The sequence below is a fragment of the Floridaenema fluviatile BLCC-F154 genome (genome assembly GCF_041929135.1).
Classification (GTDB): Bacteria; Cyanobacteriota; Cyanobacteriia; order Cyanobacteriales; family Aerosakkonemataceae; genus Floridanema; species Floridanema fluviatile.
The window spans coordinates 1-53783 of the sequence record NZ_JBHFNS010000080.1 but is presented as its reverse complement, the minus strand read 5'-3'; the positions used below and the strand labels follow the sequence as shown (position 1 = coordinate 53783).

Here is a 53783-nt window from a genome sequence, read left to right as displayed (position 1 = left end):
CGTGTTCTTCGTGTCTAAGTGCTACGCACCGCTACGCGAACGTGGTTCAAAAAAAGGGTAATCAACCCGGTTTTAGTATTAAACTCAATTACAGAACTGTTTCCCAAGCATATTTGTATTTATGACCAACTTACTAGAAATTGAAGCAGCAATTAAACAGCTTCCAGAAAAAGATGTTCGTCAATTGGCAACTTGGCTGCAAAACTATTTAAATGATTTGTGCGATCGCAAATCACCCTAAATCACCTTTCACGACTTCTGATTTGGGGAAACTTAGCCATTTTCTAGCTTATTTTCACTTCTGCGATATACCCAGGCATCAAGTGATTTCATTTGCTTTGGTGCATCATAACGAATCCGAATGAAACTACCTTATACAATTGTCATTCAATGGAGTGATGAAGATGGATGTTATTTAGTCCATTTACCTGAGTTTCCTACTCAAAAATTTCATACTCATGGGGATACATATCAAGAAGCATTAAGCAATGCTCAAGAAGTTTTAGAATTACTGGTTGAAGAATATCAACAAGATGGGAAACCTTTACCTCAACCTAAACCTTTAGTTCTTTCTCAAGTTGCTTAGGGTGGAAAAGTACGATCGCACCTTTCCCACTTGGCACTCAAAAATTACTTGGCTAACTTTTTCCATTAATTTATTAACTTTACTTCTGTCTCGTTAGAGGAAAAATGGAATCTTACTCTTCTCCTTTAACCTTTTGTCCCTTTTGTCAAAAGGAAACCATGCTTAACTAAAAAGTGTTGGGATAGGTGATTACTCGGAGAAAACTGCCGGAAGTGCGGGGAAACTCTCAGTTTAATCCGGAAAATTATTTACTGGAAATCAATCTTGTCTCTGTATCCCCAAATTAAATTTTATACTATTAGTAGAAATACCGTAATTGTACTAGCTAAAGTTACAGGAATAGGTAGTTAGATATTTATATAAATTTCACTATCAATTTATATAAAACACCCACTTTTCACCTTTTATCTTCACATTTGATAAGTTAACGTAAGTATTATCAAAAGGTTACTCAGCAACTAGGAGAGAAGCAAATGAAATTTACAACTACAAAAATTCGCACTTTATTAGGAATCGCTGCTGCTAGTGTTTGTTTGATCTCTGCTACTGGTCAGCAAGCTAGTGCCGGACAACTATATAATGGCTGGAACTATGGTATTGATGCTTTTAATGATGGTTCTGGCGGCGCAAACTATGAAATTAAAGGCATGGCGATCAAGGAAACAGATGATAGCATTTTCGTTGCACTTACTGGTGGTATGCCTTTGAATGGAGTTGCAAACAGCGGCGCTGCTGACGGAAACATTGGTTGGGGGGACTTGTTCTTTAACTTCTCAGGTACAAATTTTCAAACTGCTAGCAGTACAAACAGTTTGTTTGGAATTCGTTTTGCTGGTACTAATGATTCTAATGCTGCCACTACTGGAGTGTACAGTAATGTTAGTGCTACTAGTGTTGCTTTAGCGAATCACGGCTATAGCAGCTTGAACCATTACTATGGCAACGGTTGGGAAAAAGCGAACACGCAAGGTACAGATCTGGCAAATAAACAAGCTGCCTACGACTACTTCGGGCAATATAATGCTATTCAGAATGTCATCGGTTCAGGTACAAAAGTGGGTGATATTACCATGCTCACCACTAGTGCGCTGACTGCTGCGGGTCTTAACTTTGGTCACTTTAGTGCAGTTGGTACTCAAACAATTGGATTCCAGTTTAACCGTTCTTTGTTGGGTAGCGGTGACTATATGGCTAATGTGTTTGTTGAGTGCGGTAATGATGGTGTGGCGCTGGCAGGAAATTTGGCGCAAGTACCCGAACCATCTGGTATTGTCGGTTTAGGTTTGCTAGGCTTAACTGCTGCTGGTTCAATGCTACGTAAGCGTCGCTTGGCAAGTGTGAATATTGCAGAATAATAGATTTCCTCCGTCGATGAACGCAGTTTTTAATTATGGAGAGAATGCAGAAATAGCAATTCAATTCTCGAAAAAATCGATCGATAAAACAGTGGTAGATCCAAATCGGTTCTACTGCTTTTCAATATTAAATCAATTATCAATTTTTCCCCGATCGCGCAATCGTAAAATAAAAAGTACTGCCTTCTCCCAACCCGCTATTTACCCAAATCCGACCTTTATGCTTTTGGACAATAGTTTTACAAATCGCTAAACCTAAACCTGTTCCTCCTTTTTGACGGGAATCAGAAGCGTCAACTTGTTGAAAACGTTCAAAAATACTTTCTAATTTGTCCGCTGGTATTCCTCTTCCTTCGTCTTGCACAGAGAAGCGAATGTCAGAATCAGAAGTTTCATGATTTACTAACTCTGCTTTCAACCAAATTGTACTATCAGGGGGAGAAAATTTGATGGCGTTGCTGAGTAAATTAGTAATTACTTGAACGATCGCGCCTGGACTTGCCCAAAGTTTAACAGAAATTGGCGCAACTTTGATTGTAACTGATGCTTGATTGGCAAGAGTTTGCACTGACTCAACTGCCTGTTTCATCAAATCTATTGCGTCACATTCTTCCGGTACTAATTCTACACTACCGGATTCTAAACGTTCCAAATCTAAAATATCATTAATTAACCGCACCATCCGATCGCTATTATTCATCGCCATTTGTAAAAAATAGTGAAACTTCTCCGGTTGATTGTCAAATTTTCCCGATTTTAATATTCCTAAAGCTCCATAAATTGCCGTCATTGGGGTGCGGAGTTCGTGACTGACTACGGAAATAAATTCATCTTTAACTCTTTCTGCTACTTGGCGATCGCTAATATCTTGAATTTGGGAGACAAAATACAACGGATTACCATTTTCTTGATCTCGGATTATCGATGTACTTTGAATCGTCCAAATCACTTTTCCTTGCTTATGAATGCAGCGTTTTTCCATTTGAAAAGAACGCTTTTCGCCTGATAGTAATTGTTCTATATTTTCCCCGATCGCATTCAGATCTTCCGGGTGAGTAATAGCGCAAAAACTTCGTTGCAATAATTCCGTTTCACTATAGCCGAGAATCTCGCAAAGTGCGTGATTAACTTCGATAAATTCTCCATTTAAAGCCACTAATGCCATGCCAATTGCAGCATCATCAAATGCTAGGCGGAATCTGGCTTCACTTTCGCGTAAAGCTGCTTCGGCAATTTTGCGATCGCTAATATCTTGCACAATCCCATGCCCAATAATATCTCCATTTTCTCGCTTTTCCAGCAAAGAACGTCTCGCCAATAACCACTTCAATTTACCAGATGGCGTAATCACTCGCCATTCATAAGAAAACGGCTCAAAAGTGGTAAGATTTTGGCGAACTGCTAAACTATAGGCTTCTACATCTTCTGGATGGCATTGATTAGAAATGAGCGAAAAATCTACTAAAGCTTGCTCAGGTTTTATTTCTAATATTTCTTCAACAGCTGCACTAACATATTCCAGCCTAGTAGATCCATTTGGGGAATGAACAATAGTGTAAATAATTCCTGGCACATTAGCCGCCAACTGCTGAAACCGAAATTCACTTTCGCGCAAAGCTGCTTCTGCTTTTTCGCGTTCGCGTAGCGCCGCTTGCTGTTCGCTAATATCCGTAATCAGTGCATAATATCCGTGAACTATTTGATTTCGATCGATATCTGGAACTAAAACCGCAGAAATATCACGAATTAGATTACCTTGATAAGGAACTTGTGCTTCGTAGGTGACGGTTTCTCCCGCTAAAGCTTGGGTAACATACGCACGTACTTTTTGATAAGCTTCTACACCAATTACTTCCTCAATAGTTTTGCCTAAAATGTCTTCTTGCTGACAGTTAAACCAAGCTTCGTAGGTTTTATTTACAAAACGGTAGCGTTGAGAAGCGTCAACATAAGAAATGCAACCAGGAACAGAATCAGTGATTAATTGTAACTGAGCTTTGCTTTCTCTTAATGCCTGGGTTTGTTCTGCAACTTGTTGTTCTAATTCTCTTTGATAATTAGCTCGCAGTTGTTCGTTTTGTCGTCGTTCGCTAATGTCTTGAAAAGCATTAATAGCATAGAGAACTTTACCAGATTTATCAAAAACGGGAATGGTGTTAACTTCGATCGGCACTCGTCGTCCATGCACCTCAATTTCCATATCATCAATATAAACCGATTTCCCTTTCAGTCCGCGAATTGCAGGGAGTTTTTCCGTTGGGTAAAACTCATTAGTACCTGCTAGGTAAAGCTGATAAACTTCGGAAAGTTTTTCCGCGGGAGTTGATGTTACTCCCGGTGTTAAAATTTCTTTGCCTTTATGATTAACAAAAATCACTTCGCCCGAAGGTGCATGAACACTCACCCCTACCGGAGCAGTATCTAAAAAAGTTTCCAGGGTTTGCTGATTCTCTTGAAGTGCTTGGAAAGATGCGTTAAGTTGAGTCATCATTTGATTGAACCCAACTCGTAAAGTATCGACTTCTTGAATACCAGTAGAAGAGAGTGGCGAAATGGGTTTTCCGGCTGAGAATGCTTGAGTGCAAAGGTTTAGCGTTTGAATAGGTTGAGTAATTTTTCTTGCTGTCCACAACCCAAGTAAAATAGAACTCATCAAGGCTAAACTGCAAAGTAGTGCTGTGCGGTAAACATTGGCTTTAATTTCCCCGATAAAATCTGATTCTGGGACTACAATTACGATTAACCAATCGATTCCTAAGCGATCGCGATATGGCATAACTTGAACAAATTGTTTAGTTTGAGTTTGTTCAATTTCTAACTGTTCAATATTATTAATTCGGTTTAAATTTTGGAAGCGTTCGATTAATTTTGTAGTTGTTTCCCGGATCATGGGATTTGTGCTTTTTACAGCTTTCGTGCGCCGCAATTCTCCGTCTTGCAATGTAAATAGAGGGTAATCGGTGGAACTAGCAATTAGTAATCCCGATCGCTCAATCATAAAAATCTGTCCTGATGGACTAATCCGCAAAGTTGAGAGAAATTGATTGAAATGATCGAGGGTAATATCAGTTGCTATCACTCCCTGAAATCGATTGGAACTGTTATAAATTGGTAATCCAGCAGAAATTCCTAATGTGTTTGTCCGAGTGATAAATTGGTAGATTGGGCTCCATGTTGCCTTGCTTGCTTGTTTGGGAGCTTGATACCAAGGTCTGATTCTAGCATCATAATTCTCAGTAACTAAATAGTTTCGGATCTTGTTACCTTGGGCATCAGTATCAGAAATAGAATATCTGCCTTTGGCGAAGCGTTCTGTGCGATAAACACTAATTAAAGGAAAAGAGTTCTTTCGCCCCGAACCTATTATACTAGGTGAAGGAAAAGAGGTTTTTTTCGCTGAACCGATCATCCCACCGCGTTCGTTGGCGATCGCTATAGTACTAACTGAAGGAAACCGCGAGATTTGTTGCCAAAAAAACTTTTCTAAACTTTCTGTATCTTCCGTCTGAAAATTAGGTATAATCCCTAAACGAATGGCATCAGCGTTGAGTTCGTTGACTAGATGGGGAATTTCTAGGGTTTTGTCCAAGTAAAGTGTGGTACGATTCCCAACTTCTGTCATCAACTGATGTGCTAGATTTTCTACTACTCGCTGCCCACTGCGAAAAGATAAATACCCCACTAGCGTTACTGCGCCTACAGTTTGCAGTACAAAGGGAACGACTAACACCCATCGCAACGGGATGTTTAAACTTGTCTGGAAAAGGCGTTGTGGAAAAGCAATGGGCATACAACTTAGGTGGAAAAAGAGAAACACTTGAAACCTAGATAATTCCGATTATTCCCCAGAGATTTCGTCAGTTCAAGTTTTAGAAGAAAATTTGTTTTTCTTTATTTTGTGTAACAATTAGGTTCAAACTAGTTTAGCATTTTCACTAACTGTCATGACCTCTACAGTGTCTCACGTTTATCCGGTAATTTGGCAAAAAGACCAAGTTTTGCTCATCGATCAAAACCGCTTGCCTGCTGAGTATACTTTGGTAGAAATTAAGAATTCTGATGATATGGCATTGGCAATTAAAACTATGATTGTTAGGGGAGCACCTGCGATCGGAGTTGCTGCTGCTTATGGAATGTATTTGGGGGCAAGGGAAATTGAAACCGAAAACCGGGAATTGTTTTTAACTCAATTGGAAAAAATCGCCGAAAAGTTACGCGCCACTCGTCCAACTGCGGTAAATTTATTCTGGGCAATTCAAAGAATGTTAAATACTGCCCGTCGCACTTTAGGCCCGGTAGAATATCTGCAAGAAGTGTTACTAGAAACGGCAAAAAATATCAACTTAGAAGATTTGAAAACTTGTCAAGCGATCGGGGATTATGGTTTAGAAGCATTACCAAAAACCCCGGAAAAATTGACAATTTTAACTCATTGTAATGCTGGCGCTTTAGCTACTGCTGGGTATGGTACAGCTTTGGGTGTAGTCCGTTCTGCTTGGCGAGAAGGAAGATTAGCAAGAGTATTTGCTGACGAAACTCGTCCCCGTTTACAAGGGGCAAAATTGACCGTTTGGGAATGCGTACAAGATGAAATTCCCATTACTTTAATTACTGATAATATGGCAGCCCATTGCATGAAACAAGGTTTAATTCATGCTGTGGTTGTCGGTGCAGATAGAATTGCTGCTAATGGGGATACTGCGAATAAAATTGGCACTTATAGTGTAGCGATTTCTGCCAAAGCTCATAATATTCCCTTCTTTGTTGCTGCGCCACTTTCCACAATTGATTTTAGTTTAATTGATGGCAATCAAATTCCCATTGAAGAACGCGATCCTGCGGAGATTTACCAAATCGGTAAAACCCTAGTTACGCCCGAAGGTGTAGATTTTTATAATCCGGCTTTTGATGTCACTCCGGCAAATTTAATTACGGCAATTATTACCGAATTTGGTGCAGTTGCGCCTAGCGAATTGAAGCAGTTTGAGGAGAAGCAAGCGGTTTAATTTTCAGGTGCAGTTTCCGCAAATTATATTAATTGTGAGAAACTGCACTATTTTCAGAGGAACTAGAAAGGAAATAGTCTAGAAATTTGCACTTCAATTTCAGGAAAAGCTAATAGAAAAAGAGTCGCTTCTTCGTTGAGAATAGTTTCTTGTTGATAGGTTTGATTGACAATTTCTCGAAATACTCGAACTTGGCGCTTGTTAACATCAAGAATCCAATAATCTGCAATTCCGGCTTTAGCATAAGCAGCTGCTTTTTGTTTGCGGTCTTGTTCTAAAGTGGTATCAGAGATTTCTATTAACAAAAAAGTATCTGCTGGAGTGGGGTGATTTTCGGCGTAAAATCGGCGTTCGATCCTCACCACAGCAATATCTGATTCAGGTTCCGAATAGGGATTATTGTCCAGCTAATACCAATCAATTATGCTGTGTTCCTAAACTTTTGACCAAAAATAACGCAACTAATTTTTAACTTCATGAGCATAAATATACTCTGCTAATACCTGATTAATTAGCGCCTGATACCCCTGATCCCCTGCCTTTGTCTCAAAATATTCAACGATAAAAGCATCCAGCAAGAGATCGACACGCCGCTGACTACGCTCAACAGGTTTTCCACCAACTCGCAGTACAGCCCGTTTCATCTGTTCTTCTGTAACTTCTGGAATATCTGAAAGATCGATCGCCTCATCTGACATTGCATTAATCCGCTCCCAATCAGTTTGAGAGGCTTTGGAAGAAAATGACTTGCTCACGTTTAGTTCCCTCCCTCATCGAAATAACACGAATTTCATCTTCAACTTCTGTATGGGCAATCACGACAACTCGCCCACACAATAATCCTAGTGTAATGAAACGTTGCTCTCCATAAGCATAGCGATCGTCTTCAAATGTAAATGTTGCACCCTCAAAAACCTGGGAAGCATCTCGAAAATCAAACCCATGTTTGACTAAATTCAATTGGCGCTTATTTTCATCCCAAGAAAACTGCATTTGTTGGTATTAAAAAAGCACTTGTTAATTGCAATCCTACAACCATGCGGTGTCAGTCGCTAACCCACCCCAGTCAACCTAAAGTTTTTATCGATCGTTCCCTAGTTACTTGAAGTAAAATGTCAATAAATGAATTAGAAGAGACAAATTTTCTGGGATCGAACAGTCGATCGGCAAAACCCCCTATATGTGAAATCCTCATAAATTAAGCTCTAGCACAGCTGAGAAGATTATTAAGCTTTGGTAAAATCTGTCTTTAGTCGGAAATTTTTATGGTACTTATTGAAAAAGATTCTTAATGAGACTGTCCTCAAGCGGGAAAAGATGGATGGTGAAGAGCTATTAAACCTTAAGCAGGAGGATTGGCGATCGTTTGTTTACTTGAGCGAGTCCCCAGTCGTGAGTTTTGACAAAATGAATGAGAAATCGGAAACAGGAATAACGTCCTTAGCAAACACAAAAGTCGGAGACTGTGTACGCATAGTTTCTTTGAACTGCGGGGAAGCGAACAACCGCTTGATGGGGATGGGATTAATGCCAGGAATGCAATTAACGATCGTTAGTTCTACGGGAACTGGTTCTGTGATTGTGGCATTTAACGAGCAACGCTTGGGATTAGGCGCAGATATGGCGCAACAGATTCAGGTGAGAGATGCCAAATACTCAGTAACAGTTCCAGATAACTCTTTTGCACCAAGGAACACAACCATGAAAACTGATAGTAATTCTACCGTTAAATTGCGGAATGCGGCGATCGGTTCCGTAATGAAAGTGATCGGTTACGAACCAACTGCCCGCGATTATAAACGCAAACTATTAGCAATGGGACTTACCCCACACACAGAATTTACAATTACTCGCCATGCACCTTTGGGAGATCCCACAGAAATTGAAGTGCGGGGATTTCGTTTAAGTTTACGCAAAGCTGAAGCTGATGCCTTAATTGTGGAATTAATCTAGGAAGTGAAATTATGGCAAACAAAGTGATTGGATTAGTGGGAAATCCTAACTGCGGAAAAACCACTTTATTTAATGCCTTAACGGGTGCGAATCAGCACGTGGGAAATTGGCCCGGTGTAACTGTGGAACGCAAAGAAGGTATTTATCGTTATCGCGGCAAAAATATTAATGAAGCTAACCAAATTACGGTTGTTGATTTACCGGGAGTTTACTCTATTGATGCAGGCGATAGTACAACCGGACTTGATGAATTGGTAGCAAGAGATTATTTACTTTCTGGTGAAGCGGATCTCATAGTTAATATTGTCGATGCTTCTAATTTAGAACGCAATCTTTACCTGACTACCCAAATTTTAGAAATGGGTGTACCGATGGTGATTGCTTTAAATATGATGGATTTGGCAAAAAACCGAGAAATTAGCATTGAACCCGAAGTTTTAGCTGAAAGATTGGATTGTCCAGTGATTCCTTTGTGTGCTCATACAGGGAAAGGAATTACTTTATTGTGTGATACGATTGCTCTGGCATTTTCACAACCAACAATTCCCCAATCGTACTGTGCTTATCCGCCTGTAATTGAAGAAGCTTTAGCAGATTTAATCCCCATTTTGGAAAGTAAATCTGTGGGAAACCCAGCGAATGTTCGCTGGTTTGCTTTGAATTTGTTGCAGTATGACGATCGCCATCTTCCCGACTTAGGACAAGATGTTTTACGAAAGATTAGCGAACATCGCCATCGGATTCATCAAACGTTGGGAGAAGATACCGATTTGTTAATTGCTGATAGTCGGTATAGCTGGATTCATCAAATCATGCAGGGAGTCACGCGACGGACAAATGTTGTCAAGCAAACTGTGAGCGATCGGATCGATAAAGTAGTCCTCAATCGCTGGTTGGGTATCCCGATCTTTCTGGTAGTAATGTACTTGATGTTTCTCTTTTCCATTAACGTTGGCGGCGCATTTATTGACTTTTTTGATATTGGCATCGGGACAATTTTTGTCGGGGGAACTGCTCATGTATTAAAACAAATGAGTGCTCCTGGTTGGTTAATTGGTTTGCTTTCTGATGGAGTAGGCGGTGGGATTCAAACCACAGCAACCTTTATTCCGCAAATCGGATTAATGTTTATTTTCTTAGCTATTTTAGAAGATTCTGGCTATTTAGCAAGAGCGGCATTTGTGATGGATCGCTTAATGCGATTTATGGGATTACCGGGTAAATCTTTTGTGCCAATGATGGTAAGTTTTGGTTGTAATATTCCCGGAATCATGGCAACTAGAACTTTGGAAAATCGGCGCGATCGCTTAATGACAATTATCATGAATCCCTTCATGTCTTGCGGCGCACGTTTACCAATTTATGCTTTATTCTGTGCCGCATTCTTCCCCACAAATGGACAAAATATTGTATTTTTGCTGTACGTTTTGGGAATTTTAGCCGCAATCTTTACCGGATTAGTAATGAAACATACCTTATTTCGGGGAGAAGCGGCACCTTTTGTCATGGAGTTACCACCCTATCATATTCCTACCGCAAAAGGAGTATTAATTCGCGGTTGGGATCGCTTAAAAGCATTCATCACCAAAGCGGGAAAAATGATTGTAATTATGGTGTTGATTTTGGGATTAATTAACTCCGTAGGTGTGGATGGATCTTTCGGAAAACAAGATAGTCAAGATTCGATTTTGAGTGCTTTTAGTCGCACTATTACCCCTGTATTTACGCCGATGGGTATTCAACAGGAAAATTGGCCTGCTACAGTAGGTTTATTTACCGGAGTTTTTGCTAAAGAAGTAATGGTAGGAACTATGGATTCCCTCTATACTAATTTGGCACAACAAACAACTGGAAATGCGGAACCAGAGGAAGCTTTTGATTTCTGGGGTGATATCGGTAAAGCTTTTGCCAGTATTCCCAAAAATTTAGCAGATTTGAGTAATCAAATACTCGATCCATTGGGAATTAGTATTATGGGTAGCACTGGGGATCTGAAAGCTGCTGCTGAGGAGCAAGAAGTACACTATACTACTTTTGGACAAATGGCGACTCGGTTTGGTAGTACTACGGCAGCGATCGCATTTCTCCTATTTGTGTTATTGTATTTCCCCTGTGTTTCTGCCACTGCTGCGGTTTATCGAGAAACTAATTTAGGTTGGACAATTTTTGTCGCTGCTTGGACAACTGGATTAGCTTATTGGGTAGCTGTTTTCTACTACCAATTTATGACTTTTAATGCTGCGCCAATGAATGCAACGACTTGGTTAGTAAGTTTAGTTTTGGTGATGGGTGGTGTGTTAATTGGATTGAAATTGTTTAGCGATCGTCGTCGAGTTCAATCAAGAAGTGAAGTTCAAGTACGTTCTCTAGAAGCTGCAAGGAGATAAGCTCATGATTTTGCAGGAACTTCAGCAATATTTACGCGATCGTCCTGTTAGTTCTCTGGCAGAAATTGCCCAACATTTCCAGTCAGATCCCGATGCTTTGCGCTTAATGCTCGATCGACTCGAAAGCAAAGGACGAATTCGCAAATTAGAAACCAAAAAATGTGGGAGTTGTCATAGTTGTAACCCGGAAACTATGGAACTTTATGAATGGGTAAAATCCTAATGTAGGAGAGATTTTGTTATGTTGTCGCCAGCAATGATCGATCGGTTGAATGAACAAATCAACCTAGAAATGTTTTCCTCCCATCTTTATCTGCAAATGAGTTGTTGGTGTGCTTATAAATCACTAGATGGTTGTGCTGCATTTCTCAGTCAACACGCAGATGAAGAAATGATCCACAAGCGTCGTTTGATTGATTACCTGCAAGAAACAGGCGCATTAGCAGTTTTGCAGGGAATGGAAGCACCTCCGAGTGAATTTACTTCCCTCAAAGAGATGTTTGAAAAAATCTATGCCCATGAACAGTTCATTACTAGCAAAATTAACAGTTTAGTCCATTTAGCTAATACAGAACCCGATTATTCTACCCTGCAATTTCTCCAATGGTATGTGGCAGAACAGCATGAAGAAGAGTTTCTGTTTAAGAGCATTCTTGATAAGATCAAATTGATTGGCGTAGAAGGGCAAGGGTTGTTCTTTATCGATCGCGAAATTAAATCGATCGCAGCAACCAGGACAAACAGAAACAACGCCAATGCCTCAACCGCTGCCAATGTTTGAACCTTCTTGCAAAAGTCGATATCCCATCAAAATCATCTGTGTTCATCTGTGTTTATCTGTGGATATCTGTGGTGAAAAAAACAATATTTTCGACTTTGGCAAGAACTCTCATCAAACTACTCGGAGATCGAAATGTCTGAGCAACTCAAACGTGCTTTAACCGAAGCAATAGAAGATGAATACAAAGCAAGGGCAACCTATCGCTTGATTATCAATAAATTTGGCGCAGTTCGCCCCTTTGTTAACATTATTGAGTCAGAAGAACGCCACATCCGGGCGCTAATTCCTCTTTTCTGGAAATACGGAATTCCTGTTCCCGAAGATGATTGGGCCCAGCGAGTGGAAGTTCCCGAATCTGTGCAAGAAGCTTGCCAAGCGGGAGTGCAAGGAGAAATTGAGAATGCCGCAATGTATCAGCGATTGCTTGATTTAACTCAAGGTTATCCTGATGTCCAACGAGTTTTTTTGAATTTGCAACGGGCATCCCAAAATAATCATCTTCCTGCCTTTCAACGCTGTGCAACGCGAGGTACTGCCCAATCCCATCAGGGAAGAGGAGGGCGAGGGCAGTGCGGACAAGGGCGAGGTCTTCGGCACAGAAGGGGAGGTTGTGGGCATTCGCTTCCTGCCTAATAGTCTCCTTTCAAGGATTGTAGAGACGTTGTATACAACGTCTCTACAAGGGTTTCAAGTTGTAGAGTTAGCTACTCCCTATATCTGATGGCTTAGCCCCCCTGCTTATTAAGGGGGGTTGGGGGGATCTAAACCTAGTAATCACAGCCAAAGATCCCCCCTACTGCCTTACTCAAGGGGGGAACAGGAAATAATTAATAACTAGCAACTTGCGTTATTAGCCTGCGAATTGATTCGGAGAACGACAGGTGCAAGATATCAGCGATCGAGATCACAAAACTATACGATCTCGATCTCTTTACATTTATTTACAATTTGTTACATTTATTTACAGAGATAAGAAACGAAGAAAAAATCAGAAACTTAGGAGATTGAACATGAAAGCTAACTATTCTTATGCTTCCGCTATTTTCAACGCTGACTTCAACAACTTTGCAAGTATCACTGGCAATCAAGCTTGGTCGCTATTCTTTACCAATGGTCAAGACGATGCAGCATTAGGAGATAATCCAGAAGCAGGAAAGTTTTTCACTAATGTAGCGATCGCAGTTGTCGCTGCTTCCATCTTAGGAGCTTGTATTTTCACCTCCATCTAAAACAGTTTATTAGACATCTCTAGAAATTAAAGGTGCATTCTGAAAACCTTGTAGAGACGTTATATATAACGTCTCTACAAGGTTTTTTGGAGATGTCTATTGGCGAATTCCTCCAAAGTAAATCCCCGGTAGGATTGGAATACCGGGGAGGTTTTTCTCATCAGCCAAACCTTAATACAAAAATTAAAAGTTACTTAATGGAGACATACATTTTTTGCCCGAATTTTTCTGAAGCAAACAAATAGTTTTTGGCACTGCGGGTTCATAATCTAAACAATTAATTGCCTCTTCAGATAAAGCTTTGCAGGGATGTACTGTACATTTCAAGCGATAGTCTCCAGTAAAAAAAGCACAGCGAGTACAGGGAATTTCATGCAACCGTTTTAATCTGGTAATTCCATCATGTACCGCTAAACTAATTGCTAGGAAAAAGCCCACTAATACCAGCCAAATCAAAATCGGACAAAAGGGAATTACGGGAAAACAAACTGTTGTAGAAGCTGAATCAATCATCACTACCTCAATTCTAGGTTTACAAACTAACTTTGAAATTTGCCAAACTAGCAGTTCTATCCTGAGATAAAGGTGGTAAATCCCAAAAATCAACTATTTGTTCGCAGACTTTTTGCGGATGGAAATAGTGGAAGAAATAACGCCCTTTGGGACATTGCCAAATTCGATCGCCTGACTTTAACCAAGATTGCCATCCCTCCAATGTATAAGGGTCAACAATAATATCATCTGCACTGCCGCAAACTAACATCGGAACTGATACTTTGCTAGGTGAAAAACTAACTCTTCTAAACAAAGTATGAGGAGATAAAGAAGTCATGAGATCCTGTTCTAATATTTGCAAAATTTCTCTAATAATTCCCGGAGATTGATGTCCAAATAAGTTATTTACCATTTGATTTAACAGGACTTCACGGGAACAAGGAAGCTTTTGCAATTGTGCATAATAATGAGCTTGCCAATCAACAGCAGGATAGGGACCGACGGAAAGAAGTGTGAGCGATCGCACTTTTTCTGGATGTTGACGCGCATAAAGTAATCCTAATAAACCGCTAGTACTATGTCCAATTAAATCTACTGGTCTATTTTGATTCTTCAAATAATCATCTAGCAAATCTATTGCTACTTCTAAAGACATTGGTTCGTCGGGAGTTTGGCAATATTCCCATTGAGCGATCGCAACATGGTGAGATAAATGAATTAACAAAGGGCGATCGAATTGTTGTAATGCTGGACTAACATTTAACCATAAAGCATTCGGTAATGAAGACATAAGAAATTTCCTTTTTGTTGACAATTTTTCTGAATTTACCAGGCAAGGAAACCGGGTTTCTTAGCAGATTTTTGGCAAAAAACCCGGTTATTAATCTATAGGCCAAACTCCCGCTTTAGTTGAGATACCCAAGTTTTAACTCGGCTATCTGTCAAATCTGATTGATTATCTTCGTCGATCGCTAATCCCACAAACTTACCATTTTTGACTGCTTTCGACTCGTTAAAATCATATCCATCTGTAGACCAATAGCCAACCGTTTTACCACCAAGGGAGGCAATTTTTTCCTCTAAAATCCCGATCGCATCTTGAAAGTTATCGGCATAACCAATTTGATCGCCAACACCAAAATAGGCAACTTTCTTCCCATTAAAATCTATGTTTTCTAACTCATCATAGAAGCCTTCCCAATCAGCTTGAAGTTCGCCCACATTCCAGGTGGGACAACCGATGATGATGCACTCGTAATCATCAAAATCACCAGTTTCACTACTAGAAATATCATGTAAATCAACTACGCCATCGCCACCTAATTCTTTTTGAATTAATTCAGCGATCGTTTCTGTATTTCCGGTTTGAGTTCCGTAAAATAAACCAACTTTTGCCATTTTCTTTCCTAGTTTAATTCAATGTTTCTGTCATTTCCGCAGGGCTAGAAACTATGCAGCATTTTTCATTGGCTGCTGATGAATGTATAACCAACTTTGAGGATTTGGTTTTGCAGAATGCTCTTGTTGCAACAATAGCTGATTGACATCTTCTGAAGCTGGCATTGTTTGACGACAATAAGGGCAATACCAGTACAAACCTTTTCGATCGATATGGCGCAATAGTTTTCCAGAACAGCAAGGACAGTTCATAATTAAAAAAGTGTGAGGAGGATCGGCTAAGAAGTAGATGAGTCAACAAATAACTCATCTATTGATTTCCAAAAGAAGCTAAACTTCTACAGAATTCAAAGCTTTTTCAACTCGCTTGAAATCAAATCCCATTGCTCTAAGTGCGTGCCACAAATGCCCCTGTAAGAAGAAGAAAGCCAGGAAAAAGTGAGTATTTGCTAACCATGCACGCGAGGTATGATCGCCCAATGGTAAGTTCACTGTATCGGCAAAGTATGGCGTAATTCCCATTTTGATTGTCAAGGTTGGGCCGTAAAATTCCACTGGATAAGCTAGGGTATTTACAGCACAGAAATAAGCCGCTACAAAACCAGCCAAAGCAATCCCACCTAACGAGTAAGAAAGAATCGCTTCACCGGAAAAGATTAACACTTTCTTTGCCCATTTCAACGGCGGAACTAAGATATGCCAAATCCCTCCAGCAATCAACATTACACCGACATAAATGTGACCCCCAACTAAATCTTCTAAGTTATCAACATTAGCAAAGTGAGTTTGATAACCGTAGATTACAAATGGATCGAGTGTTGGTTGGGTCACGATGCGAACAGTTTGACTCGCCGCATCATAAAGTCCGCCCCAGTACATTGCTTTAGCAACTAGCAATAAGGCTCCTACTCCCAAAAATAAGAGATGATGCCCCAAAATTATGCCTAATTTTTTCGGGTCGTTCCAATCAAAATCGAATTTTTGGGCTTGACCGGAGGCTGTTTTTAAGTCCTCTGGTGCTCTAAGGGTGTGGAACAATGCCCCTGCGCCTAGCACCGCTGAAGAAATCAGGTGAACTGCACCGACGACAAAGAAGGGGTAAGTGTCAACAACTTTTCCTCCATCACCAACACCTAAGCCAAGAGTAGCTAAGTGAGGTAAGAGAATCAGCCCTTGTTCGCCCATCGCACGAGTTGGGTCAAACCAAGAAATTTCAAACAGTGTAAATGCTCCCGCCCAGAAGGTAATCAAAGCAGCTTGGGCAACGTGGGCCGCAATAAATAAGCCGCTGAGGTTGGCGAATCGGGCATTACCCGCCCACCAGTCATATTTCACAGTTGGATTTTCGTAAGTCTGCATAGTGTTCAGGAATTGATAAACATTCAGCTTGTTGAATATCTTTCTCAACAATCTTTGAAACTTAGTTTAGAATCTTTCTCAATAAAAAGAGGTTAAGTTTTGTTAAGCAAAGCTACCCCCTTTATGATTGGGCGATTGAAATCGCTGCTACACAAACAAAGTCCACCTACGCGGACTAAAGAATAACGGGGGTATTTATATCTGAGTTAAAAGTACTTGGCAAAGGGACGATCGCAGATTGTCCCAGCTTCTTAATTAATAATTAATGTCAATACTAAGAGCTTGATTATCTGCAACCTTTCTGGGGTTTTTATCAAGATCGATCGCCAATCCACCACTTTTCCTTTAACATAAGAATGAGTCTTATTTTAATAAAACTGGGCTCGCAGCCTTGCAAGTTGGGCCAACGGCGCGTAACCTTTCCGGTGCGAGAATGGCGTGCGATCGAATTGTTCCCGCTTTAACAAAAGCTAGTGTTTCGCTCAGTTTGCCAGCTTAAAACTAATCCGAATTTGGCAGCGGTGGAATTTTTGCTAAAATTCCCTTTTTCAAAACTTCGGGACGTTCTTGGTAAGGTACTATTCCATCAGGACTGGCATAGTATTGTTCTGCTAATTGTAGAATCGCTGGAGCACTTTCTAATGGTGGTAAGTCGCCAAACATTAGGGTAGTTTTGTTAGCAGCAGAAAAGGCGATCGCACAAGGTCGGCTACAGCCACTTAAACAGCTGACTGCTTCAATTCTATACTGCGATCGCAAATTCCATTCTGCTTGTAAATCTAACAAGTTTTGCAGTAAATGATAACCGCCTGATTCCCCTAAATATTCGCGCTGACTAGACGAAAAGGCGCAGGATTTACAAACAAATAAAACGTGCTTATTCATGTTTATTTACTTGGAACAACTGGCAATTAATATTAAACCTGGGAAATATTACACCACAAAGAGCGCAATTGAGCAACAGTTTTCGGGGGATTTTGCCGATCGCGTAAAGCCATCGGTAGGGCATTCCAAATTTCTAATAATGTAGGCATTCCTAGTTCTAATTGTTCCAGCAAAGCAACATTATTAAATACTCGATCTGCTGAAGCTGACATGAGCGATCGCCCTTCATGCAATACAATTACCCAATCTGCCCAAGTATATGCTAAATCAAGATCGTGAGTTGCCATCACAATTGTTGTACCATGATGATAAATGCGGTCTAATTCCTGCATTAAATGGCGAGTTTGTAACCGATCTAAATAAGCTGTTGGTTCATCAAGTAATAATAATTCTGGCTTTAATGCCATTACTCCTGCTAAAGCAACCCTTCTTTTTTGTCCTAAACTGAGATAATGTAACGGCTGATTAGCCAATTCTTGCAAATTAAAATCAAGCAAAGTTTGCTGCAATCTTTGGGCAATTTCTGCCTGAGATAATTGTAAATTACAAAGTCCATAAGAAATATCTTCTGCTACAGTTGCGGCTACTAATTGTTGTTCTGGATCTTGAAAAGCTAATCCGATTCTTTGTCGCCATTGATTGAGCGATCGCGCTTGATATTGCAAAGGCTCACCTTGCCAATAAATCAACCCAGTATCACAACGATATAACCCGTCAGCTAATAATAATAATGTTGATTTTCCACAACCATTATGTCCCAAAATTGCTGTTTTTGTTCTCGCCGGAATTGCCAAAGTTAAATCTACAATTGCAGGTTTATGAACACCTGGATAGGTGTAAGATACATTTTCAAATTGCAGGATGGATGGGTTCATGGTTAAGAAAATTACCAAAATGTTAGCTCAAAAATAACTAACCCAATACAACCGCACAAAGATTCTAAAGCATAACGTTTAGAGTATTTATAAGATTGAATTGAGTAAACTTGAAACTCTCCATTAAAGCCTCTTGCTGCTAATCCAAGGGAAAATTGTTGATAACGTTGTAGCGATCGCACTACCAACTGTCCTGCCAACAATGCTACACTTTTCATCCAACGTTGGCGAGTCCGATAACCGCCTCGTGCTTGTTGTGCTAGTTGCAGTTGAGTGGCGACATCCAGAAATAAAAATACAAATCGATACATTAAAAGCAATAAATCCAGCAATAGGGGAGGACAACGAAATCGGCGCAGAATTAATAGTAACTCAGAAAAAGGAATAGTGAATAAAATAAATAATAAGCAAGAAACACAAGCAAGCGATCGCATCCCAATTTCCCCAGCTTGAATTAATCCAGAATGACTGATAAAGAAATACCAATTACCAATCGTTAATCCACCTAAAGAACTTGCTTTGATAGTATCAATTTGATCGATCGCCACCACATTTAATAACAAAGCGGGAAAACTGGTGATTAAAAACAAGCTGACAACTCCCAAAACACGCCCATACACCTTTAATGGAATTCGAGCATAGCCAATCGTCCACAGATTTAACCAAAGAAAAATTGCCCCTTGGGTGAGAGGATGAGCTACTAAAGCGATCGCTAAAACAGTTAGGGCAAACATCAACTTTTGCAGCGGTGGTAATTTTTTCAGAGAATTAGTATGGCTATAAACATCAAGATGATGGTGCATTTTGTCAGATCTAAAAAACAATCAACTGTGATTTTCTTCTCTAATTTCCTGTCGTTCTCGCTGTTCTTGTCTACCACGATATAACCCAATTACATAACCAATCACCCCAGCACCTAATCCCGCTTGTACTGCAAACAATAGCGATTCAATTTCTCCACTAGCAGGTTCAAAAATTGGAGTTGCCCAAGGTTTATAATTGGGGTTAACTTCTTGAATGGCTGATTCTGCTTCCCCATCGGCTCCGCCAAATTCGGCTCCACGAATTAGAATTAATGGTGCGATCGCTAACACCAATACACCCAATACTAAAAACCAATTATTCCAACTTTTTCGAGAAGTTTGCATTCCTCATGCTCCTTGTTTAATCAAATTTAGTGCTTGTAACTCCTGACGATTATAAGTAACAAGCCAGTTCCAAACTAGCACTGTAAGCAAACCTTCACTAATAGCTAAAGGAATTTGAGTTATGGCAAAAATTCCCGCGAATTTAGCAAAAGCTGCTAACACTCCGCCAACTTCTGCCGGAAATGCTAACGCCAATTGAACTGATGTAATTATATAAGTGAAAAGGTTTGCTAAAGAAGCTGCCAGAAAAATTGCTAGAGTTTGTCTACCGCTAGTTTTCATCACCAATTGATAGATTCCAAAAGCAACAAATGGGCCAACTACTGCCATTGAAACTGCATTTGCGCCCAAAGTTGTTAAGCCACCATGAGCCAAAAGTAACGCCTGAAATAATAATACCAAAGCGCCCAATACAGACATCACTGAAGGGCCAAATAATACTGCACCTAAGCCAGTTCCCGTAGGGTGAGAACAACTCCCGGTGACAGAGGGAATTTTCAATGCAGACAAAACGAAAGTAAATGCTCCTGCGAGTGCTAAAAGTAGTTTAGTTTCGGGATGTAGGCGGGTAATTTGGGCGATCGATCGCAAACCCCAAATAAAAAACGGAATAAACACCACCCACCAAAATATTGCCCACTGTACTGGTAAAAATCCTTCCATAATGTGCATTGCAGATGCAGCATTAGGGGAACCAATTACTAAATAACAACTTAAAGTTGCCATCATACCCAAGCGAAACCACTGATGTCTTTTCAAGTAGTAAATACCTCCCAATGATAATGATTCTCATTCCTACATTTTACAGCATTCGCCGCAAAAACTGATTCTTTTGCTCAGAAAAATAATATCGTTTGCATAAATGAGTAGGGGCGGGTTTAGCCAAAATATTTGCATCCCCTCTAAATAATATAGAAATCAAAACCCGCCCATTCCAAACATCTATAGCAAACTCGCAAAATTCCTCCGCATAACTTGAAATCAGCAAGCGGAAATATTCTCAACTCATTTTAAAGGATAAAGAGTATCACCACTAGCAGGATCAAAAATAAACAGATGATTTAAATCAAATTGTACAGAAATGCGATCGCCAACTCTCCCTCGCCAACCACCAGAAGCCAACACCTCCATTGACAAATCTAACCCAGACAAACTAACACGAACTAAAGTCTCTCTTCCCAAAGGCTCAATAACTTTCACCTCAACAAACAACTCTCCTTCTTCTTCCTCTCTGCGTTCTCTGCGCCTCTGCGGTTCAATTACATTTATATGTTCAGGACGAATACCCAAATCTAAACCTTGTCCTTCCCTTAACTGCAATTTGTCCCGCACAAACCCCGGACAAATTAACACTTGTTCTCCGATTTTAAACACCTCACCCGCATAAATTGCAGGTAAAATATTCATCTTAGGATTACCCAAAAAAGTCGCCACCATGCGATTAGCAGGATAAGCATAAATTTGTTGAGGCTCGCCAATTTGTTGAACTTTGCCTCGATTTAAAACTATAATTTTATCAGCCAAAGTCATTGCCTCAACTTGATCGTGAGTCACATAAATAGTAGTAACTCCCACCCTTTGATGCAATTGTTTTAATTCTGCCCTAGTATCATCGCGCAATTGAGCATCTAAATTCGACAAAGGTTCATCTAACAAAAATACTTTTGGTTCTCGTGCGATCGCCCTTCCCAAAGCCACCCTTTGTTGTTGACCTCCCGACAATTGTTTAGGTTTGCGATCTAACAGATGGGAAATATCGAGCGATCGCGCCACCTTTTCCACCCGTTCCTTAATTATTCTTGGCTCAACTTTCCGCATTTGTAAGCCAAAAGCCAAATTTTCTGCTACCGTCTTATGAGGATATAAAGCATAATTTTGAAATACCATCGCCACATCTCGTTGACGTGCTGGCACATGATTTACTAAATCATCGCCAATATAAACACCACCACTAGTAATAGATTCTAAACCTGCGATCGTCCTTAATATAGTAGACTTACCGCAACCCGAAGGCCCAACTAATACCCAAAATTCCCCATCAGGAACTTCAAAAGTAATATCCTCAATAGCGGTAACATTATTAAATTTGCGGGTAACTTCTGTTAATTTTACGTTTGCCATTTGCAATAATTTTTCACCAATGACTATTAACCATTAACCAAATAATCTAATTCTGTAACAACTCGTTCCAATTCGTCAATCAATGGCGAAAAATAAACTTGGCGATAAGCTTTGACTAAACTTTTATAATACCAAATACTGCCTTCCTTGCCTCCTTTAAAGCGTTCCCAAACAGGTTCGCCTAATTCTCGGTAATCTTTTAAGATCGATCGCGAATTATGCAACTTATCCGCCGCTGAAACTAACAAAACCGATGACGAAGCAGTAGCAAGACTAGCAATAAAAATCTCTTTTCGTTCCCTCCAAGGCGGTTTAGGAATAATTTCTGAATCCGTACAACCATCAACAATAGCTGTTACATTATCGCCAAAACGTCGCCGAATTTCCTCTCTAGTTTTAGCACCTCCTTGATCTTCGATCGCATCATGCAAAAGCGCCGCAATAGCCTCATCTTCATTAGCGCCATAATCCAAAGCAATACTAGTAACACCAAGTAAATGTGTAACATAGGGAACACCACTTCCCTTTCTGACTTGGGTAGCGTGTAATTGAGTGGCAAAAACCAGTGCTTCCGCGAAACGTTCTGAAAGAACCATTGATAATTTTCAACTACATTTTAATTCATACTAGTTTACTACAAAAATTTAGTGCGGTGCGTTTAGTTTACCATAACGCACCATTTTCACCTTCACCAATTGCGATAAAGTTTCTCTGCATCAAACATAATTTCTTCGTTAGGAAGTCGAATTTTTGACTTTTCTCTGGGATACAAATTTTCTACTGCTTTGCTATCCTGTTCGACAATTTTTGCCCCAGTTTCTAGCAAAGATTTTCTAAACAGAAATCTCACTAAAGGATTTTTCAACTTGCCATAAAACAACACAAAAGTTTTAGTTCGATTTGTAGTTTCAGGATAAAGAATGTGAGTTTGGACAATATTGCCAACAGGTGCAGTTGCAAACAGCGCAGTTGTTGAAGGAAAACTGTATTCCAGTGTATTATTGAGAAGTTTGGGAATAATTAACAAAGCTGGATTTTGGAGAATTTCTCGCCAACTATTATCTGCTCTTTTTATTTCTTGTTCCACTTTGGCATAATACCCATTTGTTTCGTAACCTTTCACATCACAAGATGTAATTTGAAACATCTCTTTATGAGTACCATTTTGGTGGTTGTAGTCATAATTTACCATTAGGGTACTCAAAAAATCGGCTTTAATACTTTTTTCTCCACAAACCCCAATTAACTCATATTCTTGCTCAATTTTGGGAATTAAATCGGGAATTGGTAATTTTGGCTCAAAACCACCATAAGTCCAGATGTAATCACCTTGCACAATTAAGTCTAAACTTTTCGTCAAGGGTTGAGTATTTTGTTTCCCTTCTTTATAGAGTCTACCTTTGCCATCAAATTCGATCGCATGAAACGGACAAACAATAGTATTTCTCTCTTCACATATCCAACCATCTGATAAAGGTGCTTGTAAATGTGGGCAAATATTATCAATGGCAAAAACTTCGCCCTTTTGATTTTGCCAAATTACATAATCTTGCCCGTTTAAAGTAATCTTTTTTGGTTGATTAATTCCCAACATAGATTTATGGGCAATTAACCAAGGCGCACCAGGTAAAATTGCAGTCATTTTTTCCTCCTATACACAAAGCTTTTTCAGAGGTGTTTTGATTTCTCTCAGCCCTCTGAATTAATTAACTAACTTTTTAGTTAGTATGACTTGTCAAAACTGATTTGTCAACAACTGACCAAATTTTTAGTTAAGATAAAGTTCGTCAGTATAAAAGAGAATCGTGAGTCGTCCAATTCCAGCAAAACGCAAAACTAGCAAACCCCGCCAAGTGCGAGACGCAGAAGCAACCAAAGCACAAATTCTCGATGCAGCGGAAGAAGAGTTCGCCAGACATGGTTTAAATGGGGCGCGAACCGAAGCGATCGCCACCCGCAGTGGTGTAACCAAAGCAATGATTTACTATTATTTTGAGAGTAAAGAAGGTTTATACCGAGAAGTTTTGCAACGCCCAGCAATAGAAATGCACCAAATGTTCGGCGAATTAAACTTAGATGAATTATCAGCAGAGGAAGCTTTAAAAAGTTTAATTAGTGCGGCTATTGCTTACGAAGCTAACCATCCCCAAAGGGGAATGCTGTGGTTTCAAGAAGCAAATCAAAATGAAGGAAAGTACTTTAAACAAGGAAATTGGCAAGAAAACTTTGCTTATATTATTAAGGTATTAGAAAAGGGAATAACCGAAGGTTGTTTTCGTAAGCTCGATCCTTTGCTTACAAGTATTCAAATTGCCTCTGTGTGTACCTTATATTTTAACGCCCACAAAAATCTGCAACATTTAGCGCCGGACTTGCAACTATTGAGTGATGAAATGATAGAAAAGTATACTCAAGAGGCGATAAATTTTATCATTGCCGGAGTCAAAAATTGACTTAAATACCTTGTTGCGCTTCAACGCTCTTATTACCAATGGCATAAGAGCGTTGAAGCATAACAACTTGCTAGGTTTGAATTATGGAGTAATTTCTTTAGCTGCTTCTTTAGCTTGATTCGCGGTTTGTTTAGCACCTTCTATGTAACCTGAACCAAATTCTTCAAAAGCTTTTGCTGATTCTTTACCAATTCTTTCCAGTCTTTCCCCTGGAGAGTTTTCAGTTTCCCGTTTTTCTTGATACCATTCTCTTGTAGTCTTTGGTCTGACAGAATCAGTATCATGTGCTATTTCATTAATCTGCTTACCTAAAGCTTTGTTATTACTCCCAGAATCAATGTTGGTTGTGAGAAGTAAAAAACCTACTAAGACAACAGCTAAAAACTGCTTAACTTGAAGTTTTTTCAGCAAAGAACTGACATAAGTAGCGGTGTTAGCAATTAAATTGCTCATGCAAAACTCCTGAATTAACTTTTGTTACGTTCACTCTATACAATTTATATTCCTTGCTTCTGGGTGCAGCGTAATCTCCCGTAGGAAGGAAATCAAAATTAAGCTCGCAATTCCTTTTAAAAGCCATACTTTACTTATTAGTCACAATTTACACTTTGGGGTAAATTTGCGACTATTGATTGATGAATATATCCAAAAATAAGCTAACCTTACTCAACAGGATTTTATCATTTTCCCACCGTTGTAGGCGCACAGCATAATTTATGTATGTTGTTGCGCTTGGGCGCTAAAGCGCAACAACGTACCGATTAACTACCAAACCTAGCTAACAATTCCTCACGAGATAATTGCAGCGCCAATACCATAATTTCCTCTGGCGGTAATTCCAACAAAGGCTCAATAATTCTCGATAATTCCTCATCCAAATTACCAAATCGCACGCGCAACGCATTTTCTATCATGGTGCGCTTTCCCATCTTTACTCCTCGTTCTTCACCTTCCTGTAAAGCCTCATCTCGCCATTGCAAAAGTAATGGTGATAATTCCATAACTAACTCCCGATCTTCTCGATCTATATTTTGACTTGCTTGGATAGTTGCCTGCAAATTAGACAATAACAAAAGAGCATTTGAACGTAATGGATGATTGGGGGGAAGTTTCCCTATTTCATTAATAGCTTGTTTTTGTACATTTCCTTTTCCCAACATTCTCAACCATAGAGTTTCCGGGGTGCGCGGTAACTGGTGAATTACCACAATTGCTGTTTTGAGAATTTCTCCGAGAAAATACACGCCTTGGGGCCAGTTATTTTCATCTTGTTTGGCATTACACCCATTTAAAATGTTTGCTGAAACAGTTGGAGAAAGAATCCACAACCAAGGTAAATCAGCTTCTTCAAGGCGGCTGTTTTCCCGCTGTCGCTGTCGCAGCAAATTGGCGTGGATATCATATAGTTTACCCATACATCCGCGAATTTGGTTGGGGCTAACGGCGTTGCGGAAAGGTTCAAAAATGGATGGGGTAGTGGCAAGTTTTCCTAACAATCCTAACACTGTGGCATCGCCTCTTTGTTCGGATGGGTAAGGGGTAAACCACACATCGATTTCTCGTACTTCCCCAGGAACGTCTCGGCTAGTTTCTACTTCGCCAAGAGGGGTTAATAATTCTTTGAGATAATCTTTGGCAAAGCGATCGTAAATCAGTCTCGTCATTTATAGTATAGTAATGTTATTCAGCATTGTTCAAAGTGCGATCGCAAACAAATTTAACTATTTAAATATTGATTCACATCTTGCAGAATTTGCCGACTCGGTGCATAAGTTATCAGATTAATCGCCGTTTCGTAATTAGCCCAAATATAATTTTTAATTTCTTCCACTTGACGCACAACTGTTGCTGACTTCACCAATGCCAAAAAGTAAGTAACTGTTTTCGCAAAACTTTCCCCTTTCCGAGTAAAAGTGTAACTTTCCGAAAAAGAAACTTCCTCAAGCAAAGTGTATTCAGAAATTCCCGTTTCTTCCTGCAATTCCCGACAAGCAGTTTGCACAGGTGACTCTCTAGCATTAGCATGACCTTTAGGAAATCCCCAATGTCCTGCTTGATGTTGAATTAGCAAAAATGAATAGCTATTTCCCTGGCGCAAAACCGGAATAATTCCGAAAGATTCGTCTTGAGTAATTTGTGGTTCATTCATTGGATTTAAGGTTTGATTGTCACTTCTTTGGTTTGCCTAATTCAGGTACAATTGTTTCAAATTTTTCTATTTCATATCCGAAAGCCTCTAATTGTGATTTTAACAAATCCAGGGCATCATAATAGGTAAAACTTGCTCCTTGGTAAAAAGCTGCATCAGCCTCCGTTTCAGATTTTTCAACCTTAGTTAAAGATTGGTTGTATTTTTCTTGCAATAATGTAACGTAGTCTTGGATAAAGTTTTACAGTTCTTGAGTCATTATCTTCTCTCCTGAAGAATACCTTCGAGAATAAATTTTTGTTCTTGCTGACGCGCAATATCACTTAACCATTTATTTTCGATAAGTGCGCGTTGTTGTCTAGGGTCAAGACTGCTAAAGTTAGGAATATGTAATTTAGGGTTTTCAATCCAGCTTTGATGTTCTGCAATGCTGTAAATTCAATTTAACTGTAACTTAGACAAGCTTCATTCATCATTTTCATTGCTAGGGGATGATAACCATTGTGATTTAGACAAGCTAAAGCAGACTCTTTTACCTGATAACTAACAGCTTCACCAGTTGTTACCAGCCTAGCGAAATGTTCACAATTCCATCCTAGTAATCCATAATGCCAATCTTTGAAGAGTTGATAAGCAATTAAACACCTATCAAGCACTTCCTTTTTATTTAATAACTTTATTTGTGTTACTTCCTGACTGTTTAATGGAATTGGAAATACAGCAAATCCATTGCCACCAAAGTTAAAAACATGGGTATCAGAGATAGTAATGTAATAGTGCCATACACCATCCCAGTTGTGAATTAATCTTCCAGCTTTTGAGCTTTGATAATCTACATAAGCTTTAAATGTCAAAATAATACTATCTGTTTCTGGTTTGATTTCCATAGCTTTGAGAGTTAGTAGATTTACTCTGTGCCTGATATTTTACTCAGTGTTGGCTACAGCAGGCTACACCAACGCCAAATCAGAACCAAAACTCCTACACAAAAGGCTGCTCTGTAAGCTAAAATTATTAAGGATTCTTTACAGAAATGTGCTTTAGCAAACAAACCTGTTAAAGAACCAGAAAAACCACTAATTAAACCTTAAAAAGTCCTGTACGCTCATCAATATGACTCTTCCCATTCGCAACGTAGCTATTATTGCCCACGTAGATCACGGCAAAACTACCCTAGTAGATGCTTTACTCCGACAATCAGGCATTTTCCGCGAAGGGGAAGACGTACCTGACTGCGTGATGGACTCTAACGCCATTGAACGGGAACGCGGAATCACCATTTTGTCGAAAAATACCGCCGTTCATTATAAAGACACTTTAGTTAACATTGTTGACACACCCGGACACGCTGACTTTGGTGGCGAAGTCGAACGGGTACTTGGGATGGTTGATGGTTGCCTTTTGATTGTTGATGCCAACGAAGGGCCAATGCCTCAGACCAGATTTGTGTTAAAAAAAGCTTTAGAAAAGGGATTGCGTCCGATCGTAATTGTAAACAAGATCGATCGCCCCCAAGCCGATCCTCACGGTGCAATTGATAAAGTATTAGACCTATTCTTAGAATTAGGTGCAGACGACGATCAATGTGATTTTCCCTATCTATTTGCCTCCGGTTTATCCGGTTACGCTAAAGAACAACTGGAAGACGAAGGCGTAGATATGCAGCCTTTATTTGAAGCAATTTTGCGCCACGTACCACCACCAGTCGGCGACATCAACAAACCATTACAACTACAAGTTACCACTTTAGATTATTCCGAATATTTAGGTCGAATTGTCATCGGTCGGATTCACAACGGCGTAATTAAAGCAGGTCAACAAGCAGCTTTGGTCAAAGAAAACAACGAAATTGTCAAAGCTAAAATTACTAAATTGATGGGTTTTGAAGGTTTAAAACGCATCGAATTAGAAGAAGCTTCTGCGGGAAATATTGTTGCTGTTGCTGGTTTTGGTGATGCCAATATTGGGGAAACAATTACAACTCCCGACGATCCACAAGCATTACCATTAATTAAAGTAGACGAACCTACTTTACAGATGACATTCTCGGTTAATGATTCGCCTTTTGCAGGACAAGAAGGACAATTTGTAACTTCTCGGCAATTGCGCGATCGCTTAATGCGAGAATTAGAAACAAACGTCGCCTTGCGCGTCGAAGAAACCGACTCCCCAGACAAATTCCTAGTTTCGGGACGGGGTGAATTACACTTGGGTATCTTAATCGAAACCATGCGTCGTGAAGGTTACGAATTCCAAGTTTCCCAACCCCAAGTTATTTACCGCGAAGTCAACGGACAACCCTGCGAACCTTTCGAGTATTTAGTATTAGACGTTCCCGAAGAAAGCGTCGGTGGTTGCATCGAACGCTTAGGACAACGCAAAGGCGAAATGCAAGATATGCAAGTTGGCGGAAATGGACGCACTCAACTTGACTTTGTGATTCCTGCTCGTGGTTTAATTGGTTTCCGAGGTGAATTCATGCGCCTAACTCGCGGTGAAGGCATCATGAACCACAGTTTCTTGGAATACCGTCACCTCAGCGGAGATGTAGAACTGCGTCGCAACGGTGTGTTAATTGCCTTTGAAGAAGGTACCGCCACATTCTACGCGATGAAAAACGCCGAAGATCGCGGAGTTTTCTTCATTACTCCCGGTGTTAAAGTTTACAAAGGCATGATTGTTGGCGAACACAACCGCTCGCAAGACTTAGACCTCAACATCTGCAAAACCAAGCAATTAACCAACCACCGCGCCGCTAGTGGTGATGAATTGGTACAATTGCAAGCACCAGTAGAAATGAGTTTGGAACGTGCTTTAGAATACATCGGCCCCGATGAATTAGTAGAAGTAACACCACAATCAATTCGCTTGCGGAAGTTGAGCAAGAAATTGGTGAAACGCTAAGAAAAGTAGGAAAGCAGAAAATTGATGTAGGGGCGGGTTTAGCAGATAACCTTTGTTACCTATAGACAATCTGAGAACAAAACCCGCCCTGACAACTCTGTACAAGGGCGGGTTTTGTTGTTAATTCTTCTGTTGTGAACACACATTTATTTGCTAAACCCGCCCCTACAAAGTCAATTGTTTAATAGACATTGGTTCTTGTGGAGATACGATCGCCCATCAAGAATCAATTTAAACAATAAATTTCTAATTTTTGGAGTCTAAGTCTATCACAATGCTATCTTCATCAGAACAGGAATGGAAGTTGTGCGATCGCTTTTTAGAGATCCGTTCCCGCTGGTTTACATTATTTGGGGAACACCTAGAAGATTCTCAAGGGCAACAATTAGAATATTGGCGCATTGAAAAAGCCGACTCAGTAATTATTCTCCCCATTCACAATCATCAAATTATCCTCCCACCTCCAAGTTATCGCCCTGGAGTAAATCAAATAACTTTAGATTTTCCTGGTGGGAGAGTACCAGAAGGACAAACTCCCCAAGAAGCAATACCCAAAATATTGCAACGAGAATTAGGTATTGAAGTAACAGATATTGCTCAATTAACGCCATTAAACTCTCAAGGATGGGCAGTAAATAGTTCTTTTTCTAATCAAAAACTTTACGGTTTTATAGCTAATCTGCGCGACGATCTAAAATTACTACCAGAATTTGTTACTAACACTTATCCGACAACTTCTGAGGGAGTTCAAGATTTACTAGAAGAACTAATTTGTTTACAGTGTCGTGTCGTACTTTTGGAATGGTGGAATCAGCAAATTTTATCTCAATAAAGTTACGGGTAGGGGGACTCTCGGAGATGGGGAGATGGGGGGATGGGAAAGTTTAACTCAAAACTCAAAACTCAAAACTTTCCCCACCTCCTCCCAGTCCCCAGTCCCCAGTCCCCAGTCCCTTAAATAGGGCTATAACCACTATTTTGGTCTTGGAACTCACGGGAAGCGCGTGCAGGATCGACACCTTCATTACGTACCCGACGGCGCAAGTCGCCCACATCAGGAGAAATTTTCAAAGCTTCATCACCACTAATTTTGCCCATTAGCAGCAAGTCACACAAAGCTTGGTTGAGTACTTGCATACCTTCGTCTATACCATTTTCGATCAATTGGTAAGCTTCTTCCTCGTTGCCCTTAGCTAAGTAATCTTGCATTGCGGGGGTGTTAATTAAAATTTCGTGTGCTGCGGTGCGTCTACCATCTGTAGTTTGTAGTAAAGCTTGGGCAATTACAGCTACTAATGAATCTACCAATTGAATTCTTACAGGGCCTTGTTCATCTGGGTTATAGATACCCAACAAACGGTTAATGGTATTTAAGGCGCTACGGGTATGGAGAGTTCCGAAGACTAAGTGACCTGTTTGGGCTGCTTTGATTGCGGTATCTACGGTTAAACGATCGCGCATTTCCCCAATTAATATCGCATCTGGGTCTTCCCGTAAAGCCGCCCGTAAAGCGTGGTGGAACTCATAAGTATGTAACCCAACTTCCCTTTGACTGACTAGGCACTTATTGGAAGTGTGAACGAATTCGATCGGATCTTCGATCGTGATAATATGCTTTTGTTGCGTCTCGTTCATGTAGCGAATCATCGCCGCCAAAGTCGTTGATTTCCCGGAACCTGTGGGCCCAGTCACTAGAATTAAACCTTGGGGACGTTTCACCAAAGTTTTCAGTACAGGCGGTAATCCCAAACTATCAATAGAAGGCACTTCCAGCGGAATTAACCGCAACACCATTGCGCCACCTAATAGTGACTCAAAGCAATTCACCCGACAGCGGACAAAACCAGGATAATAAATCGCCGTATCTAATTCCTTAGACTCTTGGAATCTCTTCAACTGATCTGGCGCTAGGATTTCATTGAGGTACTGGCGAAATAGTTCCGGGGTAATGCGATCGTGATTTCCTACAGGTACCATCTGTCCCCGAATGCGATATCTGGGCACTTCTCCCACCCGGATATGAATATCCGATGCTTGTTGAGTGTGGGCGTGTTTCACCATGCGTTCAATAGAAGGAAACACCGAAGGATGACGGGGGCGTGACTCTTGTTCTGCACCTTTTTTTCCCCGACGTGGCGGAACAGGCATTTCTTGTAAACCTGTTTTTAGCTTAGTTGCTTCTTCTATTTCTCCTTCTGCTTCATGTTCATGGAGTGGGAGTTCTGGGGAAATAGTTCCTTCTTGTAACTGAGTCGGTGAATTAATCCCAGCTATCTGATTTTCTGCTATTTCGGCGATGAATTCTCCGGCATTGTCCATCTGAGTAATTCCAGATCTGTTTGAACTGTTCATTTTATGTTCCTGATTCTAAATAAGGTTAACGAAAATCTATAGAGAAATCGAAAAATGTGTTGGCGGGTTTTCTCGATAATTTGTTGGTTACGATACAAAGATAATAGCTAAATCCGCCCGTACTAACTGGTACAGCAAATATTGAAAATTTATCGTCAATTTGCTATTGTAGATTTTCGATCGCGGTAATTACCAAGTTTACTAATCATTCTTTGAATTTAAGTTTCCTTGATTAAAGGTAATCTAATTGAGAATAGCGCATCGTCTTGCTGATTGGGTGGAAAGTCGTTGGGTTGTCCCTGCTTACAGTGGTTGGGTTTTAGGGGCTTTTTCCCTCTGTTTTTTAGCAGCAGCTATTAATACTATGGCGGGATGGCTATATGTGATTAGTGGCATTAGTTTGGCTTTGTTGGCAATGGCAGCGACTTTGCCTGTGCGATCGCTTCATCGCATTCATCTCCAACGTCTCCCCATTCAACCAATTAGTGCAGGTGAAGAACTAACTATCGAAATAGAATTACACAATCAGAGTTCTCAACCAAAAACTTTACTGCAAATTCGCGATTTAATTCCTTTCGTTCTCGATCGACCTGTCTCTGGTGTAATTGAAACAATTTTGCCCCAGCAAACTCACCGTTGGGTTTATTACCAACCAACTAAACAACGTGGCGTTTACCGCTGGCATACTACCCAATTACGCACCGCTACACCTTTAGGTTTATTTTGGTGTCGTCGAGAGCGTCAACTTCCGGCTACTGCCATAGTTTATCCTACGGTGTTACCTTTGACTACCTGCCCTTTGATCGATGAAATTGGGCAAGAAGATAGTCCCCAATATTTTAGTCGCGATCGCCGTTCCCAACTTGCTAACCAGGACTTAACCCGATCGCTTCGCCCCTACCGTTGGGGAGATCCCTTCCGCTTAGTTCACTGGCGCACTAGTGCCCGCTACGGCGAGTTGCGCGTCCGCGAATTAGAAGTATTTACAGGCGGTCAAGAAGTAATTATTTGTTTAGATAGTGCCAGTCTTTGGAATACCGAAAACTTTGAACAAGCAGTAATTGCCGCTGCTTCTTTATATTTTTACGCCACTCGCACCCAACTAACTGCTAAACTTTGGACGGCGAACGCTGGTTTACTCCAAGGTCATCGCGTCGTTTTAGAAGCCCTAGCATCAGTTAACTTTGGCGAAACTCCCGGCGACACCCCTCCACCAGATCAACCAATTGTTTGGTTAACTGCCAATTCTTTAAGTCTTAATTCTTTACCCGCTGCTAGCCGCTGGTTATTATGGCCCGATAACGCCACCACACCAAAATTAACGGTAAGCGATCGCCCCGGCATCATAATTCAACCAGAACCACAATTACAAACTCAACTACAATCGGGGATTAGGAACTAGGGACTGGGGACTGGGGACTGGGGACTGGGGACTGGGGGAAATTTAATAATTCAAAACTTTCTCCTCTGCTCCCCTGCTCCCCTGCCCCCCTGCCCCCCTGCCCCCCTGCCCCCCTGCCCACTTGCTATCCTGAAAAGAGTCCCTCTGCTAAGACTTCAACCATGAGCAAACAACCTGCCCGTATTTGTATATTAGGTGGAGGCTTTGGTGGTCTCTACACTGCGCTACGTTTGGATTCGTTACCTTGGGAAAAAGAGGAAAAACCGGAAATTGTTCTGGTCGATCGCAGCGATCGCTTCGTCTTCACTCCCCTACTCTACGAACTTCTCACTGGAGAATTACAAGCTTGGGAAATAGCACCGAATTTTAGTGAAATCCTTAGAAACACAAATATTCGTTTTTGTCAAGCAGTTGTTTCAGGAATTGATATAGAACAACAGCGAGTGCAGTTGCAGGATGGCGCAGAAATACCTTACAACAAGCTAGTTTTGGCTTTAGGTGGGGAATCTCCTACAGATATAGTACCAGGAGCTTCGGCTTATGCTTTTCCCTTCCGTTCCCTGACAGATGTTTATCGTTTAGAAGAAAGATTGCGAATTTTAGAAGCTTCAGATTTAGATAAAATTCGGGTAGCGATCGTTGGTGCAGGTTATTGTGGTGTGGAATTAGCTTGTAAATTAGCCGATCGCTTAGGAGATAGAGGACGTTTTCGACTTATTGAACAAGGCGATCGAATTTTGCAAACCTCACCAGAATTTAACCGAGAAACCGCCCGCAAAGTATTAGAATCTAAGGATATTTGGATTGATTTAGAAACTACAGTTGACTCAATTACACCTGATAGTATTTCCTTACTTTATAAAGGACAAATTGATACAATTCCTGCCGAACTAGTAATCTGGACAGTGGGAATGCGGGGATCGAGTGTAGTTAAAATATTGCCGCTTAAACAAAACCAACGTACTCAGTTAATCGCCACCCCGACACTGCAAATAGTCGATCGTCCAGAGATTTTTGTGTTAGGAGATTTAGCAGATTGTCGAGATGCTGAGGATCGACAAATTCCGGCTTCAGCACAAGTAGCTTTCCAACAATCTGATTTTGTGGCTTGGAATATTTGGGCGGCTTTGACCGATCGACCCTTACTATCTTTCCATTATCAGAATACAGGTGAAATGCTGATTTTGGGAACAGAAGATGCCACAATCTCTAGTATGGGCGTGCAATTAAATGGTCAGTTAGCTTACGCTTTGCGTCGCCTGATTTATTTGTATCGGATGCCCAATTTAGATCATCAATTGCGAGTTGGTGTGAACTGGATAGCGCAGCCAATTTTACAAATTCTCAATTCTGATTAGCTTCCCAATAGACGTTCGCAATTTTTCGGGATTTTTTTTCTGAATGCGATCGTCTAAACTTACTTTTAATTAGCCACTAATGTTAAATTTTTGATTTGATAGCAAATGCTGATAATAGCAAACAGTTGAGGGTCTGCATCCTTCACCTAGCCTTGTTTGGCTAGTAATCATGATTTGCTGAGGTCTAAGATTAAGTTTAAATTAAGAATAGATTAAGCCTCGCCTAAAAGCAGCGGCTAAACAAAATTTAACAATGACAGACTCACAAGACTATCTTTATCCTAGAGGTCGCTACCACGGAGAATTTAAGCCAGAGAACTTGGCATTTAACGCGAATTTGCAAGAATTCGCCCAACGAGTCACTTATATCTGTGCTTTGCAAACCAATGGTAAGCTAACACCGGAAGAAGCCTACGACCAAATTAGTTCCCTTTGGAAACAACTACAAACTTCTAAAAATCAACTGGGTATTGGTGATTTAGCCGAAGAACTAGAAGAAGAGGACTGGTAAAGCAGGGGCAGGGGGGCAGGGGGGCAGAGGGGCAGGGGGGCAGGAAAAAGAATAAATTTTCCTGTCCTCATCTCCCTACGTCCCCACCTCCCTAGTCCCTAGTGGGCAATCACCAATCGCCCGTTACCAGTCGCAAAGCTTCTAAATCTAGGGCTGCTAGATGTTGGTAAGCTTGTGCAATGACTCGTTTACCGTACAGAAAGCCTGTGTTAGCACCTGGGCAAAGGTAGTTTAGCGTATTTGGGTTGAAGCGATCGCGCAACAAAGCCACACTCCGCAGTTGTCGCCACCAATGAAAAGTCTTAGAAGTTCTTAAAGGAACAGGTAAACCTTGCTGATTAGGGACAAGATGACGACCAGAAAATAATACACCTCCTTGAGTTTGAGAATAAACACAGGAAGAACCCGGAGAATGTCCCGGTGTCCAAATTACCTGAGTCTGAGGAGTAAGATTAAACTCCTGCTGAAAAGTCGTTACCTCTAAATCAGGCAAAAGATAAGCTTCTTGTTCCTGAATTAAAATCTGACAACCGAAAGCTGCTTGAATCTCCTTCGCCTTGCCAATACCACCACGATGAGTGATGATTAACCAAGAAACACCACCTCGATCCTGCAAAAATTGTTGATTTTCTTGATCCCAAGCCGGACAATCGACCAAAATGTGGGTTTGGTTTTCTACAATAAGGTAGGCTGTTGCTCCCAACGTATCTCGATTGGGTGGAAAGGCAAAAATAGTGTCCAAGACAGCCCTTGCTAGTTTGGACATAATATGATTCTCATCTTGCTCGTATTACTGGGAATAGCTACTTACTTTATCGTGAAGCGTAGCGTCGCTGGCATCACCACAACGCCAGTTTGGTTATTGTGGTTGGTGATGATGGCACCACCGTTTATTTGGACTGGTTGGATTTTAGCTTATGGCAGAAATCGACCAATGCCAGGATTTATCTTACTTGGCGTATTCTTTGCTTCCTTAATTTTGTATAGTTACCTGATTCAAAAGGGACGAATACAACCTCAAGGGAAAGCAAATGAGACCGGAAATAACTCCAAAACACCAGCAACAGCTAAGTCAGCTGATACCGAAGCGGCAAAAGTACGCCCCATCAATAAAGAAGAGGAAGCTCAACTGCGGGATTGTTTCCCTTGGTCAGTTTACTACCTGCAAGACTTAGAGTACCACCCACAGGCGGTAATTTGTCGGGGACATTTGCGAACTACATCAGAAGAGGCATATCGGACGATTCGCAGTAATATTGAAGCTAAGTTTGGCGATCGCTTCTTAGTCGTCTTTCAAGATAGTTTCAACGAACACCCCTTCTTTGCCTTAGTTCCTAACCCCCAAACTCACCCCGATGCTAAACGTCTCAACGCTCATTTGCATCGCCCCGGTTTAGCTTTAGCATTATTATTCATTACCCTATTTACCACCACAGTTATTGGTACAGAAATTGCAGGCGTTACCCTGAAAGCCCTGCAATCTGACCCCAGTTTATTACTCAAAGGATTGCCATATTCTTTAGCATTAATGGCTATTTTGGGTATTCACGAAATGGGTCATTACTTAATGGCGAAACGCTACAAAATCCGCGCCACTCTGCCGTATTTTATCCCCATCCCTTTTTTCCTGGGAACTTTTGGCGCATTTATTCAAATGCGAAGTCCTGTACCCAACCGCAAAGCTTTATTCGATGTGGGAATAGCAGGGCCTTTAGCAGGTTTCATTGTCACTTTACCTTTGTTAATTTGGGGTTTGGCTCATTCTAGTGTTGTGCCACTGCCAGAAAGGACAGGAATATTACAATTTGATGCCCTAATTCCCAATTTTTCAATTTTGCTAGCTACTTTAAGTAAACTAACTCTTGGTAGCGAACTCACCGCCCAAACTGCGATCGATCTTCACCCAGTAGCCGTAGCTGGTTATATTGGTTTAATTGTCACTGCTTTAAATTTAATGCCAGTGGGACAACTCGACGGTGGTCACATTGTCCATGCGATGTTTGGACAAAGAAAAGCTGCTGCTATTGGTCAACTTGCTAGGTTGTTATTGCTGTTCGTTTCTTTAATGCCAATCCTTTTCCAGGTAACGCTGATACCTAGAGATTTTCTGTTATGGGCGTTGTTCCTGTTTTTGATGCCTGCCTATGATGAACCAGCACTCAATGATGTGACAGAATTAGATAACAGGCGAGATTTGTTCGGTTTACTTTCCCTGGCACTACTTTTGTTAATCATTTTGCCTGCTCCACGATTCTTGATGCAATTGTTGAATTTATAAGCTAGGAAAGTGCTATAATCGTTTTTGTTGTGTGGGCACGTAGCTCAGTGGATAGAGCACCAGGTTCCGGTCCTGGGTGTCGGGGGTTCAAATCCCTCCGTGCTCGTTTTATAGATCGGGAAAAATTTTCCTTTTCCTCAAGATGTAGAAGCTTTATTAATTGAGAAGTTTTGGGAAATTCAGTAGTACAAAATTCTGTTATTTTGTTTTTAACTCAACAATTCATCGATCGCAACACTAAATCCTAACAGGATAATTTGAGTACTAACTACATCACCAGATTTAAACGCTAATGTCTGATTTTGAGTAATAATTAAAACCCGAATACTCTCAGGAAATACTAACCAAACTTCCTGACAACCTGACGTTACTAATTAATTTTATTATGGAAAACATCCTTTTAGAGAGAATCACACTAGATGCAAATATTTGTCACGGCAAACCCTGTATTCGAGGGCTTCGCTACCCAGTGGAATTTATTCTAGAATTACTAAGTCATATTGTAGGGTGCGTCAGATTTAGATATTTTCCTTTCTACATAGGCTTTACCGTCTGACGCACCCTACTCGTTAATAAGTGATTTAAATGCGTAACAGCTTACTACAGGAAACATCACCAATAATGAACTTGTGGAATTATTTGTCAAAAATTTACCACAGTTAGCCCAATTATTTCAGCAACACTCATTGATAGAAATAAATCGAAATGCGATCGCAGTTCATCAGTAGCCAAAGTATAAATTAAGCCTTAAGTCCTTTGCAGAAAATTTACCAGACACAGATAAACTTTGTCGGTGTAGGCTAGTGTTTAGAAGCAAATACCCGTTTCTGTCATGCCACTACCTAAACTTCTCGCTTTAGTAGCTGCCCTTACTGTAGTCTTGGGGCTGATGATTTGGCTAGTTAATTCCATTTATCAGCTTTATATTAATATTGCTTGGTCTGCGCCACCTTTGTTGGCTAATATGGTAGTTTTGCTGCTAATATTGCTGCTGGCGTTGCTGATTACGGCTTTTATTTATTATGGGGTGATGTTTTGGCGATCGCAAAATCAGCCAAAGCGCCGCAAACCAAAAATTAAACTTCCCGAAGCAAAGACGGATGCAGCAGCAGAAAATCTCCGCGCAGTCAAAAAACAAGTCAAACAAATTCAAGACGAAGTTTCCCGACAAGCTTTACTAAGTCGTTCGCGAGAAATTGAAACTAATTTATCCAAAAGAAACCTCCAAGTTGTTGTATTTGGTACAGGTTCATCGGGCAAAACTTCTTTAATAAATGCTTTAATGGGCAGAATGGTAGGCACAGTTAATGCGCCAATGGGAACCACAGAAGTTGGCGAAACTTACGAATTAAAATTAAAAGGTTTAGAACGGGAAATTTTAATTACTGATACCCCAGGAATTTTAGAAGCGGGAGTTGCGGGAACAGAACGAGAACAATTAGCCCGTCAATTAGCAACTGAGGCAGATTTATTATTATTTGTAGTCGAAAATGATCTGCTGCAATCAGAATTTGTTCCTTTAAAAGCTTTAGCAGAAATTGGAAAACGCAATATTTTAGTCTTGAATAAAATCGACCTTTACACCGACGAAGATAGAGAAAAGATTTTGGCGCGACTTCGCGAAAGAGTCAGAACTTTTATTTCTACTTCTGACATTGTTACTGTGTCAGCAAATCCTCGAAGCGTAAAGTTAGAAACTGGGGAAATTATTCAACCTGAACCTGATATTATGCCATTAATTCGCCGTTTGGCAAATATTTTGCGGGCTGAAGGCGATGATTTAATGGCAGATAATATTTTATTACAATCGCAACGTTTGGGAGAAGAAGCTAGAAAAATAATTGATGCTCAACGTCACCGTCAAGCTGATAAAGTTGTAGAACGTTTTCAATGGATAGGTGCGGGAGTAATTGCAGTCACACCTTTGCCAGTGGTAGATTTATTGGCAACGGTAGCGGTAAATGCCCAAATGGTAGTAGAAATTGGTAAGATTTATGGCTGTGATTTGAATATGGAACGGGGGAGAGAGTTGGCGCTTTCTTTAGGTAAAACTCTTGCTAGTTTGGGTATAGTTAAAGGTGCGATCGAATTAGTTTCTAGAGCATTACAATTAAATATTGCTACTTATTTAGTTGGTAAAGCAATTCAAGGCGTAAGTGCTGCTTATTTAACCCGCATTGCTGGAAAAAGTTTTATTGAGTATTTTCGGCAGAATCAAGATTGGGGTGATGGCGGAATTACAGAGGTTGTGCAACGGCAATTTGAGTTGAATAAAAAAGATGAATTTGTCAAAGCTTTTGTTCAAGATGCGATCGCCAAAGTCGTCCAACCTTTAACCCAAAATCCCCCACCAGAAACAGAAATAGAATATCAAGAAGCAGCAGCAGAAGAGGAAGAGGAAGAAGTAGAAGAAACCCAAATTCCACCTTACGAATATGTAGATGATTGGACTAAATCATCACCAAAGCGAGAAGATTGGTAATTAATGTAAGCTGTTAGTTTTATTCCGAAAATTATAGAGACGTTGTATACAACGTCTCTACAGTCTACTTAAAACAAAAATAGGATTTGCTATATATGTCTGACAGTGTTAGTAAGTCAAATTTGCAAAAACTCACGGCTTTTGATATTAAGCTAATAGCTTTTTCTCTAATGATTATCGATCATGTGGGAAGGTTGTTTTTCCCACAAGTAACTATTTTAGTTATCTTAGGAAGGCTGAGTTTTCCGTTGTTTACATGGTTAGCAGCACAAGGAGAAAAGTATACATCTGATATTAAAAAGTATGTTTTTAGGCTATTAATATGGGGCGTTATTACTCAACCTATTTATGCCAAATTCTCCTATTTAATTTTCTCTGTTTCCAGCGAACTTAATATATTATTTACTCTAGCTTTGGGAGTAATAACTATTCGCTGCACTAAGTTAGTTGAATCAAAGTTGTTCAAGTTTTTAATTGTTATTGCTTTTATGATAATTGCTGAATTATTGCGGGTTGAGGGGAGAATGTCTGCAATAATTCTCATTTATTTGATGTCAATTATCAATTTACAAAGTGCCAAATGGTGGTTCTTTTTTATCGGCTATCGGTTATTGTTTATCTATCTAAATCAATGGAGTTATGTCGAGTTGTTTGGTATAGCTTCTGTAGGAATTATAGCTTTATATAATGGCGAAAAAGGGGGAAGGAGTAAACCGTTTTATAAATGGTTTTATCCTTTGTATCCGCTACATTTAGGAGTTTTGCTTTTAATTAAATGGTGGTTAAATTCCCAGATTAATTAATTAAGCAAATATTCGGGATACGGAACAAGTAAAGCCTGGTAAAAGTGGGGAATTTAATTCATCATTAACAAACAAAGTGGCAACTAATTCTAAGGTAGTTTGTTCCCGACGATAAATTTGGATTTCTTGCTTTTGCCAATCAGCAATCCAATATTCTTGAACTCCTCTTGTTGAGTAGAGTTTTAGTTTCAATTCTCTGTCGCGTCGTTGATTTTCTGTACCTGGGGAAAGTACTTCGATGATTAATTCTGGGGCGGCGGTTAAATGTCCGGCTTCATCTAATAAAGCAGCTAATCTTTCGTTGCTAGCCCAAATTTCCAATTTGGTGCTTTTGTCACAAACAACTCCCCATCAATTATTTCATAGCGATTGCCATTATCTGGAAATAGTTCCAAGTCAGCGATAGTCCAGCGTACTCGCTTATCTGTAATTTGGATCATAACTAAGGCTCGTGGGAGAGTGATATAACTATTTTAGATTAGCTGCGATGAATTTACCATGTTGTTAACTGCTATTTCGGCTATCTAAAAACTTTAATTGTTGGTAAAGCATGGTAATTTTGGGTAAATTTGCGCCTCTTGCTTGGGAAAATTTTAAGGGATTACCGAACATCTTTTCTACTTCTAAAGGGCGTTTTTCATCGTAGTCAATTTTCATGCTGGTGCGGTAAGGTTTCATTTTGTCGGTGTATTGTAGCATGGTTTCTACGAAATTTTGGGGGATTGTGCGATCGCAACTTTTCGCCCCCGCTACCACTTCCCACATTAATTCTTCAACTAAACTCCGAGTATGAGAATTACCCATTAACTCATCAGTTCTGGCATCTAAAACTACAGAAAGCCCATTGTAAGGAATATTCCAAACTAATTTTTGCCAACGTGCTAATAGCAAATCTTCTGCTAATTGCATCTTAATTCCTGCACTTTCAAAATCATTAGCAATTTGCTGCATTCTCTTAGTAATTCCAGCAGTTTGATAATTAGCAGCATATTCCCCCATTTTAATTTCTCCATAATCTAAGTGGCGAATATGTCCTGCACCTACTTTATTAGAACAGAGAAAACATAACCCACCCATTACTCTGTTTGAGCCAACAATTTTAGCAACTTCATCTTCTACCCCAAGACCATTTTGTAATACTAAAACCACCCCATTTTCTTTCACTAAATTGGGTAACATTTGCGGCAATAAATGATTTTGGGTAGTTTTTAACGCCACAATTACTACATCGCAAGGAGGCATTTTGCTAGTTTCAGAGTAAGCTTGAACTTGGGGTAAAGTGAAATCACCATTTTTTGATTCAACTACTAAACCATGCTTACTGACATATTCGTAATCGCTGTGTAGCAAAAAGTGAACATCTAAACCAGATTTTTGCAAACAAGCGCCGTAATATCCACCCAGCGCACCTGTTCCCAAAATGGCATAACTAAGTTGAGAAGAATTGTAAATAAATTGATTAGCCATTGATTCGATCTCCATTACCTCCTAAAATTAAACCTAATTCAGAAGTTTTAATATATCAAGAACTATGAGCAATCGTCCTATTATCCTTGGCATTGTTGGTGATAGCGCCGCCGGAAAAACGACTTTAACTAGAGGAATTGCCCAGGTTTTGGGAGAAGAGAATGTGACAATTATCTGTACTGACGATTATCACAAATACGATCGCGTCCAACGTGCAACATTAGGAATTACAGCCCTACATCCAGACTGCAATTATTTAGATATTATGCAGCAGCATTTATCGCTGTTGCGAACAGGTCAACCGATCTTGAAACCAGTTTACAGCCATACAACCGGAACTTTTGAAGCACCAAAATATATTAAACCAAATAAATTTGTAATTGTCGAAGGATTGTTAGGTTATTCTACTCGTGGTTGTCGTGATTGTTTTGATGTTAAAGTTTACTTAGCGCCGCCGGAAACTTTACGGGCTAAGTGGAAGATTAAACGGGATACAATGAAGCGGGGTTACTCGCCAGAACAAGTTTTAGCAGAATTAGAAAAACGCGAACCTGATTCAGAAAATTTTATCCGTCCTCAACGGAAATGGGCAGATTTAGTTGTAACTTTTTACCCGCCAAATGAAGAAATTGAAGAGGATAATTCCCGTTTAAATGTGCGTTTAGTACTCAGACCGACAATTCCTCATCCAGATTTTACTAGAATTATTCAACAGAGTGATGGCGACACTGAACCGCCTGTACGTTTAGGGTTAGATCGAGATATGGGTAAACCAGTTGATGTGTTGGAAATTGATAGTCATGCAACGGCGGAACAAGTGAGTAAATTAGAAAAAGTTTTGTGTCATGAAATGCCTGATTTGTTTCCTCATTGTAGTTTAGGAGGAAATGTAGAATTGGGGAAAATTACTGGCACAACTGATGAGGTTTTGCAAAGTTATCCTTTAGCTTTGACGCAGTTGTTAGTCTCATTTCATAGTTTGAAAGCGACTCATGTTCATCATTGGTAAAATTGGAAAAATTGGTTGGGTAATGGATCGATCGCACAATCATCAACAATCCATTACCTACAATTTTCTACCAAATTCCCCAGTTAAACATTGATACGGGTGCAGGTATCATTTCGCCGCGAAAATCTAGCAGTTGCACTAAGAGTAAATAGCCGATCGCTAGAATTAAAGAAATTATCCCCGTAATAATTGCCACAATTTTACCTCGATCCATGAGTTTCCTCGCTGTTGACTGCTATTATTTAATTAATATAGGTAATAATCCATCTTAGTGGTTGTTGATAGCTAAACTAATATGAATTCAGCTACAGATTCTCTAGAAGGAGCAATGACAATTGCACGTCAGCCAGTGGTGCAAACCTACGAATTAGGAAAAATTTACCGCACAGGCTTTTGGCTGAATCAAAAAATTGAATCCTTGAAAAGTTGTACACTGACGGTTTATGAAGGGGAAACTTTTGGTTTATTAGGGCAGAATGGCGCAGGAAAGACTACACTTTTAAAAACTTTACTAGGTATTGCTCGTCCTACTTCTGGTCGGGGATTAATATTAGGAAAACCTTTGGGCGATCGCACAGTCAAACAACGCATTGGCTATCTACCCGAAAATGCCTATTATTATGATTTTTTAACAGGTTGGGAATTTTTGCAAATGATCGCTGGACTTTTCCAAATTCCCGCGGAAATTCAGCGAGTACGCATTCCCCAACTATTAGAAATGGTTGGGCTTGCCCAGTCAGCAGCGAAAAAAAAGCAACTGCGGCAATATTCTAAAGGAATGCTACAAAGAATTGGCATGGCACAAGCATTAATTAATGACCCGGAATTGGTATTTTTAGATGAGCCAATGTCCGGTTTAGATCCAATGGGACGTTACCAAATTCGGGAGATTATCTCATCTTTAAAAGCAGCAGGAAAAACCATCTTTTTTAATAGTCATGTTTTGTCGGATGTGGAGAAAATTTGCGATCGCATCGCCATATTAGCGCAAGGTGAAATAATTTGCATCGGCTCTTTGGATGAACTTTTAGGAACCGCCGACACCTACTACATTAAAGGCAAAGGTGGAAAGCAAGAAATCTTAAAAAAATGGCTCCCAGATTTAGAATTTGTATCCGAAGGAATAGGTAGCACAGATGAAGCTTGGCAAGGTCATGTCAAAGGTGACTTACAAGATTTTCTCGCCAGTTTGCGCCTCATGCAAGCCCAAATTATCACCTTAAATTTAGCGCGTCCCACTTTAGAAGAGTTTTTTATGGAACAATTGCAAAAAAGAGGGATAACTTTCAGCAGTTAAATATTAAATATCTGCGACTCTTGAAAGATGCACTTTGGTCTGGTCAGTTTGTATTAATTGAAACAGAACAAGTTTACAACAAAGGAAAACTAATGGCTGACCTTCTAGAAACCGCAACCAAAGCTGAATCTTTCAAGACTTTACTAACTTTAGCTGAAGCTGCTGGCTTAGTAAATACGCTGAAAAATCCTGGTTCCCTGACCGTTTTTGCTCCCACGGATGACGCATTTGCTGAAATTCCTGCTACTACTTTAGCTTCTTGGATGCAGGACACTTCTAAGCTAAAAAGAATTCTCACCTATCATGTTGTTTCTGGAGATGTGAGATCCGACGATCTCAACCAAATAGATGAAGCACCTACTTTGGAAGGATCGGTATTAGCTATTGATGCTTCAGATGGTGTAAAAGTGAATGATGCCCATGTTTTGCAAGAAGATATTCTCGCAGACAATGGCGTGATTCACGTAATTGATAAAGTCTTGATGCCAGCATTAGTTGCTGTTGAGTAAGCCTGCCATAAGTTGTGTAACAAATAATTAAATCAACCAAAGGTAAAACAAATGGCAAATATTTTAGACACAGCTAATAAAGCTGGTTCTTTCAATACTTTAATTCAAGCTGTTCAAGCTACTGGCTTAACAAAAACGCTGGAAAATTCCGGCCCCTTTACTGTTTTTGCTCCCACGGATGAAGCGTTTGCTAAATTGCCTCAAGGAACTGTAGAAAAACTTTTGCATGACATTCCTCAGCTAACTAAAATCCTCAGTTATCACATTATCAAAGGCAAATTCATGTCCAAAGATGTGATGCAGTTGGATAGAACTAATACAATGGAAGGTTCCGACTTAAAACTTCATGCAAATGGGAAATTAATGGTGGATGATGCAATGATTATTCAGTCAGATGTAGAAGTTGACAATGGTGTTATTCACGTTATTGATACCGTACTCATTCCACAATATTAGGGCTTGCATAGTAGTTGTAGAGACGTTTCATAAAACGTCTCTACAAGTACAAAATTTATTCAACAGGGCCAAAAATGCAACCAGTTCGCGGTGATAAATCCAAGCTTAATTGCTTGGTTTTTCCTGCTGTTTCTTGCCAGGAAATTTTCGCATCACCATATAATAAGTAACTGGGTTGAGATTGCAAAGCAGTTACTTCAAAGCTAATATTTGCTGGTGTTGTTCCCACATTAATGGCAACAATAATTTCTTCATTTCCCAAAACTCGCGCAAATACATAATTTGTGCCTTCAGCGTACAATATTTGATAGGAACCTGTGCGAAGGGCTGGGTATTGATGCCGTAAAGCAATCAGTTTTTGGTGATATTTAAGAACATAAGCATCCCAGTGGGCTTCCATTGGAAAACCGCGCCGAGAGTCGGGATCTAATTTCCCTGGTAAGCCAACTTCATCACCATAATAAATGCTGGGTGCGCCAGGAAATGTTAATAGTAAAATGGTTGAGAGTTCGACACTGGCTTTGTCGCCTTGGGCAATGGAAAGTAATCTTGCGGTGTCATGACTGGCTAACAAATTTAGTTGGGTGAGTTGAATTTCCCAAGGATAAAGTTTTAGTAAGGCTTGAATTTTTTCGCCGTATTCTTTAGCGAATAAGGGCGGATAAGGGTCGTAGGAAGGGCCTTCTACTTGTTCAATATCTACTCGATCGCCAGCCGTAAAAGCAATAGTTGGCCCGGTAAATAAATAATTCATTACCCCATCAAATTGAGTGCCATCTAACCATTCTCTGGCATCTGTCCACACTTCACCGACAATATAAGCTTCGGGGTTAATAGCTTTAACGCGATCGCGAAACTCCTGCCAAAAACCCGGAGTTTTTATTTCAAAAGGTACATCTAATCGCCAACCATCAATGCCAAATTTAATCCAATATTCGGCAATTTCCATGATGTATTCTTGCACTTCGGGATTATCATGATTAAATACTGGTAACGCCCGATTTCCTGCCCAACCAGCATAATTAGCCGGGTATTCTCCATTGTAAGCAGAAACAGGCCAATCTTCGATTTTAAACCAATCAACCCAAGGAGAATGGGGGCCATTTTCTAACACATCATGGAAGAAGAAAAAGCCCCGACTGGAATGATTAAATACCCCATCCAAAACAATTTTCATATTCCGTTTATGGGCGGCATCTAGTAAGTCTTGAAAAGCCGGATTTCCCCCCAACATTGGATCTACTTGGTAATAATCATGAGTATGGTATCGGTGGTTACTGGCAGATTGAAAAATTGGAGTAAAATATACAGCGTTAATGCCCAAATCTTGTAAATAATCCAACTGCTCCATGATGCCCCACAAATCACCGCCTTTGTAACCTTGGAGTGTTGGCATATCGTCCCACGCTTCCCAAGTGGCGTTTTTCAACAGGCGCTTGCGGGGTTGTTTGCTGCGAGCGAACCGATCCGGAAAAATTTGGTAAAAAACTGCGTGTTTAACCCAATCTGGAGTTGTAATCTGCATAATTAACCTGTTAGTTCTCTATCTTAAGTTACAGTGATTTGCGGTTGTCTGATTCCTACTTTTGATAGAAAACTTTTATAATTCATCGATTTCAAGTGATTGACTGGATCGATCGCTAGTGATTAAATAAGACTAAGTATAGAATAATACAATCAATGGTTAACATTTTAAATCAGGGTGATGATGAGTTAGTTCCGCTAGATTATAGCGATTTATTACAAAAAATTTCCCAAGTATTAGGAAGTAAAAATATATTTAAATTGTCGGAAAATCGCGATCGCCTACTAATAGATATTGACGAAGTAGCGAGTCAAGTCGCAACTCTGCAAGTCGCCAACCCGCTAGCATCCCCTAACGGAGTTCGTGCAGCAACTATTAATTTTTCTCCGGTATTTCAAGGGATTTTTCCGCAGAAAATTCGCGAAATTAGAGATATTTTACAACAAAAATTAGCATCTAATTTAAGAGAAAATCAATCGATCGAGGAATTTGTGAATAGTTTAGTTTCCCCTTTGCAAGCTTTCCAGGGAAATGCAGGTCAGTTGGGTTTTACTTATAGTTTTAACCAACCTTCTCCTAATTTACAAAAGCAAAAACTTTGTCTTTCTAGCAACCGTCCTGGTAGTGGTTCTCTGCTAAAATTTCATAAATTAACGATTAAGGTACGGGAGATCGATCGCTTTCCCGAATATTTGCAAGAAGGATTGCTAAATCACATCGACGATTTAGTTACTTTTGACAGCGAAACTGATAGAGAAGAACTACAAGATAGGATTCAAGATCAAATTGGCGAAGAAACTTCTGACTTCAACCGTTTGCAGCGAGTTGTAGACACAGAAACACTAGGAAAACTGAAAAAAGAAGCGAAAATTAGGTATTTAGAATATCTCCGCGATCGGATTGATAATCAAGATCATGTTGGGTTTATTTATCTGCGAGATTTGATTCGTCGTCTTCGATTAATTGAAGAATTTATTAACCAAGAAAGACCGGATGATTATTATGAGGTAAACTATGGAGGCGCGAGGATTAATTATAAAGATTTGTTTTCGCGATCGGAAGTATTAGACTCCCTTCCCATCATTCCCCTTGTCACCGGAAACTTAGGAGAAAGTACCGATAAAAATGCCGGAGAACGCCAATTTATTTTCGGTTTCAAAATGAAGTTTGGTAATGCAGTTCAAGCACTTGACGGCAAAGAAGTATTTGACTACAATCTTAATCTCCTCAATCCCAATAGTGAAGAACATAAACAGGAACTTCAAACAAATCCCAACTTCGGCACAAAAATCTTAAAACTCGCACTTTTGTACTTTTTTATATTTGCTTCTCGCAGCAATCCCGAAGCACCAGATTACAACCCTTATACTGATTTAGAATACGATCCGATCGGCAGCTTTGATGCCAGAGTCATGCCTATATTACGAGGTTCTGATGAAGCAGCAAAACAGAATATTTTGCAACTTATTATCACCGGAATTACTCAATATAATGCCAAAGTAAAAATCAACGTACTCCGAGATTTTTTGAAAAGCTTTATTAAGCATCAAACAATTTTGCCAACGCGAACTTATCCGATTCAAATTAATGTGAGAAGAGGTGTCCTCGAAAGCGACGAAAATCAAATTTTATATGGCATTTTCTTTAAAGAAGTTGTGAGAAAGAATCCCAAAGAATGTTTGAGATATATTTCGATCGGCGAAGCACAGGTTGGCGAAAATGCTGTCTGTCAGTTACCTGCAAGTATTACGATTGAAGATATCCGCTATTTTCCTACAGAAGAACGCCAACAGTTTCAAATGGAATATGACATTACAGGTGTGAATGCTTTACCAATAATGTGGGTTCCTGAAAGCTGCATGAATGCCTATAAACAGTATTTCATACAATACAAAAAGTTGTTACTGTTTCGCTACAATAACCGACGATTAGACCCGAAAAATTTTGATTCTACCCAAGGGTTTATTTATCGCTTTACTGTCTCTTTGCTAGCGTATATTGTTCTGAAAATTTTGCTAGATGCTGCAAGTAAACGGTTGTTTATTCCGATGGTAAGATTGCACGAAGGCGATCGTCAAAATCCCGCACCTTCAGAAAAGTTTATGGCGCATCTTTCTAAAACATTGTGTCATTTATTGAACGAAAAACACCGTTGTAGTTCTCAAGGTTTCCGGGTGCGAGATGTGAGATCTTTCAAGGTAAAAAATGGACTTAAATCTTTATATTCAGTATTACCGAGAAAGTTCCGCTTCAACAATAGTGCAGATACTCCCACTTTGGATAAACTAGCGATTATTGTAGTTTCCAGTTTGGAAAGTGATGCGAGAACAGGGAACAAAAACCGCAAAAATAGGATATCTAATTTGGTAGGAGAAGCGATCGCCATTACTCACCAAAAAAATGATAACTCTATTCGCTTGCATATCATCAAAACTTTTTCTGATAACTACAGTTATCAGCGTTTGTATGAAGATCCCCCAATTCTACTCGACACAGTAAATAACCTTTATCAGCAAGGGTATCGAGACTTTTTGTATGTTGCACAAGCACCTTTTACCAGTAATTTGAATATTACTCAAACTGAAGATGACGATCGCCTATATTTCATGTCACCCAAACTCATAAATAACTTGAAAGGGAACCGCGACGACATCAAAATCTATCCGGTATTTTTCGATAAATACTATGTCCGCAAATTCAAAGATATGAAAGCAACTTCTCTATATATTCAAGATACAAATCAACTGTTGAATGTTGCAGAAGATTCGGCGCAGCAAGCGATCGTTTTTTTCAATTTGTTTAATGGGATTAGTGTAGGTAATGAGGAAGAACGCTTTTACAATGGCGTGATTTCCTACTCTACCCTAATCAACATTTATCCCGGAATTTTAGATGACAAATACATCAGACAAGGTTTAATTGATGATAATAGCACCCGGAAAAATGACTTACTGCAATATTTGACACTGTTTCACTTTTCCCGATTTGAAAAAACCAGCGATCTTAGTTTAAAACTCGATCCTTATGAAAATATCATGGGTGAAGAATCATTTAGTAACTTGTCTGTTTTTACCCATATTAGAGGCGAGGTTGATTTTAATTCTTTGGCATTTTTGACCGAAGTTAGGAGAGTTTTAAACGTATAATCCTAAAGTAGGGTGCGTCAGACATTCAAACCCTGATGCTGTCGATCAAAATTTCTGGTCTGACGCACCCTACAACTGAAGTTAGGAAAGTTTTAAATGTATGAAAAACCCGTTTATAATGAACCGCAGAGGACGCAGAGGACGCAGAGGACGCAGAGGAAAGAGAGAGAATATAGCTAGTCTAAATGAATTGTAAAAACTGCTTCTTCTTCTCTTCTTTCTTCGTGTCCTTCGCGTCTTCGTGGTTCAAACAAAATCTTTTTCACCGATCATTTAGACTGGTTATAACAGGAGTGCAAAATGATTGCAGAAAATTTGGGTCGATTGTTTGAAGTTGGATTTAATATTGGGATTCTTGCTTATATCGAACAGCACAAAATTAAACACAACTTTGGTGATTTGTATCAGCGGGATTTGCAGCATTTTAAATTTCCCAAAATGCTGAAACGGATCGTTAGTGACGATCGCACAATCAGCGAAAAAGATATCCAAAGAATTGAAAAGTGGTGTTTGTATTTATTACAGAAAGGTTTTCTCTCTGGATTAAACTTTTTTGGCGAGTACATGAAGTCTACGGGATGGATCGATCGGCAAAAATCAAACCTCGAAATTTTATACTATCAATGCAGTTTCGGCGATGCTAACAGCATCAAAACCTATCCGAAAAGTGAAGAACAAGAATATATCGATTTATTATCGCAGTTTTACAAACCAGATCTGTTAGAGAATCGTCTTTTTTGGAGTCGATATAAACAGAAAGGTGAATTTTTGAAAGCAGACACCTTGATGTTATTGCGTCATCGCCAAGAATTTCGGATTCTTTCCGTAGACTTATCGATATTTTCCGTCAAATCAGCAAAAGACCTCTTAGACTTTGAAGATCAAGATATGCAGAATCAGCGGCGTTTATTGCAGCGCGAAATTGCTTATTTACGTTCCAAAAGTGTTTTTGCCAAACTGCGGATCGATACCGGAAACAACGATGATTTAGGTTTGAGTTTACCCCCAGATTTGCGGCGATATTTTACTGCTTTTAAACGCCAAGACAAAGAAAGTGCTAAATTAATTCAAGCAGGTTCTTATGCTGGAAGTTTTTATCGATTTCTCCGGGAAATAGACATTTTCAACGATCGCACATCCGTAGTGTTTAATGTGGTGGGATATAGCGATCGCGGAATCAGCGCCATGTCACTTCGTCCCGAAAATTTAGCAGTATTAAACACCTGTTCTCAGATTTACCAAAACGAACTAAGAGAACAAGAAATTACCGAAGCGCGAAAGGAAATTTTACATCTAATTCAACTCAATGCAAGTCGGAGTTTCGATAACGGGAAACCCTTTATCAAGCAACTCTTAGAAATCCCCACCGACAGCACAACTATTATACCTCATACTGAAACAATTAGTAACTTCAGTTCTACATTAGAATTACGAGACGAACACGCCAAATTAATTAAAAATTCCCTAGACTCTGACAAAACCTATCTATTTTTAACTGGTAATCCCGGAATTGGCAAAACTACAGCAATTGTAGACTTTCTCAAAGCTCACGTCAACGAAGGTTTTCTCTTCTTTTATGTTAGTCCCCGCAAACAAGTCAACTTAGATATTATCGAAAAATTTAAAGACTCAGTAACAGGGAAGTTAGATGACGAAACCTTTTGCATTAACACCAACTCCCAACTGATTGAGGAAAATTCTCGGCGTTGTGTCGTCAATTACTATTCTCCAAAACGCCAAGGTGACTTTACGGAAAATGGCGTTGATTTCTTCGATTCTAGTTCAGAAATTGAACGTAAAACCTCACGCCAGAAAGCACTTAAGAGAAAAAATGAAGACGAAATTATAGCGACAAATCGCCGCAGCAAAGGAGTTTTATCTTGTCTTTGCGAAGCAGTAAATACCACAATTAAAAGCGAAATCTCTCATAATATTGTCGCTACAGCTTGCATTCAATCTCTAAGAATTACTGAAAACGGAAAAAACACCTTAGAACATTTTACCAACATCTTCAAAAGTGCTTACATTCAGCGAGAAAACAAAGTTATTCCCGCAGAAATGAGAAAAATATCGGCGCGGATTAAGCATTTATTCATTATGATAGATGAAATAACTGGGGATGATAGCGGCGTTGAGTTTTTAAATGAAATCAGCAAGATTTTGAAACGTTATAAATTGACTGATTCCCAACATGGATTTAACACTAAAGTTATTGTAGCAGATGCTTCAATTGTCGATCGCGACGTAATCAAACAACATTTATCCGAAACCTCACCGGAACCAGATAAAATATTTTTTAGACGCGCATCTTCCCAAACTATTCAACCACTTTCATTTCAGGAATTTGAGTTTAAGCGATCGCCAGCAGTCGCCATCAACGCTAACTCCTATCCCGCCAGCAGTTTAACCATTACTTATAAACTATTCGTCGAATCACTTCCCTTTAACGAAGACACTTTTGCAGCAACAAGAGATAACCTAAAAAAAAGAGTTCAAAATCAAATTGTTCAAGATATTAACACACTCTGGAACCGTCCCGACGCAGGACAAATTATTGTATACATTCAAGATAAACGAAAATTACAAGAATTAATCGAAAAAATTAAACAACAGCGGGGAGAGTTTGTCAAAAATCAAGATTATTTAGAGATCCACGCTAACCTTTCTGATAATGATAAAACTGCGATTCACGAATATAAAAATCAAGTCAAAATCATCTTTATGACTTCCTCCGCCAGTCGCGGTTTATCCTTTCCCAAAACGAAGCATATTTTAGTAGAAATTCCCCATTTTCGCGTCGAAAGTAACTTGATGGAAATCATCCAAGTTATTTACAGAGGACGGGGTGATTATTACGAAGATGGAATTAAGAAAACCTTAGACGATCGAGAAAAAGAATTGATGTTTTATTTAAGCGATCGCGCCATTTACTACAGCGACGACAAACAACTTTCCCTGAGAGAAAGCACCATCAATTTATTAAATATCTTGCTAATTATCAAATCTTGTGTATTAACTAGAATTCAAGGTTACGGACAAATAGGTAGAGAAAAATTCCTGATGATTCCCATAGGTGGAAAATCCGTATCTACCGCAGGTAAAACATTTAGCGGACAACTAGCAAACCTAATCAAAGACTTAAAAAATGAATATCATAGATATCCCAATCACAAAGTTTTAAAAGAAGTTTATACCAGTTTAGAACAACTGCTAAGTCGAGCAAAATTTACCTTAAATCCCCGAAACTCAGATTCTCAAAATTCTGCGAGTTATTCCTATTTACAATTACGAGAAGTTTTCTCTAGCAAATTCACTGATTCAGTAAACAATGGATTTGATAGTTTACTCAAACTTGGCAACTTAGAAACAGGACTAATTAATGGTAGCTTATTAGTCGTTCCTATCGCAGATAAGAAACTAGAAGAAACTTATGAAATGCGGTTAATGGAAATAGCAACTCACGCCACCGAAGAACTAGTAAATAAAATGTTAGCAATTCATCATAGTTCAGATTATCCGGGAAGACTGCGATCGGCAATCAAAAACGCCATAGAATTAGTAGATAAAGTGCGCGACTCCAGCGACAGAACGCAGTTTTTCCAACAAAATAGTCAACGCCTCGATCAATATTATGCCTTACCATTATTTAGCTTTATTAGCGCCGAAGCAATGAGTGAATACTTCGCTGAAGAACCTGAAGAAGCAGAAGATGAAAGATTTCGGGATCTTTTAGCAACCTACATTCATCATCTTTACCCAACCGATAAAACCTTACCAATTGGTTACAAATACAAAGAGTTTCCCTTTGTAGTTTTTAGCAGTTACAGTTTAGAAGAAATGAGAGAAAAGATGTTTACTGATAAATATTTGTTAACTTCCAATGAGTTAAATGTGTTGAATTTGATTTTGTCTAAAGCAGAATAAAATAGGTTTTACCCTACTTTTTTAGGTACGTAGTTGCGCCAATTGAGGAAACAACAATTAACCCAACTAACGAACAAGCTCAAACCTGTCTGCGAGTCTGTCAGTGGTTATCCAACGGCTATAAAGATATTCAGCTATTCCGTTTCGATTACCAAACAGGAGATGTCTACATTTTCGCAG

53 protein-coding genes, 1 tRNA gene and 3 pseudogenes are annotated in these 53783 nt (G+C 39.7%); 27 read left to right on the top strand and 30 right to left on the bottom strand.

Features of this window, described 5'->3' with window-relative positions:
- The first annotated feature begins 361 nt into the window (after positions 1–361).
- Together ACE1B6_RS22360 and ACE1B6_RS22355 are read left to right on the top strand one after the other, a co-directional pair.
- Complete coding sequence (locus tag ACE1B6_RS22360; RefSeq protein ID WP_413259481.1) at positions 362–586, top strand: type II toxin-antitoxin system HicB family antitoxin; 225 nt, start codon at positions 362–364, stop codon at positions 584–586.
- A 473-nt stretch (positions 587–1059) separates the two neighbouring features.
- A complete protein-coding gene (locus tag ACE1B6_RS22355) occupies positions 1060–1941 on the top strand; it encodes an XDD3 family exosortase-dependent surface protein (protein ID WP_413259480.1) in 882 nt (293 codons plus the stop codon).
- A 139-nt stretch (positions 1942–2080) separates the two neighbouring features.
- Here ACE1B6_RS22355 and ACE1B6_RS22350 read toward each other — a convergent pair whose 3' ends face one another.
- Positions 2081–5731, bottom strand: coding sequence for a PAS domain S-box protein (locus ACE1B6_RS22350; RefSeq protein ID WP_413259479.1), 3651 nt, complete (start codon positions 5729–5731; stop codon positions 2081–2083).
- A gap of 154 nt (positions 5732–5885) precedes the next feature.
- Here ACE1B6_RS22350 and mtnA point away from each other — a divergent pair, with 154 nt between their 5' ends.
- Entirely contained in the window at positions 5886–6947 is a 1062-nt protein-coding gene (gene mtnA / locus ACE1B6_RS22345) for an S-methyl-5-thioribose-1-phosphate isomerase (RefSeq protein ID WP_413259478.1), read from the top strand.
- Between the two features lie 62 nt (positions 6948–7009).
- Here the strand turns inward: mtnA and ACE1B6_RS22340 are convergent, their stop codons facing one another.
- From ACE1B6_RS22340 to ACE1B6_RS22325, 4 genes are all read right to left on the bottom strand, one after another.
- Positions 7010–7354, bottom strand: a complete 345-nt coding sequence (locus ACE1B6_RS22340) for a Uma2 family endonuclease (protein ID WP_413259485.1) — start codon at positions 7352–7354, stop codon at positions 7010–7012.
- Positions 7355–7408: 54 nt separating this feature from the next.
- Positions 7409–7702, bottom strand: coding sequence for a BrnA antitoxin family protein (locus ACE1B6_RS22335; protein WP_413259477.1), 294 nt, complete (start codon positions 7700–7702; stop codon positions 7409–7411).
- The gene (locus ACE1B6_RS22330; protein WP_413259476.1) at positions 7665–7940 is read right to left on the bottom strand and encodes a BrnT family toxin; all 276 of its coding nucleotides are present in this window, start codon (positions 7938–7940) and stop codon (positions 7665–7667) included. The genes ACE1B6_RS22335 and ACE1B6_RS22330 overlap by 38 nt, the downstream gene beginning before the upstream one ends.
- Positions 7941–8013: 73 nt before the next feature.
- Complete coding sequence (locus ACE1B6_RS22325) at positions 8014–8142, bottom strand: hypothetical protein (RefSeq protein WP_413259475.1); 129 nt, start codon at positions 8140–8142, stop codon at positions 8014–8016.
- A gap of 122 nt (positions 8143–8264) precedes the next feature.
- On the opposite strand from ACE1B6_RS22325, the gene ACE1B6_RS22320 reads away from it, so the two are divergent.
- The 6 genes from ACE1B6_RS22320 (at position 8265) to ACE1B6_RS22295 (ending at position 13297) form a co-directional block, all read left to right on the top strand.
- On the top strand, positions 8265–8900 hold the full coding sequence (locus ACE1B6_RS22320; protein ID WP_413259474.1) for a FeoA family protein: 636 nt from the start codon (positions 8265–8267) through the stop codon (positions 8898–8900).
- Positions 8901–8911: 11 nt separating this feature from the next.
- Complete coding sequence (feoB, locus tag ACE1B6_RS22315) at positions 8912–11287, top strand: Fe(2+) transporter permease subunit FeoB (RefSeq protein ID WP_413259473.1); 2376 nt, start codon at positions 8912–8914, stop codon at positions 11285–11287.
- 4 nt (positions 11288–11291) lie between these two features.
- Positions 11292–11510 (top strand): FeoC-like transcriptional regulator, encoded by a 219-nt coding sequence (locus tag ACE1B6_RS22310; RefSeq protein WP_413259472.1) that lies wholly within the window; start codon positions 11292–11294, stop codon positions 11508–11510.
- A gap of 18 nt (positions 11511–11528) precedes the next feature.
- A complete protein-coding gene (gene ftnA, locus ACE1B6_RS22305; protein WP_413259471.1) occupies positions 11529–12068 on the top strand; it encodes a non-heme ferritin in 540 nt (179 codons plus the stop codon).
- Positions 12069–12200: 132 nt separating this feature from the next.
- Positions 12201–12701 (top strand): ferritin-like domain-containing protein, encoded by a 501-nt coding sequence (locus ACE1B6_RS22300; protein WP_413259470.1) that lies wholly within the window; start codon positions 12201–12203, stop codon positions 12699–12701.
- A gap of 377 nt (positions 12702–13078) precedes the next feature.
- The gene (locus ACE1B6_RS22295; RefSeq protein ID WP_413259469.1) at positions 13079–13297 is read left to right on the top strand and encodes a hypothetical protein; all 219 of its coding nucleotides are present in this window, start codon (positions 13079–13081) and stop codon (positions 13295–13297) included.
- Between the two features lie 183 nt (positions 13298–13480).
- On the opposite strand, the gene ACE1B6_RS22290 is transcribed toward ACE1B6_RS22295, so the two are convergent.
- The 13 genes from ACE1B6_RS22290 to ACE1B6_RS22230 form a co-directional block, all read right to left on the bottom strand.
- Positions 13481–13810 carry a hypothetical protein gene (locus tag ACE1B6_RS22290; protein ID WP_413259468.1) on the bottom strand — a complete coding sequence of 110 codons (330 nt, stop codon included), beginning with the start codon at positions 13808–13810 and terminating at the stop codon, positions 13481–13483.
- A gap of 19 nt (positions 13811–13829) precedes the next feature.
- Entirely contained in the window at positions 13830–14582 is a 753-nt protein-coding gene (locus tag ACE1B6_RS22285; protein ID WP_413259467.1) for an alpha/beta fold hydrolase, read from the bottom strand.
- Positions 14583–14677: 95 nt separating this feature from the next.
- Positions 14678–15190, bottom strand: coding sequence for a flavodoxin FldA (gene fldA, locus ACE1B6_RS22280; RefSeq protein ID WP_413259466.1), 513 nt, complete (start codon positions 15188–15190; stop codon positions 14678–14680).
- Between the two features lie 51 nt (positions 15191–15241).
- Positions 15242–15442 carry a hypothetical protein gene (locus ACE1B6_RS22275; RefSeq protein ID WP_413259465.1) on the bottom strand — a complete coding sequence of 67 codons (201 nt, stop codon included), beginning with the start codon at positions 15440–15442 and terminating at the stop codon, positions 15242–15244.
- A 78-nt stretch (positions 15443–15520) separates the two neighbouring features.
- Complete coding sequence (locus ACE1B6_RS22270; protein WP_413259464.1) at positions 15521–16549, bottom strand: chlorophyll a/b binding light-harvesting protein; 1029 nt, start codon at positions 16547–16549, stop codon at positions 15521–15523.
- Positions 16550–17050: 501 nt separating this feature from the next.
- Entirely contained in the window at positions 17051–17434 is a 384-nt protein-coding gene (locus ACE1B6_RS22265) for a DUF1636 family protein (RefSeq protein WP_413259463.1), read from the bottom strand.
- Between the two features lie 32 nt (positions 17435–17466).
- Positions 17467–18309 carry an energy-coupling factor ABC transporter ATP-binding protein gene (locus ACE1B6_RS22260; protein WP_413259462.1) on the bottom strand — a complete coding sequence of 281 codons (843 nt, stop codon included), beginning with the start codon at positions 18307–18309 and terminating at the stop codon, positions 17467–17469.
- An 11-nt stretch (positions 18310–18320) separates the two neighbouring features.
- Positions 18321–19112 (bottom strand): cobalt ECF transporter T component CbiQ, encoded by a 792-nt coding sequence (gene cbiQ / locus ACE1B6_RS22255; RefSeq protein WP_413259461.1) that lies wholly within the window; start codon positions 19110–19112, stop codon positions 18321–18323.
- Between the two features lie 21 nt (positions 19113–19133).
- Positions 19134–19457, bottom strand: coding sequence for an energy-coupling factor ABC transporter substrate-binding protein (locus tag ACE1B6_RS22250; protein WP_413259460.1), 324 nt, complete (start codon positions 19455–19457; stop codon positions 19134–19136).
- A gap of 3 nt (positions 19458–19460) precedes the next feature.
- Entirely contained in the window at positions 19461–20183 is a 723-nt protein-coding gene (locus ACE1B6_RS22245; protein WP_413259484.1) for an energy-coupling factor ABC transporter permease, read from the bottom strand.
- A 279-nt stretch (positions 20184–20462) separates the two neighbouring features.
- Positions 20463–21578, bottom strand: a complete 1116-nt coding sequence (locus ACE1B6_RS22240) for an ABC transporter ATP-binding protein (RefSeq protein WP_413259459.1) — start codon at positions 21576–21578, stop codon at positions 20463–20465.
- A 26-nt stretch (positions 21579–21604) separates the two neighbouring features.
- On the bottom strand, positions 21605–22174 hold the full coding sequence (locus ACE1B6_RS22235) for an HD domain-containing protein (RefSeq protein ID WP_413259458.1): 570 nt from the start codon (positions 22172–22174) through the stop codon (positions 21605–21607).
- Between the two features lie 92 nt (positions 22175–22266).
- Complete coding sequence (locus ACE1B6_RS22230) at positions 22267–23220, bottom strand: Rieske 2Fe-2S domain-containing protein (protein ID WP_413259457.1); 954 nt, start codon at positions 23218–23220, stop codon at positions 22267–22269.
- 163 nt (positions 23221–23383) lie between these two features.
- On the opposite strand from ACE1B6_RS22230, the gene ACE1B6_RS22225 reads away from it, so the two are divergent.
- The gene (locus ACE1B6_RS22225; RefSeq protein ID WP_413259456.1) at positions 23384–24031 is read left to right on the top strand and encodes a TetR family transcriptional regulator; all 648 of its coding nucleotides are present in this window, start codon (positions 23384–23386) and stop codon (positions 24029–24031) included.
- 81 nt (positions 24032–24112) lie between these two features.
- On the opposite strand, the gene ACE1B6_RS22220 is transcribed toward ACE1B6_RS22225, so the two are convergent.
- The 5 genes from ACE1B6_RS22220 to ACE1B6_RS22200 all read right to left on the bottom strand — a co-directional run bounded on the left by ACE1B6_RS22220 (position 24113) and on the right by ACE1B6_RS22200 (position 27067).
- The gene (locus tag ACE1B6_RS22220) at positions 24113–24484 is read right to left on the bottom strand and encodes a hypothetical protein (RefSeq protein WP_413259455.1); all 372 of its coding nucleotides are present in this window, start codon (positions 24482–24484) and stop codon (positions 24113–24115) included.
- Positions 24485–24792: 308 nt separating this feature from the next.
- Complete coding sequence (locus ACE1B6_RS22215) at positions 24793–25695, bottom strand: hypothetical protein (RefSeq protein ID WP_413259454.1); 903 nt, start codon at positions 25693–25695, stop codon at positions 24793–24795.
- A 53-nt stretch (positions 25696–25748) separates the two neighbouring features.
- The gene (locus tag ACE1B6_RS22210; protein ID WP_413259453.1) at positions 25749–26180 is read right to left on the bottom strand and encodes a bis(5'-nucleosyl)-tetraphosphatase; all 432 of its coding nucleotides are present in this window, start codon (positions 26178–26180) and stop codon (positions 25749–25751) included.
- Between the two features lie 19 nt (positions 26181–26199).
- Positions 26200–26394: a hypothetical protein gene (locus ACE1B6_RS22205; protein WP_413259452.1), complete on the bottom strand. Its 195-nt coding sequence runs from the start codon at positions 26392–26394 to the stop codon at positions 26200–26202.
- Between the two features lie 229 nt (positions 26395–26623).
- Positions 26624–27067 carry a hypothetical protein gene (locus ACE1B6_RS22200; protein ID WP_413259451.1) on the bottom strand — a complete coding sequence of 148 codons (444 nt, stop codon included), beginning with the start codon at positions 27065–27067 and terminating at the stop codon, positions 26624–26626.
- Positions 27068–27293: 226 nt separating this feature from the next.
- Here ACE1B6_RS22200 and typA point away from each other — a divergent pair, with 226 nt between their 5' ends.
- Both typA and ACE1B6_RS22190 read left to right on the top strand, forming a co-directional pair.
- A complete protein-coding gene (gene typA / locus ACE1B6_RS22195; RefSeq protein ID WP_413259450.1) occupies positions 27294–29084 on the top strand; it encodes a translational GTPase TypA in 1791 nt (596 codons plus the stop codon).
- A gap of 274 nt (positions 29085–29358) precedes the next feature.
- Positions 29359–29916, top strand: a complete 558-nt coding sequence (locus tag ACE1B6_RS22190) for an NUDIX domain-containing protein (RefSeq protein WP_413259449.1) — start codon at positions 29359–29361, stop codon at positions 29914–29916.
- Between the two features lie 122 nt (positions 29917–30038).
- On the opposite strand, the gene ACE1B6_RS22185 is transcribed toward ACE1B6_RS22190, so the two are convergent.
- Positions 30039–31232 (bottom strand): type IV pilus twitching motility protein PilT, encoded by a 1194-nt coding sequence (locus ACE1B6_RS22185; RefSeq protein ID WP_413259483.1) that lies wholly within the window; start codon positions 31230–31232, stop codon positions 30039–30041.
- A gap of 451 nt (positions 31233–31683) precedes the next feature.
- Here ACE1B6_RS22185 and ACE1B6_RS22180 point away from each other — a divergent pair, with 451 nt between their 5' ends.
- The 3 genes from ACE1B6_RS22180 (at position 31684) to ACE1B6_RS22170 (ending at position 34707) form a co-directional block, all read left to right on the top strand.
- On the top strand, positions 31684–32838 hold the full coding sequence (locus ACE1B6_RS22180) for a DUF58 domain-containing protein (protein ID WP_413259448.1): 1155 nt from the start codon (positions 31684–31686) through the stop codon (positions 32836–32838).
- A 161-nt stretch (positions 32839–32999) separates the two neighbouring features.
- Positions 33000–34196 (top strand): NAD(P)/FAD-dependent oxidoreductase, encoded by a 1197-nt coding sequence (locus ACE1B6_RS22175; RefSeq protein WP_413259447.1) that lies wholly within the window; start codon positions 33000–33002, stop codon positions 34194–34196.
- A 253-nt stretch (positions 34197–34449) separates the two neighbouring features.
- On the top strand, positions 34450–34707 hold the full coding sequence (locus ACE1B6_RS22170) for a DUF7219 family protein (RefSeq protein ID WP_413259446.1): 258 nt from the start codon (positions 34450–34452) through the stop codon (positions 34705–34707).
- Between the two features lie 109 nt (positions 34708–34816).
- On the opposite strand, the gene ACE1B6_RS22165 is transcribed toward ACE1B6_RS22170, so the two are convergent.
- On the bottom strand, positions 34817–35473 hold the full coding sequence (locus ACE1B6_RS22165) for an MBL fold metallo-hydrolase (RefSeq protein WP_413259445.1): 657 nt from the start codon (positions 35471–35473) through the stop codon (positions 34817–34819).
- A gap of 3 nt (positions 35474–35476) precedes the next feature.
- On the opposite strand from ACE1B6_RS22165, the gene ACE1B6_RS22160 reads away from it, so the two are divergent.
- Together ACE1B6_RS22160 and ACE1B6_RS22155 are read left to right on the top strand one after the other, a co-directional pair.
- Positions 35477–36985 (top strand): site-2 protease family protein, encoded by a 1509-nt coding sequence (locus ACE1B6_RS22160; RefSeq protein WP_413259444.1) that lies wholly within the window; start codon positions 35477–35479, stop codon positions 36983–36985.
- A gap of 33 nt (positions 36986–37018) precedes the next feature.
- A tRNA-Arg gene (locus ACE1B6_RS22155) sits at positions 37019–37091 on the top strand.
- 103 nt (positions 37092–37194) lie between these two features.
- On the opposite strand, the pseudogene ACE1B6_RS30165 reads toward ACE1B6_RS22155, so the two are convergent.
- Positions 37195–37350: pseudogene (locus tag ACE1B6_RS30165) on the bottom strand (Uma2 family endonuclease); the annotation flags it as partial.
- A 20-nt stretch (positions 37351–37370) separates the two neighbouring features.
- Here ACE1B6_RS30165 and ACE1B6_RS30160 point away from each other — a divergent pair.
- The 3 genes and pseudogenes from ACE1B6_RS30160 to ACE1B6_RS22140 all read left to right on the top strand — a co-directional run.
- A pseudogene (locus ACE1B6_RS30160) lies at positions 37371–37481 on the top strand (DUF433 domain-containing protein); the annotation flags it as partial.
- Positions 37482–37817: 336 nt separating this feature from the next.
- Complete coding sequence (locus ACE1B6_RS22145; protein ID WP_413259442.1) at positions 37818–39467, top strand: YcjF family protein; 1650 nt, start codon at positions 37818–37820, stop codon at positions 39465–39467.
- Positions 39468–39562: 95 nt separating this feature from the next.
- Entirely contained in the window at positions 39563–40270 is a 708-nt protein-coding gene (locus ACE1B6_RS22140) for a TraX family protein (protein ID WP_413259441.1), read from the top strand.
- Here the strand turns inward: ACE1B6_RS22140 and ACE1B6_RS22135 are convergent.
- Positions 40271–40710: pseudogene (locus ACE1B6_RS22135) on the bottom strand (Uma2 family endonuclease).
- Positions 40711–40774: 64 nt separating this feature from the next.
- Positions 40775–41737 (bottom strand): putative 2-dehydropantoate 2-reductase, encoded by a 963-nt coding sequence (locus ACE1B6_RS22130; RefSeq protein ID WP_413259440.1) that lies wholly within the window; start codon positions 41735–41737, stop codon positions 40775–40777.
- 64 nt (positions 41738–41801) lie between these two features.
- Between ACE1B6_RS22130 and ACE1B6_RS22125 the strand changes: the two genes are divergently transcribed.
- Positions 41802–42746 carry a phosphoribulokinase gene (locus ACE1B6_RS22125; protein WP_413259439.1) on the top strand — a complete coding sequence of 315 codons (945 nt, stop codon included), beginning with the start codon at positions 41802–41804 and terminating at the stop codon, positions 42744–42746.
- A gap of 67 nt (positions 42747–42813) precedes the next feature.
- Here the strand turns inward: ACE1B6_RS22125 and ACE1B6_RS22120 are convergent, their stop codons facing one another.
- Complete coding sequence (locus ACE1B6_RS22120; protein ID WP_413259438.1) at positions 42814–42960, bottom strand: hypothetical protein; 147 nt, start codon at positions 42958–42960, stop codon at positions 42814–42816.
- An 81-nt stretch (positions 42961–43041) separates the two neighbouring features.
- Here ACE1B6_RS22120 and ACE1B6_RS22115 point away from each other — a divergent pair, with 81 nt between their 5' ends.
- From ACE1B6_RS22115 to ACE1B6_RS22105, 3 genes are all read left to right on the top strand, one after another.
- A complete protein-coding gene (locus ACE1B6_RS22115; protein WP_413259437.1) occupies positions 43042–44043 on the top strand; it encodes an ABC transporter ATP-binding protein in 1002 nt (333 codons plus the stop codon).
- Between the two features lie 92 nt (positions 44044–44135).
- Positions 44136–44552 carry a fasciclin domain-containing protein gene (locus ACE1B6_RS22110; RefSeq protein WP_413259436.1) on the top strand — a complete coding sequence of 139 codons (417 nt, stop codon included), beginning with the start codon at positions 44136–44138 and terminating at the stop codon, positions 44550–44552.
- Between the two features lie 51 nt (positions 44553–44603).
- On the top strand, positions 44604–45008 hold the full coding sequence (locus tag ACE1B6_RS22105) for a fasciclin domain-containing protein (RefSeq protein ID WP_413259435.1): 405 nt from the start codon (positions 44604–44606) through the stop codon (positions 45006–45008).
- Positions 45009–45063: 55 nt separating this feature from the next.
- Here ACE1B6_RS22105 and ACE1B6_RS22100 read toward each other — a convergent pair whose 3' ends face one another.
- Positions 45064–46533 (bottom strand): glycoside hydrolase family 13 protein, encoded by a 1470-nt coding sequence (locus ACE1B6_RS22100; protein ID WP_413259434.1) that lies wholly within the window; start codon positions 46531–46533, stop codon positions 45064–45066.
- A 155-nt stretch (positions 46534–46688) separates the two neighbouring features.
- On the opposite strand from ACE1B6_RS22100, the gene ACE1B6_RS22095 reads away from it, so the two are divergent.
- The 3 genes from ACE1B6_RS22095 to ACE1B6_RS22085 form a co-directional block, all read left to right on the top strand.
- Positions 46689–49679 carry a hypothetical protein gene (locus ACE1B6_RS22095; RefSeq protein ID WP_413259433.1) on the top strand — a complete coding sequence of 997 codons (2991 nt, stop codon included), beginning with the start codon at positions 46689–46691 and terminating at the stop codon, positions 49677–49679.
- A gap of 300 nt (positions 49680–49979) precedes the next feature.
- Positions 49980–53603 carry a helicase-related protein gene (locus ACE1B6_RS22090; RefSeq protein WP_413259432.1) on the top strand — a complete coding sequence of 1208 codons (3624 nt, stop codon included), beginning with the start codon at positions 49980–49982 and terminating at the stop codon, positions 53601–53603.
- A 41-nt stretch (positions 53604–53644) separates the two neighbouring features.
- Positions 53645–53783 (top strand): DUF6888 family protein (locus tag ACE1B6_RS22085; RefSeq protein WP_413259482.1); only part of this gene is annotated, 139 nt, incomplete at its 3' end.

Bases quoted from the DNA above. Each gene is read 5' to 3' on its own strand.
- ACE1B6_RS22235 (WP_413259458.1), bottom strand. From the start codon at position 22,174: ATGGTTCTTTCAGAACGTTTCGCGGAAGCACTGGTTTTTGCCACTCAA.
- ACE1B6_RS22105 (WP_413259435.1), top strand. From the start codon at position 44,604: ATGGCAAATATTTTAGACACAGCTAATAAAGCTGGTTCTTTCAATACT.
- ACE1B6_RS22120 (WP_413259438.1), bottom strand. From the start codon at position 42,960: ATGGATCGAGGTAAAATTGTGGCAATTATTACGGGGATAATTTCTTTA.
- typA (WP_413259450.1), top strand. From the start codon at position 27,294: ATGACTCTTCCCATTCGCAACGTAGCTATTATTGCCCACGTAGATCAC.
- ACE1B6_RS22210 (WP_413259453.1), bottom strand. From the start codon at position 26,180: ATGAATGAACCACAAATTACTCAAGACGAATCTTTCGGAATTATTCCG.
- ACE1B6_RS22270 (WP_413259464.1), bottom strand. From the start codon at position 16,549: ATGCAGACTTACGAAAATCCAACTGTGAAATATGACTGGTGGGCGGGT.
- ACE1B6_RS22095 (WP_413259433.1), top strand. From the start codon at position 46,689: ATGGTTAACATTTTAAATCAGGGTGATGATGAGTTAGTTCCGCTAGAT.
- ACE1B6_RS22310 (WP_413259472.1), top strand. From the start codon at position 11,292: ATGATTTTGCAGGAACTTCAGCAATATTTACGCGATCGTCCTGTTAGT.
- ACE1B6_RS22360 (WP_413259481.1), top strand. From the start codon at position 362: ATGAAACTACCTTATACAATTGTCATTCAATGGAGTGATGAAGATGGA.
- ACE1B6_RS22250 (WP_413259460.1), bottom strand. From the start codon at position 19,457: ATGCAAACTTCTCGAAAAAGTTGGAATAATTGGTTTTTAGTATTGGGT.
- fldA (WP_413259466.1), bottom strand. From the start codon at position 15,190: ATGGCAAAAGTTGGTTTATTTTACGGAACTCAAACCGGAAATACAGAA.
- ACE1B6_RS22290 (WP_413259468.1), bottom strand. From the start codon at position 13,810: ATGATTGATTCAGCTTCTACAACAGTTTGTTTTCCCGTAATTCCCTTT.
- ACE1B6_RS22100 (WP_413259434.1), bottom strand. From the start codon at position 46,533: ATGCAGATTACAACTCCAGATTGGGTTAAACACGCAGTTTTTTACCAA.
- ACE1B6_RS22325 (WP_413259475.1), bottom strand. From the start codon at position 8,142: ATGAGGATTTCACATATAGGGGGTTTTGCCGATCGACTGTTCGATCCC.
- ACE1B6_RS22110 (WP_413259436.1), top strand. From the start codon at position 44,136: ATGGCTGACCTTCTAGAAACCGCAACCAAAGCTGAATCTTTCAAGACT.
- ACE1B6_RS22285 (WP_413259467.1), bottom strand. From the start codon at position 14,582: ATGTCTTCATTACCGAATGCTTTATGGTTAAATGTTAGTCCAGCATTA.
- ACE1B6_RS22175 (WP_413259447.1), top strand. From the start codon at position 33,000: ATGAGCAAACAACCTGCCCGTATTTGTATATTAGGTGGAGGCTTTGGT.
- ACE1B6_RS22170 (WP_413259446.1), top strand. From the start codon at position 34,450: ATGACAGACTCACAAGACTATCTTTATCCTAGAGGTCGCTACCACGGA.
- ACE1B6_RS22200 (WP_413259451.1), bottom strand. From the start codon at position 27,067: ATGGAAATCAAACCAGAAACAGATAGTATTATTTTGACATTTAAAGCT.
- ACE1B6_RS22320 (WP_413259474.1), top strand. From the start codon at position 8,265: ATGGATGGTGAAGAGCTATTAAACCTTAAGCAGGAGGATTGGCGATCG.
- mtnA (WP_413259478.1), top strand. From the start codon at position 5,886: ATGACCTCTACAGTGTCTCACGTTTATCCGGTAATTTGGCAAAAAGAC.
- cbiQ (WP_413259461.1), bottom strand. From the start codon at position 19,112: ATGCACCATCATCTTGATGTTTATAGCCATACTAATTCTCTGAAAAAA.
- ACE1B6_RS22160 (WP_413259444.1), top strand. From the start codon at position 35,477: ATGATTCTCATCTTGCTCGTATTACTGGGAATAGCTACTTACTTTATC.
- ACE1B6_RS22140 (WP_413259441.1), top strand. From the start codon at position 39,563: ATGTCTGACAGTGTTAGTAAGTCAAATTTGCAAAAACTCACGGCTTTT.
- ACE1B6_RS22295 (WP_413259469.1), top strand. From the start codon at position 13,079: ATGAAAGCTAACTATTCTTATGCTTCCGCTATTTTCAACGCTGACTTC.
- ACE1B6_RS22300 (WP_413259470.1), top strand. From the start codon at position 12,201: ATGTCTGAGCAACTCAAACGTGCTTTAACCGAAGCAATAGAAGATGAA.
- ACE1B6_RS22090 (WP_413259432.1), top strand. From the start codon at position 49,980: ATGATTGCAGAAAATTTGGGTCGATTGTTTGAAGTTGGATTTAATATT.
- ACE1B6_RS22260 (WP_413259462.1), bottom strand. From the start codon at position 18,309: ATGAACCCATCCATCCTGCAATTTGAAAATGTATCTTACACCTATCCA.
- ACE1B6_RS22245 (WP_413259484.1), bottom strand. From the start codon at position 20,183: ATGGCAACTTTAAGTTGTTATTTAGTAATTGGTTCCCCTAATGCTGCA.
- ACE1B6_RS22220 (WP_413259455.1), bottom strand. From the start codon at position 24,484: ATGAGCAATTTAATTGCTAACACCGCTACTTATGTCAGTTCTTTGCTG.
- ACE1B6_RS22230 (WP_413259457.1), bottom strand. From the start codon at position 23,220: ATGACTGCAATTTTACCTGGTGCGCCTTGGTTAATTGCCCATAAATCT.
- ACE1B6_RS22165 (WP_413259445.1), bottom strand. From the start codon at position 35,473: ATGTCCAAACTAGCAAGGGCTGTCTTGGACACTATTTTTGCCTTTCCA.
- ACE1B6_RS22185 (WP_413259483.1), bottom strand. From the start codon at position 31,232: ATGCCTGTTCCGCCACGTCGGGGAAAAAAAGGTGCAGAACAAGAGTCA.
- ACE1B6_RS22265 (WP_413259463.1), bottom strand. From the start codon at position 17,434: ATGAATAAGCACGTTTTATTTGTTTGTAAATCCTGCGCCTTTTCGTCT.
- ACE1B6_RS22330 (WP_413259476.1), bottom strand. From the start codon at position 7,940: ATGCAGTTTTCTTGGGATGAAAATAAGCGCCAATTGAATTTAGTCAAA.
- ACE1B6_RS22125 (WP_413259439.1), top strand. From the start codon at position 41,802: ATGAGCAATCGTCCTATTATCCTTGGCATTGTTGGTGATAGCGCCGCC.
- ACE1B6_RS22275 (WP_413259465.1), bottom strand. From the start codon at position 15,442: ATGAACTGTCCTTGCTGTTCTGGAAAACTATTGCGCCATATCGATCGA.
- ACE1B6_RS22215 (WP_413259454.1), bottom strand. From the start codon at position 25,695: ATGACGAGACTGATTTACGATCGCTTTGCCAAAGATTATCTCAAAGAA.
- ACE1B6_RS22240 (WP_413259459.1), bottom strand. From the start codon at position 21,578: ATGGCAAACGTAAAATTAACAGAAGTTACCCGCAAATTTAATAATGTT.
- ftnA (WP_413259471.1), top strand. From the start codon at position 11,529: ATGTTGTCGCCAGCAATGATCGATCGGTTGAATGAACAAATCAACCTA.
- ACE1B6_RS22190 (WP_413259449.1), top strand. From the start codon at position 29,359: ATGCTATCTTCATCAGAACAGGAATGGAAGTTGTGCGATCGCTTTTTA.
- ACE1B6_RS22350 (WP_413259479.1), bottom strand. From the start codon at position 5,731: ATGCCCATTGCTTTTCCACAACGCCTTTTCCAGACAAGTTTAAACATC.
- ACE1B6_RS22130 (WP_413259440.1), bottom strand. From the start codon at position 41,737: ATGGCTAATCAATTTATTTACAATTCTTCTCAACTTAGTTATGCCATT.
- ACE1B6_RS22115 (WP_413259437.1), top strand. From the start codon at position 43,042: ATGAATTCAGCTACAGATTCTCTAGAAGGAGCAATGACAATTGCACGT.
- feoB (WP_413259473.1), top strand. From the start codon at position 8,912: ATGGCAAACAAAGTGATTGGATTAGTGGGAAATCCTAACTGCGGAAAA.
- ACE1B6_RS22145 (WP_413259442.1), top strand. From the start codon at position 37,818: ATGCCACTACCTAAACTTCTCGCTTTAGTAGCTGCCCTTACTGTAGTC.
- ACE1B6_RS22355 (WP_413259480.1), top strand. From the start codon at position 1,060: ATGAAATTTACAACTACAAAAATTCGCACTTTATTAGGAATCGCTGCT.